47 protein-coding genes (2 of these 47 cut by a window edge) are annotated in these 57,671 nt (G+C 49.7%); 16 read left to right on the top strand and 31 right to left on the bottom strand.

Annotated elements, in window-relative coordinates; translation table 11 throughout:
• The 5 genes in view from F608_RS0100525 to dctP are tightly spaced (at most 27 nt apart) and all read right to left on the bottom strand, a layout consistent with a single transcriptional unit that may run on beyond the window.
• On the bottom strand, positions 1-506 hold the beginning of the coding sequence (locus F608_RS0100525; RefSeq protein ID WP_022663659.1) for a LutB/LldF family L-lactate oxidation iron-sulfur protein. It extends 934 nt beyond the left edge of the window; the window shows 506 of its 1,440 coding nt (coding positions 1-506); its start codon is at positions 504-506; the stop codon falls past the left edge of the window.
• Between the two features lie 2 nt (positions 507-508).
• Entirely contained in the window at positions 509-1,246 is a 738-nt protein-coding gene (locus F608_RS0100520; RefSeq protein WP_022663658.1) for a (Fe-S)-binding protein, read from the bottom strand.
• A 25-nt stretch (positions 1,247-1,271) separates the two neighbouring features.
• On the bottom strand, positions 1,272-2,606 hold the full coding sequence (locus F608_RS0100515) for a TRAP transporter large permease (protein WP_022663657.1): 1,335 nt from the start codon (positions 2,604-2,606) through the stop codon (positions 1,272-1,274).
• Positions 2,603-3,106 carry a TRAP transporter small permease subunit gene (locus F608_RS0100510; protein ID WP_022663656.1) on the bottom strand — a complete coding sequence of 168 codons (504 nt, stop codon included), beginning with the start codon at positions 3,104-3,106 and terminating at the stop codon, positions 2,603-2,605. The genes F608_RS0100515 and F608_RS0100510 overlap by 4 nt, the downstream gene beginning before the upstream one ends.
• Before the next feature lie 27 nt (positions 3,107-3,133).
• Positions 3,134-4,180: a TRAP transporter substrate-binding protein DctP gene (gene dctP / locus F608_RS30265; protein ID WP_022663655.1), complete on the bottom strand. Its 1,047-nt coding sequence runs from the start codon at positions 4,178-4,180 to the stop codon at positions 3,134-3,136.
• A 431-nt stretch (positions 4,181-4,611) separates the two neighbouring features.
• On the opposite strand from dctP, the gene F608_RS0100500 reads away from it, so the two are divergent.
• The 5 genes from F608_RS0100500 (at position 4,612) to F608_RS0100480 (ending at position 15,015) form a co-directional block, all read left to right on the top strand.
• A complete protein-coding gene (locus F608_RS0100500) occupies positions 4,612-8,904 on the top strand; it encodes a translocation/assembly module TamB domain-containing protein (RefSeq protein WP_022663654.1) in 4,293 nt (1,430 codons plus the stop codon).
• Positions 8,901-11,771, top strand: coding sequence for an outer membrane protein assembly factor BamA (gene bamA, locus F608_RS30260; RefSeq protein ID WP_022663653.1), 2,871 nt, complete (start codon positions 8,901-8,903; stop codon positions 11,769-11,771). Before F608_RS0100500 ends, bamA begins: the two co-directional genes overlap by 4 nt.
• A gap of 160 nt (positions 11,772-11,931) precedes the next feature.
• Positions 11,932-12,867, top strand: a complete 936-nt coding sequence (locus F608_RS0100490) for a DMT family transporter (RefSeq protein ID WP_022663652.1) — start codon at positions 11,932-11,934, stop codon at positions 12,865-12,867.
• Between the two features lie 132 nt (positions 12,868-12,999).
• Positions 13,000-13,938: a homocysteine S-methyltransferase family protein gene (locus tag F608_RS0100485; protein WP_022663651.1), complete on the top strand. Its 939-nt coding sequence runs from the start codon at positions 13,000-13,002 to the stop codon at positions 13,936-13,938.
• 36 nt (positions 13,939-13,974) lie between these two features.
• On the top strand, positions 13,975-15,015 hold the full coding sequence (locus F608_RS0100480; RefSeq protein ID WP_022663650.1) for a class I fructose-bisphosphate aldolase: 1,041 nt from the start codon (positions 13,975-13,977) through the stop codon (positions 15,013-15,015).
• 126 nt (positions 15,016-15,141) lie between these two features.
• Here F608_RS0100480 and F608_RS0100475 read toward each other — a convergent pair whose 3' ends face one another.
• The 4 genes from F608_RS0100475 to F608_RS30245 all read right to left on the bottom strand — a co-directional run bounded on the left by F608_RS0100475 (position 15,142) and on the right by F608_RS30245 (position 20,407).
• A complete protein-coding gene (locus F608_RS0100475) occupies positions 15,142-15,942 on the bottom strand; it encodes a vWA domain-containing protein (protein WP_022663649.1) in 801 nt (266 codons plus the stop codon).
• Positions 15,943-16,035: 93 nt separating this feature from the next.
• Complete coding sequence (locus F608_RS30255; RefSeq protein ID WP_022663648.1) at positions 16,036-16,965, bottom strand: AAA family ATPase; 930 nt, start codon at positions 16,963-16,965, stop codon at positions 16,036-16,038.
• A 146-nt stretch (positions 16,966-17,111) separates the two neighbouring features.
• A complete protein-coding gene (mprF, locus tag F608_RS30250; protein ID WP_022663647.1) occupies positions 17,112-19,688 on the bottom strand; it encodes a bifunctional lysylphosphatidylglycerol flippase/synthetase MprF in 2,577 nt (858 codons plus the stop codon).
• Positions 19,685-20,407 (bottom strand): AcvB/VirJ family lysyl-phosphatidylglycerol hydrolase, encoded by a 723-nt coding sequence (locus F608_RS30245; protein WP_161626797.1) that lies wholly within the window; start codon positions 20,405-20,407, stop codon positions 19,685-19,687. The genes mprF and F608_RS30245 overlap by 4 nt, the downstream gene beginning before the upstream one ends.
• 392 nt (positions 20,408-20,799) lie before the next feature.
• On the opposite strand from F608_RS30245, the gene F608_RS37075 reads away from it, so the two are divergent.
• A complete protein-coding gene (locus F608_RS37075; protein WP_022663645.1) occupies positions 20,800-20,931 on the top strand; it encodes a hypothetical protein in 132 nt (43 codons plus the stop codon).
• 319 nt (positions 20,932-21,250) lie between these two features.
• Here F608_RS37075 and F608_RS0100445 read toward each other — a convergent pair whose 3' ends face one another.
• Positions 21,251-21,547 carry a PilZ domain-containing protein gene (locus tag F608_RS0100445; protein ID WP_022663643.1) on the bottom strand — a complete coding sequence of 99 codons (297 nt, stop codon included), beginning with the start codon at positions 21,545-21,547 and terminating at the stop codon, positions 21,251-21,253.
• A 502-nt stretch (positions 21,548-22,049) separates the two neighbouring features.
• Between F608_RS0100445 and F608_RS0100440 the strand changes: the two genes are divergently transcribed.
• Positions 22,050-23,096, top strand: coding sequence for a sialidase family protein (locus F608_RS0100440; RefSeq protein ID WP_033398051.1), 1,047 nt, complete (start codon positions 22,050-22,052; stop codon positions 23,094-23,096).
• A gap of 551 nt (positions 23,097-23,647) precedes the next feature.
• Here F608_RS0100440 and F608_RS0100425 read toward each other — a convergent pair.
• Positions 23,648-24,478: an exonuclease/endonuclease/phosphatase family protein gene (locus F608_RS0100425; RefSeq protein ID WP_022663639.1), complete on the bottom strand. Its 831-nt coding sequence runs from the start codon at positions 24,476-24,478 to the stop codon at positions 23,648-23,650.
• A 358-nt stretch (positions 24,479-24,836) separates the two neighbouring features.
• Between F608_RS0100425 and F608_RS0100420 the strand changes: the two genes are divergently transcribed.
• On the top strand, positions 24,837-25,868 hold the full coding sequence (locus tag F608_RS0100420; RefSeq protein ID WP_022663638.1) for an IS481 family transposase: 1,032 nt from the start codon (positions 24,837-24,839) through the stop codon (positions 25,866-25,868).
• Between the two features lie 78 nt (positions 25,869-25,946).
• Here the strand turns inward: F608_RS0100420 and F608_RS36535 are convergent, their stop codons facing one another.
• The 12 genes from F608_RS36535 to F608_RS34265 form a co-directional block, all read right to left on the bottom strand.
• On the bottom strand, positions 25,947-26,093 hold the full coding sequence (locus tag F608_RS36535; protein WP_022663637.1) for a hypothetical protein: 147 nt from the start codon (positions 26,091-26,093) through the stop codon (positions 25,947-25,949).
• An 18-nt stretch (positions 26,094-26,111) separates the two neighbouring features.
• Positions 26,112-27,071: a hypothetical protein gene (locus tag F608_RS0100410; RefSeq protein ID WP_022663636.1), complete on the bottom strand. Its 960-nt coding sequence runs from the start codon at positions 27,069-27,071 to the stop codon at positions 26,112-26,114.
• Positions 27,068-27,424, bottom strand: coding sequence for a hypothetical protein (locus tag F608_RS0100405; RefSeq protein WP_022663635.1), 357 nt, complete (start codon positions 27,422-27,424; stop codon positions 27,068-27,070). The genes F608_RS0100410 and F608_RS0100405 overlap by 4 nt, the downstream gene beginning before the upstream one ends.
• A gap of 821 nt (positions 27,425-28,245) precedes the next feature.
• Positions 28,246-29,367 (bottom strand): alpha/beta fold hydrolase, encoded by a 1,122-nt coding sequence (locus F608_RS34270; protein WP_022663634.1) that lies wholly within the window; start codon positions 29,365-29,367, stop codon positions 28,246-28,248.
• 223 nt (positions 29,368-29,590) lie between these two features.
• Positions 29,591-30,985, bottom strand: coding sequence for a patatin-like phospholipase family protein (locus F608_RS30235; protein WP_051148480.1), 1,395 nt, complete (start codon positions 30,983-30,985; stop codon positions 29,591-29,593).
• Between the two features lie 5 nt (positions 30,986-30,990).
• A complete protein-coding gene (locus F608_RS0100390; RefSeq protein ID WP_022663632.1) occupies positions 30,991-31,209 on the bottom strand; it encodes a hypothetical protein in 219 nt (72 codons plus the stop codon).
• A gap of 653 nt (positions 31,210-31,862) precedes the next feature.
• Complete coding sequence (locus F608_RS36760) at positions 31,863-32,117, bottom strand: hypothetical protein (protein WP_244154218.1); 255 nt, start codon at positions 32,115-32,117, stop codon at positions 31,863-31,865.
• 8 nt (positions 32,118-32,125) lie between these two features.
• Positions 32,126-32,530 (bottom strand): transposase, encoded by a 405-nt coding sequence (locus F608_RS37275; protein WP_244154217.1) that lies wholly within the window; start codon positions 32,528-32,530, stop codon positions 32,126-32,128.
• Positions 32,531-32,909: 379 nt separating this feature from the next.
• Positions 32,910-34,511, bottom strand: a complete 1,602-nt coding sequence (locus tag F608_RS0100380) for a 4Fe-4S binding protein (protein WP_022663631.1) — start codon at positions 34,509-34,511, stop codon at positions 32,910-32,912.
• A complete protein-coding gene (locus F608_RS0100375; RefSeq protein WP_022663630.1) occupies positions 34,511-35,485 on the bottom strand; it encodes a DUF362 domain-containing protein in 975 nt (324 codons plus the stop codon). Before F608_RS0100375 ends, F608_RS0100380 begins: the two co-directional genes overlap by 1 nt.
• Before the next feature lie 148 nt (positions 35,486-35,633).
• Positions 35,634-36,443 carry a transposase gene (locus tag F608_RS0100370; protein WP_022663629.1) on the bottom strand — a complete coding sequence of 270 codons (810 nt, stop codon included), beginning with the start codon at positions 36,441-36,443 and terminating at the stop codon, positions 35,634-35,636.
• A gap of 527 nt (positions 36,444-36,970) precedes the next feature.
• Entirely contained in the window at positions 36,971-37,984 is a 1,014-nt protein-coding gene (locus F608_RS34265; protein ID WP_027362316.1) for an AraC family transcriptional regulator, read from the bottom strand.
• A gap of 251 nt (positions 37,985-38,235) precedes the next feature.
• Here F608_RS34265 and F608_RS0100360 point away from each other — a divergent pair, with 251 nt between their 5' ends.
• The 3 genes from F608_RS0100360 (at position 38,236) to F608_RS0100350 (ending at position 41,286) form a co-directional block, all read left to right on the top strand.
• Positions 38,236-38,583 carry an acyltransferase family protein gene (locus tag F608_RS0100360; RefSeq protein WP_022663627.1) on the top strand — a complete coding sequence of 116 codons (348 nt, stop codon included), beginning with the start codon at positions 38,236-38,238 and terminating at the stop codon, positions 38,581-38,583.
• Between the two features lie 74 nt (positions 38,584-38,657).
• Positions 38,658-40,157, top strand: coding sequence for a hypothetical protein (locus F608_RS0100355; RefSeq protein WP_022663626.1), 1,500 nt, complete (start codon positions 38,658-38,660; stop codon positions 40,155-40,157).
• 220 nt (positions 40,158-40,377) lie between these two features.
• Positions 40,378-41,286, top strand: a complete 909-nt coding sequence (locus tag F608_RS0100350; protein ID WP_279615072.1) for an acyltransferase family protein — start codon at positions 40,378-40,380, stop codon at positions 41,284-41,286.
• 475 nt (positions 41,287-41,761) lie between these two features.
• Here F608_RS0100350 and F608_RS36750 read toward each other — a convergent pair whose 3' ends face one another.
• Together F608_RS36750 and F608_RS36745 are read right to left on the bottom strand one after the other, a co-directional pair.
• The gene (locus tag F608_RS36750; RefSeq protein ID WP_027362315.1) at positions 41,762-42,016 is read right to left on the bottom strand and encodes a hypothetical protein; all 255 of its coding nucleotides are present in this window, start codon (positions 42,014-42,016) and stop codon (positions 41,762-41,764) included.
• A 143-nt stretch (positions 42,017-42,159) separates the two neighbouring features.
• Positions 42,160-42,492, bottom strand: coding sequence for a transposase (locus tag F608_RS36745; RefSeq protein ID WP_244154215.1), 333 nt, complete (start codon positions 42,490-42,492; stop codon positions 42,160-42,162).
• A 12-nt stretch (positions 42,493-42,504) separates the two neighbouring features.
• Between F608_RS36745 and F608_RS0100340 the strand changes: the two genes are divergently transcribed.
• A complete protein-coding gene (locus tag F608_RS0100340) occupies positions 42,505-42,906 on the top strand; it encodes a hypothetical protein (RefSeq protein WP_167332199.1) in 402 nt (133 codons plus the stop codon).
• A gap of 24 nt (positions 42,907-42,930) precedes the next feature.
• Here F608_RS0100340 and F608_RS0100335 read toward each other — a convergent pair whose 3' ends face one another.
• Complete coding sequence (locus F608_RS0100335; RefSeq protein WP_022663623.1) at positions 42,931-44,457, bottom strand: hypothetical protein; 1,527 nt, start codon at positions 44,455-44,457, stop codon at positions 42,931-42,933.
• A gap of 177 nt (positions 44,458-44,634) precedes the next feature.
• Complete coding sequence (locus tag F608_RS0100330; protein WP_022663622.1) at positions 44,635-45,207, bottom strand: hypothetical protein; 573 nt, start codon at positions 45,205-45,207, stop codon at positions 44,635-44,637.
• Positions 45,208-45,788: 581 nt separating this feature from the next.
• Between F608_RS0100330 and cmoA the strand changes: the two genes are divergently transcribed.
• Both cmoA and cmoB read left to right on the top strand, forming a co-directional pair.
• Positions 45,789-46,541, top strand: a complete 753-nt coding sequence (cmoA, locus tag F608_RS0100320; RefSeq protein WP_022663620.1) for a carboxy-S-adenosyl-L-methionine synthase CmoA — start codon at positions 45,789-45,791, stop codon at positions 46,539-46,541.
• A 191-nt stretch (positions 46,542-46,732) separates the two neighbouring features.
• Positions 46,733-47,704, top strand: coding sequence for a tRNA 5-methoxyuridine(34)/uridine 5-oxyacetic acid(34) synthase CmoB (cmoB, locus tag F608_RS0100315; RefSeq protein WP_022663619.1), 972 nt, complete (start codon positions 46,733-46,735; stop codon positions 47,702-47,704).
• 78 nt (positions 47,705-47,782) lie between these two features.
• On the opposite strand, the gene F608_RS0100310 is transcribed toward cmoB, so the two are convergent.
• The gene (locus F608_RS0100310) at positions 47,783-48,466 is read right to left on the bottom strand and encodes a histidine phosphatase family protein (RefSeq protein WP_022663618.1); all 684 of its coding nucleotides are present in this window, start codon (positions 48,464-48,466) and stop codon (positions 47,783-47,785) included.
• Between the two features lie 135 nt (positions 48,467-48,601).
• Between F608_RS0100310 and rocF the strand changes: the two genes are divergently transcribed.
• Entirely contained in the window at positions 48,602-49,498 is an 897-nt protein-coding gene (gene rocF / locus F608_RS0100305) for an arginase (RefSeq protein ID WP_022663617.1), read from the top strand.
• A complete protein-coding gene (locus F608_RS0100300; RefSeq protein ID WP_022663616.1) occupies positions 49,495-52,413 on the top strand; it encodes a DEAD/DEAH box helicase in 2,919 nt (972 codons plus the stop codon). Before rocF ends, F608_RS0100300 begins: the two co-directional genes overlap by 4 nt.
• A gap of 241 nt (positions 52,414-52,654) precedes the next feature.
• On the opposite strand, the gene murJ is transcribed toward F608_RS0100300, so the two are convergent.
• The 3 genes from murJ to F608_RS34260 all read right to left on the bottom strand — a co-directional run.
• Positions 52,655-54,229 (bottom strand): murein biosynthesis integral membrane protein MurJ, encoded by a 1,575-nt coding sequence (murJ, locus tag F608_RS0100290; RefSeq protein WP_022663614.1) that lies wholly within the window; start codon positions 54,227-54,229, stop codon positions 52,655-52,657.
• A gap of 287 nt (positions 54,230-54,516) precedes the next feature.
• Positions 54,517-56,967 (bottom strand): methyl-accepting chemotaxis protein, encoded by a 2,451-nt coding sequence (locus F608_RS36740; RefSeq protein ID WP_022663611.1) that lies wholly within the window; start codon positions 56,965-56,967, stop codon positions 54,517-54,519.
• Between the two features lie 30 nt (positions 56,968-56,997).
• Positions 56,998-57,671 carry the 3' end of a sigma-54-dependent Fis family transcriptional regulator gene (locus F608_RS34260; RefSeq protein WP_084680932.1) on the bottom strand. The gene runs 1,105 nt beyond the window's last position, so the window shows 674 of its 1,779 coding nt (coding positions 1,106-1,779); the start codon falls outside the window, past its right edge; the stop codon is at positions 56,998-57,000.

The raw sequence follows: 57,671 nt of genomic DNA, 5'->3' as shown, positions 1-57,671 counted from the left end.
GAAAAAAGTTTTCCCACCTGCTGGCGGGTCTTGTGGATGGCCGGGGCAATGATGTGGGAGGGGTGTTCCCCGGCCAGCTGGATGATGTACTCGCCAAGGTCGGTTTCGTTCACCTCCATGCCGGCCGCCTCCATGGCGGGATTGAGCCCGATTTCCTCGGTGACCATGGATTTGCCCTTGACCGCCTGGCTGACCTTGAAGGTCTTGGCCAGATCCAGGCAGTAATCCACGGCATTCCGGGCAGTCCGGGCGAAAAAGACCTTGCCTCCGTTGCTGCGGATGTTGCCGGCCAGGGTTTCCAGCAGGATATCCAGGTTGTTCACGGCATGTTCCCGGATCTCGTGGGCTTTGAGGCGGAGATCGGGGCCTTCGGCAAGGTTGCGGTAGGCTGCGGCGGTTCCGGGTCCGAGCCGGCCCTGGACATTGGCCAGGGCAGACTGAAGGGTCTGATCCTTCAGGGCCTGGGACGCGCTTTCAATATATTTTTCAGTGGTGATTTCCGTCATGTTCAGTTCTCCTGACCGGCCAGCAGCTGGGCAATGTGCATCACCCTCACCGGATGATTGTTCCGGTTCAGGTATCCCTGGATATTCATGAGGCAGCCCATGTCGCATCCCACAACGGTATCGGCCCCGGTATCCAGGATGTTCTGCACCTTTTCCGCCACCATGGCCGTGGAGATGTCCGGATATTTCGTGGAAAAGGCACCGCCGAATCCGCAGCAATGGTCGGAATTCTTCATCTCCACGAACTCGATTCCCTTGATCTTGCGGATCAGGGACCTTGGCTGTTCCTTGATTCCCAGGGTCCGGAGCAGATGACAGGAGTCGTGGTAGGTGACCTTGCCGGTATGGGCGCCACCCACATCCTCTATATTGAGGATATCCACGATAAACTCGGTCAGTTCAAAGACCTTTTTTCCCACGGCTTCGGCCCGTTCAAGCCAGACAGGGTCATCCCGGAACAATTCCGGGTAATGGTGGCGGACCATGGCCACACAGGAGCCCGAGGGGCAGACAATGACTTCGGAATTTTCAAAGACCCGGATAAAATGTTTTGCCGCTTTCCTGGCCTCTTTCCGGTAACCGGAGTTAAAGGCGGGCTGACCGCAGCAGGTCTGGTCTTCCGGAAAGTCCATGGTAAATCCCAGACGCCGGAAAAGTGTGACCATGGCCTCTCCGGCTTCCGGGTACATGCCGTCCACAATGCATTGGATGAACAGCGTAATATGCTTGGGTTGTGTCATTTAAACCTATCCTGAATAAAACCTGTCATTTGATCAAATGGCTGGGCAGCCAGGTGATCAGAAGGGGAAAGAGAACACAGAGCAGCAGGGCCAGAACCTGCATGCCCACAAAGGGCAGAACCCCCTTGTAAATATCCGTGGTTTCGACCTCCGGGGGAGTGATTCCCTTGAGATAGAAGATGGAGTATGCAAAGGGAGGCGTCAAGAAGGAGATTTGGAGATTTACCATGACCAGTACCGCAAACCAGACCGGATCAAACCCAAGCTGGGCGGCAATGGGACTGATCAGGGGGACGATGATAAAGACAATGCCCATCCAGTCGATGAACATCCCCACGATAACCAGCAGGGCCATGATGGTGAACAGAATTCCCCATTTGCCAAAGGGCAGGTTGAGAAAGAGGCTGGAGATCACATCATCCCCGCCCAGGGCCACAAATACCGATGAAAAAAAGGACGCCCCGATGGCGATCATGAGAATCATGCTGGTAATGGTCAGGGTCTGGGTGCATGCCTCTTTCACCGTTGAAAAGGTCAGCCGCCCGTAACAGGCCGCCAGAAAGATGCTGGCCGCCACACCGACCGCTGCCGCTTCCGTCACAGCCGCGATTCCGAAAAAGATGGATCCCAGAACGGAAAAAATCAAGAGGGCCGGGGGAAAGACCGAGGTCGCCAGGAGCATAAGCTTTTTGGAAAGCGGAACGTTCCGCTCTTCTTCGGCCATGGGCGGACCGTCCTGGGGCCTGAAATAGCACCGGACGGCGATATAGATCATATAGAGCAGGCTGAGCAGAATGCCCGGCACCAGGGCCCCCAGAAAAAGCTTGCCCACGGAGATCCGGGCAATGGGGCCGTAGATAACGATCATGATGCTGGGGGGGATGAGAATCCCCAGGGTGCCTCCGGCACAGACACTGCCGCAGGCAAGGGACTTGTCATAGGACTTGCCGAGCATGGCCGGAAGGGCCATGAGACCGATGGTCACTTCAGAGGCTCCCACCACGCCGGTGGCCGCGGCAAACAGGGCGGAGATGGCAATGGTACTGATGCCGAGCCCCCCGCGCATGCCCCCCCATAGGAGGTGCATGGCCTGGAACAGCCGTTCAGCCACCCCGGATTTTTCCATGAACACACCCATGAACAGGAACAGGGGCACGGCCAGAAGGGTATAGTTCTTCATCAGCCCGAAGAGGCGGGTGATAAAGAGACCGAAAATGTCCGGTCCCATATTGGCAAACCCGAAGATCATGGCCACCCCGCCCAGGACAAAGGCCGTGGGAAACCCCAGGAAAATGCCGGCAAAGAGTCCGCCGAACATGAAAAGGACCAGGAGTTCAGGTGTCATCAGACTCTCTATCATTGGGCTGCCTCTCCTTTGATCAATACCCGGAGACTGCGGCAGAACTCTGCAATTCCCTGGAGCAGGAACAGGCCCACACCGATGGGCATGACCGTTTTAAAGGGATAGAGAATGGGCTGCCAGTATCCCTGCATGGAGCGCTCCCCCATCTGCCATGAAAAGGCCACATAGGGGAAAAGGGCATAGAGAATACCGATCCAGAGCGGAAAAAAGAGCAGCAGATAGAAAAAGACATCAATCCCTGCCCGGGTTCTCGGGGAGAACCTTCCGTAAAAGATATCGATGCGGACGTGCTGACGGTGCTTCAGGGTATAGGCCTCCCCCATGAGAAAGAAGGTTCCCCCGATCATATAGCTCAGGTCAAATGCCCACTTGGTGGGCGCCCCGAACAGGTACCGGGCGCAGATTTCATATCCCAGAACCAGTGTCAGAAGGATCACCAGCCATGAAATGGCCCGGCCCGTGAGTTCGCTTATCCGATCTATGAGTGTAAAAAACATTGGATCAACCGTAAACTGGGGTTTTCCTTATTCGTAATCCGGGGTCATCAATTTCTTGTAGCTGTTATACCCGGCTCTGAATGTTCTCTGGGACTTGAGCACCTTGGCAAAGAAGGGGTCTTTTGCCGCTTTCTTATCCATGAGGGCCTTGGCGGTTTTTGCCAGTTCCTTCTGGATTTCAGGGCTCAGGTACTGGATCTCAACTCCTTTTTCCTTGAAAAAGGCCATGGCGTCGATGTCTTTGTCGATACAATAGGTAAGCATTCTCATGGTTACCGCCTGGGCTGCCACCTTGACAATCTCTTTCAGATCTCCGGGAAGTTTTTCCCAGGACTTTTTATTAATGGTAATGTCAAGAAAGGTACTGGGCTGGTGGATACCGGGAACCAGAAGGTACTTGGCGGTTTCATGGAAGGATAAGTCCTTGTCCATGGAGGGGATGCTGAACTCACCGGCATCCAGGACGTTGCGCTGGAGCGCCTCGTAGATCTCGCCGGCCGGGAGCATCATTACGGATGCGCCGGCTTCGGAAAGGATTTCCCCCCAGTATCCCGAGGTCCGGAACTTGAGTCCCTTGAAATCGGCCATGGTTTTGATGGGTTTGTTGGACCAGGCCAGGTTCTCCGTGGGAAGAATTCCGCAGGGGGCGGCATACCCCAGTTTGTAATTTTCATAGAGTTCATTGTACAGGGCCATGCCCTCATCCTGGTAAATCCAGGTCAGATAGGGTACGGCATCCATTCCAAAGGGGATATAGCCGAAAAGGGGGGCCGCAGGCAGTTTGCCCATCTGGTAGGCCGGAGAGCAGTGGGCCACATCAATGGTTCCCATGCGGACACCGTCGGTGATTTCCAGGGCTCCCATGAGAACGCCGGCTGCATAGCTTTTGATTTCAAGGCGTCCTCCGCTCATGGTGTTGACGCTGTTGGCAAATTCATCTGCCGCCCACTGGACCATGGTGCCTTTGGGCCAGGATGAGGCCATTTTCCATTTGATGGGTTTTTCCGCAAAAGCGCCGTTTCCCGTGACCAGGCTCATCAACAGAACCAGGATCATCCATTTGAATGCTTTCATTTTTACGCTCTCCTTTGGTTTTTTATATTGGCTGGGGGAAATCATGCATTTTTTCGCAAGACGAGGTTCCGACTTCAATATAAATTAATTTTATTCAATAATACTAAAAAATACCAAAGGAGCGCTCTTACCACTTATATGGTTGAGTTGTCAAGAAATCCTGTAATTTTTTGGTCCGACCACGGGCGCAAACCAGATCATATATTTTTGTTCAGTTGACACCTTCTCTTTAAGTGCTTAAATCTTGGAACGGACCCGTGCCCTGCCTAGGATCAGGGACAAATGCATCCATTTCCCATTTTACGAAGGCCTGACAGGGAGAACCCTGGATTTTGAAGGGTCTTCGACGTAAAAAGTAAAGTGAGCCTCCTGGTGTTTCCATGAAAAGACCGGGATTGTTTTCTCTATCCAGAGGAAGTAAAGGAAAACCATTGTCCAGACAGGTAAAGTTAATTTTAACGGCCGCAGGGCTTTTAACCGGAATTTTAATTGCCCTTTTGTGGGGCTTGGCTGTATTTTTTGATTCTCCGGCCGGTCAGCGGTTGATAACGGAGCAGGTCAACCGGCATATCCCGGGCAGAATCTCTGTCGAATCCGTTGACATCAATTTTCTCCAAAGCCGTCTCTCCCTGACCGGATTGGATCTGTACGGCCCAGGGGAAAAACGGCTGGCCCGGGTGAACAAGATAGAGATTACCCTTTCCTGGCACCGGCTTCTGACAGGTCAAATCCATATCCTGGCAGCGGAGATGGATTCACCGGCCCTTGATATCACCTCTGCCCCGGACGGAACCCTGGACCTGGTTGCGGCCCTGACGGACGGAACACCTTCCAATGGCTCCGTTGGACCGTCTTTTCCGGTGAACCTGTCGGTAGACGCCTGTACCCTTACCAACGGCCGCCTGACACTGGCCCTGCCGGCCGAGGACATCCAGGCAAACCTTTCCGGGATCGATATCCAAATTAACGAATTCAATTTGAACCGCGGGGCAGCGACACTGGCTGTGGATATCCGGCAGGGAAATCTGGAACGGGCGGATCAGGTTTTCCCCCTGGAACCATTTCGGTTCCAGGCCAGGCTGGCAAAGGACACCCTGTCCCGGATCTTTGCCAGTGCCGCTGTCAGCGGAATGGATGTGTCGCTCACCGGTCAAATATCGGATCTATCCTCAACGCCTGTCACTGATCTTGAGATTCGGTCCCACATAGACATTTCAAAGGCCGCAGACCTTGCGGCCCGGGTCTTGCCGGGGCTGCCCGATTTTCTTCACCCCCTGAACCGGCAGGGCCCCAGGGGGCGGATGGATTTGGAAATCGCGCTGAAAGGGTCCCTGGAGAATCCTGAAGTCCGGCTGAAAATGGATTCGGAAAAGATTGAGGCCCAGGGGCACAAAATCGATGATATCCGGCTGGAATGCCGGTTATCCGATGGGAATCTGCTTCTGGGGCCGGCCACGGCCACAACCCGGGCAGGGCGCCTGGCCCTGGACGGCCGGCTGGACCTGTCCCGGGTGCTTCCCAAGGGGATAGGGGCTGTTTGCCCGGAGCAGCTGGGCTATGATCTTGTCCTGTCCTTCCCGGGACTTGACCTTGGAATGGCGGCATCGGCCGGGGCCGGGATCCGGGGCAGGGCAGGGGGGAGGATAAGGCTTAGGGGAACGGGAATTTCCCTTGCAGACCTGGATGCCGGGATCAAGGCAGATCTGGATCTGGAAGGCTTGCAGGCGCCGGGCCTGGCCATGCCTGTGGACGGACCGATGGCGGTATCCGGCAGGGTCCGGGGAAGGATTCTGGATTTGGATCAGGTTTCTGTGAAAGTTGCCGGCGGCCGTTTGCAGGGGGCCGGGCATTTGGATCTGGAAGCCATGACCCTTGACGCAACCGTTGAGGCCCTGGTGGAAGATATCGGTATCCTGGCGCCTGTGGCAGATGTCCGGGGAGCCGGCCGTCTGGAAGTGGATGCCCGGCTTCATGGTCCGGTTGCCGGTCCCGAGGTCCGGGCAACCCTATCCGGTTCCGGGCTCTCCGTCCGGGGGATTCTTCTGGGAGATCTGAATGCCCGGGCTTTCCTGGACCGGTCCGGCAGGGTGGCCCTGGAACAGGCCCAGTTGTCTGCACAGGACTTTCGCCTGACAGCCCGGGGCTGGATGGATCTGTCCCGGACATTGCCGGATGGGTCCATGGACTTTCCTTTGGAGATCCAGACCCGGCTTGAAAACGCGGATTTGAATGACCTATTTCCTGAAACCGGCCTTCAGGGCAGGGTAAACGGTGAGGTCTCTGTTCACGGGACCTTTGCCGCACCCCTGGCCAAGGCCCGGATCCGGGCAGGGGATCTTTATTATTTGCCCGGTAAGGAACAGACAGGGGCCGCAGATGCAGGGGAATCCCGGGGAAGTGCAGATCAAATCCGGATGGGGAATCTGGACCTGGCCGCGGACTGGCAGAAGAATACCCTGACCCTTTCCCGGGTTTTTCTCGTCATCGGGAAATCCACAATTTCCGGAAAAGGGGATCTTCGGTTCCCCGGGGCCGGGGATAAAACTTCCCCGGAAACAGAGCCGGCCATCAACCTGAAGCTTGCCGGAACCGATATCCGGGTCCAGGACTTTTGGCCCGGGTCAGCCGGCAGCCTCTCTTTGGACACCAGGATTACCGGCAGCCTGAACCGCCCCCTGGGAAGGCTTCACCTGGAGGGAGAGGATATCCTGGCCCAGGGCCGCACAATCCATAAAGTCGTGGTGGATATGGGATTCACTCCGGATCAGGTCAGTCTGGACAGGGCAAGAATTTTCACAGGTCCGGGCGGGAGCCTGGATCTCAGGGGCAAAGTCTTCCTGGCGGACAAAGGGCTTGATCTTGGTCTGACAGCCCAAGCCTTTGATCTGAGCCAAATCTGGCCCTATGAATCAATCCCCCTTGAGGGAGTGGCGGACTGGGATTTTGATATCCGGGGGACCTGGGAAAATCCCCTGGTAAAGGGAAGGCTGGCCGCCCTTGATCTGTCGGTCCGGGGTCAGGCCCTTTTGGCCTTGGATTTGAGCCTTGGGATCAAGGACCAGAGGATAACCTTTAAAGGAGATGCCGGCCCCAGGATCCAGGGCAGCTATGACCGGGTCTCGGGACTGCTTGCAATTGACCTCTCTGCCGGGGCCCTGGAGCTGTCTCCCTATTTCAGCCTGGCCGGGCTGGAGGGATTTAGCGGGAAATTGACCGGAAAAATTCAGGCCAGGGGCCCCATAACTTCACCGGAACAGATCCGGGCCTCGGCAGAGGTGGCGCAACTGGCCGTTTTTATGGATGAAAAGGAAGTCGCCTCAATGGAGAATGGGTCGGCATCTGCGGAGAACGGTTCCTTCCGGCTGCTTCCGGCCACGGTTGTGCTGGGAAAATCCGGCCGTCTCCATGTGGAAGGCCGCGGCGGATTCAAACAGAGGCTGGATATGAAGGTCTCAGGGGAGATCCCCCTGGAAATAATTTCTCTCTGGACCGATACCGTCACCGACCCTTCCGGAACGGTACAGGTAGAAGGATCGGTCACGGGACCTTTTTTCCATCCGGCGGTCCGCGCAGATCTCCGGTTCCAGGATCTGGCCATGACCTTGGCAAATGTGGAACAGCGGCTTCAGAACATCCGCGGGCATATCCGTCTTGACCCGCAGACATTGAAAGTGGAGCAGGTGAGGGGTTCTCTGGGCAAAGGCAGTTTTGATTTGGGCGGCAGGGTCGAATTTGCCGGTCAAACAATCCAGGATATGGACCTCTCCCTTGCTCTCCAGCAGATGCCGGTTGCCGTGCCGGAAACCATGGATCTATCCCTGAACAGCGATTTAAAACTGACCGGAGCCGGCACTGGCCTCCGGCTGAAAGGGCAGGTGGTTCTTCTGGAAGGACTCTATTACCGGGATGTGGATCTCAACCTGGTGGCCGCTGCCATACGGAGAACCCGGAAGGTTGAGCCCGTGGACTCCCATTCGCTGCCTGATTTTTTGAAAACAATTGCCCTGGAAGTCCAGATCCTCCGCCGGCAGCCCATGACCGTGGAAAACAACCTGGCCGATCTGACAATCAGCCCGGATCTTATCCTCGGCGGCACGGCCGGGGCACCGGTACTCTCCGGCCGGGCCCAGGTGGAAACAGGGGTGATTCGCTATAACCGTGCGGAGTTTGAGGTGAAAAAAGGGGTGATCGACTTTATTGATCCCTACCGGATCGAGCCGCGGATCGACATTGAGGGGCAGACCCAGATCCGGGACTGGCTGATTACCCTGGCCGTTTCCGGCACTCTGGATGACCTGAATCTTGAGTTTTCCTCTGACCCGTCGGAAGCCCATGCCGATATCCTCTCCCTTATTGCCTTCAACAAAACCACACGGGAACTCAGGCTTTCCGATGGCGGGGGAAGGCCGGCACCGGAAGAGATCCTGGCATCGCTCATGTCCGACACCCTTGGGAAAAACATCAAGGAGGCTATGGGTCTGGATGTCTTTGAGGTTCGCACGGGAGAGGATACGGGTGACAGCGCATCCAGGGTCAATGTTACCCTTGGAGCGGAGCTGTCCCGGGAGATCAGCATCCGTTACGGTGTAGACATCAAAGACGGCAAGCCGGTTCAGCGGGTCAACACCACCTACAGGCTTCTGGAAAATTTTTTGATGAACGGGTATCAGGATACCGACGGCACCTTTGGCGGGGGATTTACATACCGGCTGGAGTTCAGATGATGGATCAAGCCATTGGCAAAAAACGGTTTCACAGATTCTCTTTCAGAATGGGTTTCAGACTCGCAGGCCTTCTGGGCCTCTGCCTGGTCCTGCTGAAAGGCCCGGATGTCCGTGCCGGGTCTGTGCCGGCAGGCAAAGACGGATTAACCGGGCACCCCATTCGTCAAATTGAATTTCAACTGCCGCCGGAGATTCCTTCCCAAGAAGAGTGGCAGAATAGAGCCAAAAATCTGATCCAGATCTCTGTTCAAGATCCCTATGACCCGGCAAAGCTGGCCCGGGCCATTGAGCGGCTTACAGCATCGGGGCTTTTTTCCTCCATCCATGTGCCGGATCCCGGGGAAACCGGCCAGGGGGTTGAACTTTCATTTGATCTGATTCCCTTTGGCAGGGTTAAGGATATCCGCATTTCCAACAGCTTTCCCCTGTTCCGCCAGGAGGTTCTCAACGTGATGACCCTGCATGTCGGGGACGCCTTTTCTGCTGAAAGGCTTTCCCGGCAGAAAGAACGGCTCACTACCCTTTATCAGCGCCAGGGCTTTATCAATCCCCGCATTTCGGTTTCCGCTCCAAAAGATCCGGCAGACGGCAATTATATTGTTGAGGTGGATGTGGAAAAGACAGATTTTTACCGGGTGGACCAGGTCCGGTTCCAGGGGAATCAACAGGTTTCATCGGCCAGATTAAAGCCCAGGACCAGTACCTGGAGATCCTCAATACTGCCCGGCGCGTCCGGACGATTTGTCAAGGGGAACCTGGGCAGGGATGTCAAGCGCCTTACAGACTTTTACCGGGATAAAGGATTTGCAGAGGTCAAGATCAAACCGGATGTCCTCGGCCTGGATGCGGGCAGACAGGTGACGGTTGTTTTTCAAGTTCAAGAAGGGCCCCTTTACCGGGTGCGTTTTAAGGGAAATGCCCACCTGGCATCATCCAAACTCAAACCCCTGCTGGGGCTGGCCAAGGCCGGGAATCTCAAAGGCAGCGCAATGGCAAGGGGGATGCGCAGGATCAAGGCCTTTTATGAGGAACAGGGATTTCCGGACGTAAAGGTATCCCGCCAGGAGGCCATGAAGGAAGGGGACCGGGGGCAGGTCAAGGATGTGACCATCTTCGTTGAAGAAGGGCTGTTTTACCGGGTAATCGGGGTTGAGATCACAGGAAACCGTCAGATCCCCGGGGCAGAGATCCGGCAGAGCCTGCTGACCCGGGAAAAAACTCCCCTTTATTCCGGCGCCTATTCCAAGGAGGAGCTGGATAAAGATATCCGTGCGGTCCGGGCGCTCTACCTGCAGGAGGGCTTTACCCGGGCCCGGGTGGAAAAGACCCTCCGGAAAACCCGGGCAGGGGATATGCCCGATCAGGTCGGCGTCCATATCAATCTTAAGATCCAGGAAGGTCCCCAGACCCTGGTGGAAAACCTCCGGTTTGACGGATTGTCAGTCCTGTCCCGGGATGAGGCAGTCTCTTTTTTACGCCTCACTCCGGGGCAGCCCTTTCGGTCTTATATGATGGAAGAGGATGAAAAAAGCCTCATGGCACGGATTTCAGAGCTGGGATATCCCCGCTGCCAGGTCAAGGCCCGGCCGGTTTTCAATGGGGACGGCACCGGTGTTGATCTGACTTTTACCGTGGCCCAGGGGGAGTACATCCGTATGGGTCAGGTGGTCTTTGTGGGGAATTTCCGGACCGACCCCTCCATACTGGACAGAGAAATGCAGATGGGGTCCAATGATCCCTTTTCCCTGAAAAAACTGCTTGAGAGCCGGAAAAACATGCTGGATATCAATGCCCTGGATACGGTCCGTTTCCAGACCATCGGTCTGGAAAATTCTGGCGGCGAGGTAGATGTGATCGTCTCCGTTGAAGAGAAAAAACCCTATTTTTTTGAAACCGGGGCCGGGTATGACACCGAGCGCCATTTTTATGCAAACTCCACGGTGGGAGATCATAACTTTTGGGGACAGGACCTGGATGTTCAGATGGGAGCGGAAATCAGTCAGATCGGGTACAAGGGTGGCCTGTCCGTAACCAATCCGAGGCTGTTTTCCTCCCGTGTGACATCTTATACCCGGATCTTCGGGGAGGACCGGGAAGAGTTCAATAAAGAGTTCGGAACAAGGACGATAGGGGCGTCCCAAAAAATTTCCCGGTCCCTGGTATCGGATAATTTGACCGGCAGCCTCGGGTTTGCCTACGAGCGGAGGGAGCAGTATCTGAGTACTGACCGGGTGCTGCAGGTCGAGGAACTTGATGCCTATGACCCGCGTCATGTGCTGATTGCCAGTCCGGGTCTGATCCTGCGGACTACAGATTCCTATGTCCGGCCGAAAAGAGGGTGGCTGGTGAATTTTGAAACTGATATTTCAAAGGGCATTGATGACAATCTGGATGACTTTATCCGGTACCGGCTGGATACCCGGTTTTATTTTTCCCCGGCCGATCCCCTGGTCATTGCCCTGCGGGGTGGGTACGGATTTATATCCCCCTATGGCGGCAGCAGCCGGATTCCGGATGACCAGCTCTTTTTTCTGGGGGGGACCGCCAGCGTCCGGGGATTTGACGAAAACCTCCTGCGTTATGATGCCGAGGGCGAGGCCGTGGGAGGACGTGAAATCATCCAGGCCACCATTGAGGTCCGGTATGATCTGGGGCTCAACCTGGAAGGCAGTATCTTTTACGATACCGGCGCAGTCCGGAAAGCCCAAAACCCCGGCGGAACCGATGATTTCCAGAACACCGTCGGCGTCGGGCTGCGCTATATGACACCGGTGGGCCCCATCGGTTTTCTCTACGGATGGAAGCTGGACCCCCATTCCGGAGAGGGATCAGGCAGGCTTCACTTTTCCATGGGGTATACTTTTTGACATTGTTTCCTGTCTCTGACCATACAGGCATGTCCCTTCACCCTTCCAAGGGTGCTTGAATGAATCTTAATTTTTAAATCAAGGATACATTCTTTTGGGGTAAAACGCATAAGGGCTTGCAGGCCTGGAAACGATATGCCATAACCTCCGGCAAATGAATATGCAATTTTTAAAAAATGATTTTTTACTGGTGGTGACAGCGATCATCTGGGGGCTTGCCTTTACCGCCCAGCGGGCAGGGATGGCCTTTGTGGGGCCTTTCACCTTTAACGGTGTCCGCTTTTTGCTGGGATCCCTCTCCCTTGTTCCCCTTCTTTATTTGGGGATGCAGACCCATGAAAAACGGACAGATCCATTGCCGGCCATAAGCCGGAAAACTATTTTCGGTACGGCGAACGAGGGCATTACCATGCTTTACGGCGGGGCAGGGGGGATACTCCTTTTCCTGGGCTCCTCTTTTCAGCAGATCGGGGTGGTGTACACCAGTGCGGGCAAGGCAGGCTTCATCACCGGTATGTATGTCATTATTGTTCCCTTTATCGGTGCCTTCATCGGTCAGAAGGCCGGGATCAGCCGCTGGGCCGGAGCGGTCATGTCCCTGGCCGGCCTTTATTTTCTTTCCATCAAGGGAAATATCAGCATCAATAAAGGGGATCTCTTTGTTTTTGTGAGCGCCTTTTTCTGGGCGCTTCATGTCATCGTGATCTCCCGTTTTTCTCCACTGGTGGATACGCTCAAACTGGCCTTTTACCAGTATCTGTTCTGTGGTGTTCTCAGTATGCTCACGGCCCTTGCCATGGAAGAGGTAAGGCTCGGTTCCATCCTCCAGGCCTGGCTCCCCATTTTTTACGGCGGTTTTTTTTCCGTGGGGGTTGCCTATACTTTACAGGTCTATGCCCAGAAAAGGGTTCACCCGGCCCATGCCGCCATCATCCTCAGCCTTGAGGGGGTATTCGCCGTTCTGGGCGGCTGGCTGCTTCTGTCCGAAACCCTTTCCCTGAAAGGGGTCTTGGGCTGTCTTCTCATGCTGTGCGGGATGCTCATCTCCCAGGCTCCTGTAATTTTCCAAAAGAAGAAACATCCCTTATCCTCCTGAACCCGGAAATTTATTTTCCGGTTGATTTTTTATAATCCATGCCTAACTTTGTAAGATAATGTCGGCGCGGTGGGTTCTATTCTATGCTGTTCCGGCATGGTATTTCCAAAGAACATCGTATGGAGAACGATCATGTATAAATACAGAGACAGTATACCCATAAATTCCACAGGCCTGTTTTTAACAGACGGCGGACTTGAGACCACCCTGGTCTTTCACCATCATCTGGATCTGCCTGAATTTGCGGCTTTTACTCTTCTGGATCAGGCAAACGGGATTGAAACCCTCAGAAACTATTATCTACCCTATATCCGGACCGCCCGGGAACAGGGTGCGGGATTCATTCTGGAAAGCCCGACATGGCGGGCCAGCAGGGCATGGGCCCGGAAAATAGGATATGATGTTGATCAGCTTGAATCCGTCAATGCAAGTGCCATATCCATGCTGGCAGACCTGCGCCGTGAATTTGAAATGCCGGGAGCCCCCATGGTGATCAGCGGCTGCATCGGACCCTATGGGGATGGGTATCAGGTGAGTGAAAAGCTTACCGTCAGCGAGGCGGAAGAGTACCACCGGGAACAGATCGATATTTTGAGCCGGACAGAGGCGGATCTGGTATCTGCCTTTACCATCAACTACAATGAAGAGGCAGAGGGGATTGTCCTGGCGACAAAGGCTTCAAATATGCCGGTGGTGATCTCATTCACAACGGAAACTGACGGCAGGCTGCCTTCGGGGAAGACGTTAAAGGACGCGGTTCAGGAACTGGACGATCATACGGGTGCCTACCCGGTGTATTATATGATCAACTGTGCACATCCGGTTCATTTTAATGGGGCGCTGAAAAGCGGTGAACCCTGGGTTCGTCGGATTCGAGCAATCCGGGCCAATGCCTCGGAAAAATCCCATGAGGAACTGGATGCGTCCACCGAGCTGGATGAGGGAAACTCCCAGGCCCTGGGACAATGGTACCGTGCCCTGAAGGACCGTCTTCCTGATCTTTCCGTATTCGGGGGCTGCTGCGGAACCGATGTGTCCCATATCCGGGAAATCGCACGGGCAATTCACTGAAATCTGAACCAGTAATGACCATAAGGAGTTATACACATGGGTATGTATCATTTATCCGACGAATTGAGAGCCGGCCTGGCAGATACGGCCGATGCCATGGTGGCGCCGGGCAAGGGAATCCTGGCGGCTGACGAGAGCAGCCCCACCATCAAGAAAAGATTTGATGCCATTGACCTGGCCTCCACGGAGGAAACCCGGCAGGCCTACAGAGAGATGTTGTTCACGGCCCCGGATGTCCAGAACTTTATTTCAGGGGTGATTCTTTTTGAAGAGACCCTTGGCCAGAAGGACAGTCAGGGTACCCCTTTTCCCGAGCTGCTGAAACAGCGGGGCATTATCCCGGGAATCAAGGTGGACAAGGGCCTGGCCCGGATTCCGGGAACCCGGGAGGAAAAGGCCACCCAGGGACTGGACGGTCTGGGCAAGCGGCTGACCGCCTTTGCCGCCCAGGGAGCCCGATTTGCCAAATGGCGGGCGGTGATCCATATCGGAGATCATCGGCCTTCCCGGCTTGCCGTGGATGTCAATGCCCATGGCCTGGCGCGGTATGCGGCCCTGAGCCAGGATGCCGGACTCGTGCCCATTGTGGAGCCGGAGATCCTGATGACCGGCGGCCATGATATCCATACCTGTGACCGGGTGAGCGAATGGGTTCTGGAGCGGGTCTTTTCCGAACTTGTCCTTCACCGGGTTTTTCTGGAAGGCATGGTCCTGAAGCCCAGCATGGTGACCTCCGGGGATGCCTGCCCGGAACAGGCAGAAATCGACACCGTGGCGGAAGCGTCCATCCGGGTTTTTCGGCGGACGGTTCCGGCTGCCGTACCCGGAATTGCCTTTTTATCCGGGGGCCAGAGTTCCGAACTGGCAACGGCCCATCTCAATGCCATGAACCAGAAAGGCCCCCATCCCTGGGAGTTGAGCTTTTCCTACGGCCGGGCCCTCCAGGAACATCCCTTGAAGGTATGGGCCGGCAAAGACGAAAATGTTCCGGCAGCCCAGGCTGCACTGCTCAAGCGGGCCAGGTGCAATGGGGCTGCCAGGTACGGAGAGTATTCTCCCGGGATGGAAAGCGGGTAAAAATAGGGAAAGACTCTAGCGGACCGGAGGGCCGGATTTTGGGCCGGGACCATCCTTCGGGATAAGGATTTACGGCCGGATGGGTATGCCTCCCTGTGGGTTTGACCCGCCATGAAACAAGACCGTTTATTTCAGGCATTGGAGGATCGCGCCGGCGATCTCTCTTTCATCCCGGACCAGGGAAGAAGATCCTTTCCCCTGGAGGGCCAGTTGGAGAATTTTTTCGTGTTCCGCCGGGGGGAAACCGATCACGCTCAGTTTATCGTAAAGGACTGCGGCCTGAAAAGGATCTCCACCTTTGTTCCAGCCCCCGTCCGTCAGCAGAAGGCCGGTCTTTGCCTTAAATTCATGTACATGTTTGAGCCCGGTTTCCAGGACAAGGCGGATATTTGTGTCTCCATGGGCCTGGAGGGAAAAGAGCCTTTCCAGGACTTTTTCCGGGCCGGCTTTCTCATGAACTTCCTTTAGAACAAAGACCCCGTCGCTGAAGGCAAGAACCGCATAATCCTTTTTAAAATGCTGGGCAATGGCAGCAGCGGTAATGGCGGAGAGGATCACCTTGCTTTGCATGGAATAACTGAAATCAAGCATCATTACAAAGGCCTGTCTCTCTTTATGCCTGACATGGGATACAAGATTTTCCAGAATTCCCTTTTCCGGTTCCTCCATATATCTTTCAAGGCTCTGGTCCAGTGCGATTTCAGCACCGTCAATGCACCCCTTAACCCATTTGAGTTTTCCCGGCCGATATCCGGAGTCGGCAATCTGTCTTCCGATTCTCATGATGAGGCGACAGGCAATTTTAATGGCCTGGGCCGCCACATCCTCCTGGAGCCTGCCCAGTATCCGGGCAAAGGCTTCCAGGGAACCGGGTTTCTCAAAGAAGTGATCCAGTTTATCAGGATGCCGGTTGAAATAAGCGGCCATCCGCCAGAAATCGGACGGCTCGTTGGTGTCAAAGTCAAAAAGCGGAGTCCCGGTGACCTCATCCCTGACCTGGTCCAGTAAGGAACATTCATTTCATGTCGACCCCGGCTTTTCCATTACAGGATCTTCTCCTTTATCACGGTCCGGACCCATATCCGCCTCATTGTTCAAGAATGTTCTGCAGCGGGCCTTGAGCCGGCTCCAAATCTCTTCAACAATTTCATCGGCTGTCTTTTGGGTTGTCTCATTGAGCCAGATCTTATTGGACAGGGCCATACGGGAAGCCGTCAGGATATTCTGGCCCGGGGAGTCGGCAAGTTTCTGCAAGCCGACAAACAGATCTGCCATATCAATGGCAGCCCGGACAGAAGCCCCCAGTTTTATATCAGGGTGATCCCGGGTCTCGCGAACCATTCCCACCGTCAGGGAAAGGGTTCCGGGATCGGTCAGCCCTGTCCGTATCCTTACAATTTCCTGTTCTTCTTCTTTGCTCTGGTAATCCATTTTAATGAGACAGATCCGGTCCATAAAGGCCCGGCTGACTCTTACCGTGCCCACATCATCATAGGGATTTTGGGCCGCAATCAGGGTAAAGGGGCGGACCGCCTTAACCGTACCATACCTTGGGATCACCATTTCCCCTTCTTCCATGGGAGAGATAAGCACATTGGAAACATCCGCCGGCATCCGGTTGAACTCTTCGATGTATAGGATGCCCCCTTCTTCCATGGCCCGGGTCAATGGCCCCTTTTCAAAGTATTCGGGTTTGTAGCTGTCTGACATCACCTTTGACGGATTAAAATGACCCACCAATTTTGCCGGTGTGAGATCCACATTCCCTTCAACCATGTGCAGAGGGATCCGGGCTTCCCTTGCAATATTCCTGAGCAGGGTCGATTTGGATGTCCCCGGCGGCCCTTCCAGTAAGATGTGTTTTCCCGTCTCCATGGCAACCAGTATGGATCTTGTTTCATTTTCCCTGCCCACGATTCCATTTTCAACTCTTCCCAAAAGATTAAGCAAGATGAATCTCCTTTTTGGTTGTTTTTCCGTGGAAAATTTTTCGGATGTATTTTAGTATCTATCTTAATTTTCCGGATAATTTCAAAAATAATTTCTTTTTTTAAGTCTGACGTAGAATTTCCGGCCTTCAGGGTTGCTATATCTGACTATGGACGAGTGAGCAGCCGGTCAGTCCCGGGCCTCTTTGGGGATCCGCCCGAGATCAGGGTGGCCAGGTGGGTGAAAACCACCGGCATGGCCAGGCCGCCAGGGGAGGCCAGATACCGGGGGGACCAGACCGGGTTGAATTTTTCCTTGTAATGGCGCAGACCCTGAAAATTATAAAAATGCTCACCATGATTGAAAACAAATGCCTCCAGTCGATTCCAGAACGGGGCCATGGGAGAGGCACTCAAGCCTGAGAAGGGAGCCATGCCCAGATTGAACCATTCAAATTCCTTCTCTTTGCCCCAGAGCATGATGGCGATAAACAGATAATCCATGATCCCGTTGGGTGCATCCGGGCTAAACCGCATGAGATCCACGGAAAGTTCTTGTTTTTCGCCGCTTTGCCAGAGATTGGCAAAGGCTTTTATTTTACCCTCTTTTTCTACCACGGCCACGGGATTGAGGGCGAGGTACCGGGGATGGAAAAATCCCAGGGAAAAGCCTTTTTCACGGGCGTTTTTTTCTCCAAGCCAGGCATCGGAAACGGATTTGAGGTCGTCCATCCGGTCCATGACCTGATCCGGTTCAAGCACCGATAGGGTACAGCCGGCTTTCTCAATTTTGTTCCTGCTGCTGCGAAGGCCTTTCCTGGAACTTCCTTCCAGGGTGAAATCGGAAAGCCGGACACGGGCCTCCTCGCCCAGTTTGACCATGGTGAATCCCGCATCCAGGTAGAGGTGAAGCCGTTCATGACCCACCTGGTAGAACACGGGCCAACCTCCGGCCCGGTCTGCCCGTTCGCGGAAACGCCAGATCAGATCGGTCCATTCAGTTTCAGGACCCACTGGATCTCCCATGGAAATCCAGCTGCGCTTTTCAATGCAGAACATGATGAAAGCGGTTTTGTCGTCGTTCATTTCAATCAGTTTGTCCCCCAGCAGGGCCAGATTCGCCGAGGTGTCTTCCGACCGGCGGACAATGGGCTCAATGATCTTTGTCCGTTCTTTCTCATCCGGAAACAGGAAAGGCGGAGGGCCGGGCCTCAGCAGGTGGGCCAGTCCAAAGAAGAGTGCCAGAACGGAGGTGCCCAGGGTGGCCCGTAAAAACCGGGCCGCATTCCCTTTGAAGGTGAACTGCCACCATAGGGAGTCGGCGTATTCCACATGGCGGTAGGCATAAAATCCCAGCCATGCCGAACAGCCCAATACGATCAGAACGGCGGCGGTCCAGCCCGGGCTGAATCTTTGGCTGAACAGGGATGCCTTCCGGTGGAAATGCTTGCGGCTGGGCAACAGGGCTGCAAGGATCAGGCTCAGGGCAAGGGCCTCTTCATAATCAAACCCCTTGACCAGGGAGGCTACGATGCCTGCCGCAAGAAGGATCACGCTGAGTATATACGCGGCATCAAGACGGCGCTGCAGACCCCTTCCAAGCAGAAGAAGGCCCATGCCTGCGATGCTCCCGATAAAGTGGGACACTTCGATGAAGGGCAGGGCCTCCAGCAGTTCCAATTGGACCAGACGGGATTTCAGGGCAGGGGTGGCCCCGGAGAAGAGCAGGATGGCGCCGCCGATAAATACAGTGATCCCGAACACGCCGGGGATGATCGGAGAGACCCAGCGGTCGAACAGGGTCATCACCTTTTTGGCCCATCGTTTTCCCCGGAGCAGTTCCTGGAATCCCAGAAGGACGGCGGCAAGACCCAGGGGCATCCAATAATAAATGACCCGGAAAGCCATCAGGGAACCGAGGATATGCGGGGCGGGAATCCGGGATGAAAGGGCCAGGACGATCAGGGATTCGAAAACCCCGAGACCGCCCGGAACCTGGCTGAACAGGGCCACCATCTGGGCCGCCAGATAGACCGCCAGAAATCCCGGCAGGGAGAGCGCGGCAAAATGGGAAAGAAGCAGATAAAGGATCACTCCGGCCAGGGTCCAGTCCAGAATGCCCAGCACAGCCTGGGACAGGGCGATGGAGGGTGCCGGAACCGGTATTTCCCGGCCGCGGAGGGTCAGGTCCTTTTTTTTCAGAACCAGAATCGTGTATCCCGCCATGGGAATCAGCATGCAGATCCCCAGGGCCCGGATGGAAGCGGTCGGCAGATGGAGCGCCGAACCGATCAGGGCCGGGTTGATCAGAAAGGTCATGCCGTTGAGCATAAAAAAGCCCAGCCACATGCTGAGGGTGCAGAACCCGATGACCTTGGCGATATCAAAGCTTGAAAGACCCCACACCGAATAAAGCCGGTACCGGACCGAGGCCCCGGCCAGCATGGACAGGCCGATGTTGTTGCTGAAGGCATAGCCGGTGAAGGAGGCCAGGGCAATGTTTCGAAAGGGCAGGGTTTTACGGATGTACTTTAATCCAAGGACATCGTAGCCGGTCATCAGACCGTAGCTGATCAGGGTCAGGAAAAACGCGGTAAAACGGATCCCCAGGGGAATGCTGCGGAATGCGGAGAGCACATCATTAAAATGATAGATTGAAAGCTCCCGGTGCATTAAAACGGCGGCTGCACCGAACAGGGAGAGACTGAGGGCGAATCCCAGGATGGATTTCAGGGTATGGTTCAAGGCTGCACTTCTTTCATGAAAAGATTGGAGAGTATGGTGTTCACGATTCCTTCGGAATCACCGCCCAGGTGGTGGCCCCCCGGAAAGAGTACCGTTTTGATCCAGGGCAGACTTTGATCCCTGCACAGGCAGTTTTCTTCCTCGGCTCCTGCCATGCACAGCACTGGATAGTCCCTGAGTTTTTTGAGTTCGGGAAGCACAGGATAATCCGGGTCCGGGGACTGCCAGCCCAGGTGTTCCATAACATGAATTTCAAAATCGGCCTGGTATGTCGGACTGATCAGAACCACACCGGTAACGCATGCCTTTGCAGGGTCTGAAAGCCGGGTGATCATAAAGGGCAGGGTATCCGCCCCAAAGAAATACCCCAGGAGCAGCACTTTTCCCTTATGCCAGAGCTTACGGTACCTTGTGATGATGCGTTCCAGGTCGCGGGCCGCCCTGTCCGGACTGCGCCGGGTCCAAAAATAGGACAGGGAATTCAGGCCCGCCACGGGGATACCTTCCCTTGCCAGGCCCGATCCGACGGTCCTGGCAAGGGAAGCCCATCCTCCGTCACCGGAAAGAAGCACGGCCAGGGTGTCTCCCCGGGAAGGTTCAGACGAGATCTCCTCAAGGGGAAGATCATCCCGGGACAAAGACGGTATCCTTGGTGTATCCCCCCGGTCCAACCGGTGTTCCGGGGAAGCTGCCGCATCGACACCAGGGATCCAAACCATCAGAATGAACCCGATGATCAATATCAAAAGCCAGTGCAAACAAGAGGAGGTTTTCATGCTTGGCTCATATTGTTTCCGGGAGGGGAAAACATTCCCCTCCCATGCGGTCTTATTTTATCAATAGCTTACTATGGTTTGTCTCTAATATAACGATCATCCGCCTGTATTCAACCGCATTGAACATCTTGCCGGCAGAGGAACACGCCCATCTGGGGAAAATTTTTATTCCTGTTTGCATATAAAGACCAGAGTCACAGCGGCGGAATATCCGCCTGTTCCGCTGTGACTCTGGCTGAGGATTAAAATGATTTTTTATACTTTTGAGATATTTCCGTGACAATTCAACCTTATCCTTAAATAAAAGAAACAAACCGCAAGAACAAGGAGATCCCATGGAACAGAAAACCGCCAAAAAGGCTTCAGCACTGTATGTCATGATTTTAATTTCTTTTCTGATCATCGCAAATCCGCTCTTATTCGCCCAGGGCAGTCCGGAGGCCAGAGCCGTCTTTTATGTCCAGTGATATGATGTCGGAAAATCAGCCCTGAAGGGGCTGAAGGGTGTTAAGCGGGTGGAAAACGGATTTAAAAATTTTAAAGAAATAAACCGGGTCTATTATGATCCTGAAAAAATCAGCATCCAAAAAATGCAAAAGGCCCTGGAAAGATCCGGAACCTTTATCGGCACAGATAAAATAGATCAATAGGAGAGCTGATCTGTAGAAGCCGGATTTTACATTACCGGGAACGAAGAACTATTTGTAACGCTCTTCTTTTCATGGACCGGCTGAATTCGTGAAGCCGCTCCTTTCCCAGCAGCCGGGTTCATCCCTGACACTGAATTTAATTTCCCGCTTTTTTTCGATAATGGACAGCAATCCCTTCCCGGGATTTTCTGACAACCTCGCCGGTATGGGAATGGGTGGTCCCAGTTTCATCGGTAAAAGAGACGCTGACCTGATCCTTGAGCTGATATTTTTCCGGGAAATTGGATCTTAAAAAGAGGCCTGTCAGGCTGTAGTTCATGGAGTTTTCAGTTGTCTGACCTTCTTTTTTAACCACCTTGACCATGGCATCCAATCGTTTGCGCGGAGATGAGCGGCGGTCGATTTTTTGATTTTTCAGACTCTTTTTCAACATATTGCCTTTTTCTCTTTTTAATAAATGTATTACTGAAATATACGATAAAGAAGTAAACTTGACAACCGATAGTGAACCAAGGGCATGAAAAATAAGTTTTTTTAAGCCTTACGAGGTCTGAGCCTATAAATTTTCGTCTCTGAAAAATCGGATATAGATTCGAAAGCAGCGTGTTCTTGAATGTATTTTATTTGTATAGCAGTGGGCTGTCTTGGTCCTAGCCCAACCCAGCCCGGGGGTGGGTGACTAAAACCCCTGGCTGCGGGATTCGACAGCAATTGCAAACATCAATGAATGGTTTTCAGTATTTCTAGTACTTGTTGCCGTATCGTTTTTTCAGTAGATTGAATTTGTATTGTTTTGTAATTTTGACATCTCAGCTTTATTAAAAGAGGGGGATAATTAAAATTGTTTTACAAAGAAACCCTTGATGTTAAATTAAAACCAAAAAGAAACCGATTTAATTGTTTCCTATCAATAACCAGGCGAGGTATGTTTTAACATGAAAGAAAGGTTGCGCTTGAATATAAACCATCGTTTTACAATCATCCCAAAAGAACAAGGCCGCTATCATTCTTTCCCAACCCTTGCAATCATCGGTGACAAGATCTGGCTTGCCTGCCGTTTGGCACATGTTAATCCGAAAATGCCCCATGGTTCTGACGGTGCTGTCCGCCTTTTCTGGACAACGCCCGAGCAGCCGGCTGAATGGACCCAGGCAAATGCCGGCTTTAAACCCGGAAAAGACAGCAGCAATGAGCTGGATGCCATTTTGTCCGCACCGGGAAAAGACCAGATATTTTTAATCAGCCGCGATTACAGGCGTGAAAGAAAAAGCACCACGTTTATCTCTTGTTGGTCTCAAAATAAGTTCCAGGGCTTTGTTTCAGGTGAAAGCCCGGCCGAACGCACACCGCTTTCCCAAATCGGCCCGGGCAATATGACAAGTTTCGGGCATATCCGCCGGGACAACAAAGGTATGCTGCTCATGTCAGGATATCTAGCAGCTGAGGGGGAAACTCAACCTTCCCCGGTTCTGCTCGCCTCCGAAGACGGCAGCAAATGGCATTTGCACGCCCGATTGGCCATGTCCGGCTCTGAAAATACCCTTTTGACTGAATTCACATTGGGTCATCAAGGCGGTACAAACTGGTTTGCCCTGCTGCGAAACGAAACACGCCCCTGCCCGGTCATGCTTCTTAACAGCAAAGATAACGGCAAGACATGGACCGCCCCTAAACCAACCGATATCTTCGGCCATGCACCAATGGTTCTTAAAACCGGGAATCGTCGTTTTCTGGTTTTATACCGGGACCTGTCCGGAGACAAGCCCGGCATCAGTATCGGCATCAGTACAGATGATGGATCAACATGGCGAAAGTTATCAAAGCTGGCCTCGTATGATCCGGATCATATCTGGGAAGGCGGATATGGCGATTTTGTCCCAATTGGGAATTCAAAATTTTTAGCCGTATACTATACATGTGATCAGGATGCATCACCCTGGATTGAAGGGGTTGTGTTTTCCCTTGAAAAAGAAAAACAGTAAAGATGATCAAATCAATTCAGGGATCCGGTGTCGGCAATGACTGTGACCTATGAATCCGACCGTATTGTTTCTTGATTAATCTGACTTCCGATGAACCGAATTATGCAGGTTTTTATCCCCTGGCAGGACCCCAGATGGGGGAGGGCAATTCTTTTTTCCTTTGATGGGCTTATAAATAGTTTTGCCGGTTGCTTGAAATGGAACCGGCAAATTGCAAAGACAGCTATTTATTCTTTTTTTCTTTTTTGGCCTGTTTCTTTTCCTTGGCTGATTTGGCCGGTTTTTTCTTCACTGCTTTTTTTGTGTCTCGTGATTTGGACATTGGGTCCCTCTTTTTTTATGGGTTTACTCTGTCCGGAGACTATCATTTAAATGGTCTATATGAAAGTAAATTGTCGGTTCCCCAATATTCTGAAGAATACCATTGATATCATATCCCGGCGGGGCGGGATCTTTGAAGCTATCCCGGTATCGAAAAACTATCCGCATCGCAAATCCATGATTCTTTCTTCTGAAGTGTAATGAGCCGTCTTTGTGTTGATTGACAGGTTCTAAAATATCCTGAAACCGGCAACGAATGGCAAATGGTCAGAAACTTCTTTTTTGAAAGCCTCCCGCCCAATGCCCATGGTCCAATGCATCGGAAATAGCCGAAGGCTGCCGCGGACATAGTCGGTGGAGTAGGTGCGTGAGATCGCAAATCCGTCCAAAAGGTTTGCGCGGCCTTTTTCGAGAATATGTGAAAACCGGTCTTGCAGATCCCAACATGAGACAAAATCCATCATGTCATCGCCGCCCAGATGATGGAAATTGCTGACATCTTGACCAGGGATCATATTAAAGTCACCCATCAGCAGAATCATACGCTGGGTCAGTCCTGGAGTCTGCCGAATTTGGGCAATATGCCGGCCAATCATTCTACACTGACTGTCGCGCAGTTTCTGTTCAGGACGGTCTCGGCCCGATTTCAAGTGTACGCCGATCAGTATCGCCTTGAATTTTCCGATCTTGATATCTGCCTGTACCGCCTGGCGGCCATTCCCATAGTCTCCTTCAGAGCCGGGAATGAGTCGGAGATTGTTTACCTCAACCCCCTCTTTATGGAGAAAACCAATATGAATATTACCGTTCGGCTGCTTCAGAATCGTGGCATTGTATGAAACGCCATACTTGTCGGCTATAAGCGTCGCCAGCCGATCAATATGGCTGAGTGGGCTGACCTCAACAAGGGTTACCAATTCTGCGTCCAATAACGCCAGTCCTTCCGCCTGTTTCTTGGCTCGTTTGGTGTTAGGCCCAATGCCTGCGGCGGTGTTGGACTGATTGTAGCCCGCAAGATTCCAAACGGCAATACGGGCAAGGCTATGCTTAAATTCGTTCATGCCACCTCCTTATTGTTGGTTTGCAAAAAACAGTGTTAGGGCCTTCACGGCGTTGCAATCGCCGTGAACATGAAAATTACCGGCGTGTCTGGTGGTTGGAAATAGGTATCATGTCCCGGGAATTCGCGCAAGAATGCCATCATTTCTCAAAAATTTAACTCAGCACCTGGTTATTCGAGGTGCCCTTTTGTTAAATTGGAAAAGTTAAGATCCTACCGGACAGTTTGAAATTGCCATAGGCATAGCCACCTCTCACTGGGGACCTTCCAATAATCCCCAGTGAGAGGTGGCGGTGATAAGCCTTCTCGGATATATTTTTAACGCCAATCAAAAATATGTCCAAAAGGAGAAGAGCATTATGACCGCCAAAAAGAAATTAGCACAGAAAAGACTGACTTTGCTACAGCTTGCTGAAAAATTGGGGAACGTATCCAAAGCCTGCCAGATGCACAAGGTATCTCGAAGCCAGTTCTACGAGTACAAAAGATCTTTCCAGGAGTATGGATTTGAAGGCTTGATTGACAGACCACCAATCCCAGGACCACATCCTAACGAAATTTCTGAAGACACCAAAAATCGCATCATTGCACTTTCATTGGAAAACCCTGCTTTCGGCCAGCAACGGATTGCTGATCAGCTCGCTCTTGAAGGCCTTGCTGTCTGTGCAACCACGATCCGCAATATCTGGAAAAAGGCTGGAATGGAGACAAAATACAAACGCCTCTTAAAGCTTGAAGAGTCGTTGTCTGAAGATTTTGAATTAACAGAGACCCAGATCCGCTTGCTGGAAAAGGCCAATCCTGAGTTCAAAGAACGGAATGTGGAAAGCCATTACTCTGGTTACCTGCTATGCCAGGATACGTTTTATGTCGGGCGACTCAAAGGCGTTGGCAGGGTATACCTACAAGCCGTTGTTGATACATATGGCAGCTTTGCTTTTGGTAAGTTATACACCAGTAAGCGCCCGGAAACAGCGGCGGATGTCCTGTATGACAGGGTTCTTCCTTTTTACGAAGAGAACGATATCTGTATTGAGAATATCCTTACAGACAACGGTACGGAATTCAAAGGGCGGCCAACGATCCATTTGTACGAGATCTTCCTTGAACTCAATGATATCAATCACCGGAAAACAAAGGTGGCCAGTCCAAGGACGAACGGATTTGTGGAAAGATTCAACAGGACAATTTTGGACGAATTTTTCCGTACGGCTTTCCGGAAAAAGCTATATGAGTCCGTTTCCGCTTTACAGGAAGATCTCGACAAGTGGCTGCACTATTACAACTATGAACGGCCTCACCGGGGATACCGCAACCAGGGACGACGCCCATTTGAAACGTTTCAAATGGGGATAGAAATTAAAGGAAGAATGGAAAAGGAATCCGCCTAATAAAAAATAGGCGCCGAGAAGGCTGAGTGTACGGGAGGTATTTGACTTTTACAGTTAAATAGAAGGCAAAAATCTGTTTTATTGCTCAGGGCACTGTGCTTTAACCGTCCATAGTCCATCATCTTGTTCGATTTTTTGGGTAGTGCAACCTTCACTTTCAAAATCTGCAACAATTCTATCTACTTCATCTTCGGGGATATCTATAAGAATTCGTTCAATAGTCATAATATAACCTCCGGTTAATTATTGTAGGCCTAGGTCTTTTACTGCTTTGTCTCTCGCTTCACCGAGCACTTTGCTGTTAATAAACATAGTTATCATGCCTGGCGCAGTAGAAATTCCATTATTGTTCATCCAGGATTTGATATTGGCTTCATTTGTAGTGTTACGAGTACCGTCCGGCTTCCAGTATGATTGAAGTAAAGTACCAGAATTGGATTTTACGAATGATCCTTTTCTGAGATCAATAATTGCCGCAGCATCTGGAATTATCTTTGGAGCTACAGATGTTCTAATTTCAGGTATGGCTGCCAAGTTTGTTGCAGCCTGCCCAGTTGCAAAGAACTGTGAATATTGTAGCGCTGATCCAACCCCTGGATTAGCATTGGTAGATAATCCTGCCGTTGCAATTAAAGAAGCCAACGCAACTTTATCTACACCATTTTCCTGAAAATTAATCAATGGAACCAATGCAATTTCCTTTCGTTTGTAGCCAAGATTTACACTATCTGGGATTCCTCCTGTTTCAACCCCTAACCCCACTTTAAAACCAAATACAGTATCAGTTCCAAAAAAATATCTCTTTCGATCCGGTACATCAACTAATGAGGAGTTTCCCGTCATTTCTGCTGTAGGTATAGTTGCAGGTGTATCCTGAGAAGATAAAGTGCCTATATACTTACTCAAGATTTCAGCTGCCCGTCCTGTTGCAAAGCTTTGTCCTATAGCCTGACTCACGATCCCATCATCTGTAGTAAATGATGACATTTGTGAAAGAATTTTTCCCTTTCCAAAAACAGGGGCAACAGTTCCCTCTTTTCGATCATAACCTACTTCAAATGTCGGAGGCTTTGAGTCTACATCTATTCCCAGGGAAGTTTTTGTGATAAACAAAACATTATTTTTACCGGTTGAGCATCCAACAACACTAAAGCAAATAAATAATGTTAAAATAAAATTACATATACGAGTTTTTTTATTCACTTGTTTTTCTCCTTTAATATTGAGTTTATATCTTTATATTTAAAGCTTGATGGATTGTCAGTATCTATTGACAATTCACCACTTACGTCATCTTTAAGTATTTCGATACTGAAATTTTTAGTGTATCCGACAGCCACACCTGAGTGTTCTGGCAACATCAAAATTGAAACGCCAATAACGGAAACCTGTTGCACTAACATCTCTTTTTTTTGTTCTTTAGTTTCCTTTTGAATAACATGTGCAAAGCCAATAATATGGCGAGCCCCATTGCCATCGGTGTATTGGTATGCACATCCAGATAAGAGAAAGACGTACGTTAATAAAAAGAATAATCTCGGAATTTTTTTTGGCATTATATGGTCCTTGTTAGCTATTGTAACGAGTCTGTAGAAAAAGTCATTTTTGAGAAGTAGTCATTTGCTGCTATGAAATTTTTCACAGTCTCTTGGGTTTTACCGTTTTAGTTTTTCAGTCATCAAAATCAATCATACGGTCTGATATGGGGTCGGGGTTGGTCGGGGTTGGTCGGGGTTGGTCGGGGTTGGTCGGGGTTGGTCGGGGTTGGTCGGGGTCGGGCCATACGAACAGTCACATTAACATTCTGAAATTTCAGAAAATGTATCCCATTTATAGGCATTTTTCGGCGCTATTTTGCTGTTTTCGGCATCAAAATCATCGATATAGGGCTTTATTCTTCCCGAACCTGGAATCCATCACCTAAGGATTTTATTTTTCTCCCCACTGCTTTAAAACCAAGTCTCTTTTTTATATCGGTAACGAATTGTTTTTCACCGACCGCAATGCTTTGGCTCCATCGGGATTCCCGTTTGCTTTTATCTGTTTCCAAAGCATCATGTACTAAGTTTTGTGCGAGCTCTGAAATGAAGCATAGGAGTCACAAACGACAATTCTGCAAGTTTTTTGTAATTGATAAGGATTGACTTGCGGCGTGGGGACTGGATTTCATCATATCCGCCAGAAGCCCATTCCTTAGGATGAGATATCCCCCCGGCACGTACCATGTTTAAATCAATATATACAAGACAACGCAGGAGGTGTCTGCCCGTTTCGATGGCGGTTGCATGATACCGATCCTCCCATAAGCACCTTTCCGTTTTTTTTTATTCTATTGTAGGGTAGCAGTATCGGTTTCATTGTAAGGCTTGGTAACCAGTTACAAACCTATGTGTTCATAAAACTTGTCAAAGAAAAATTTTCTTACTATTTCTTTTTCAATCAACAATTCATGACCAGGCTGAATTCCTTCCATGACGGGAACGGATACAAGTTTGCAGTTTTCAGACAAATTGCAAAAATCATCTTGACCCTCCGGGTCAACTGCTGTGTCTGGTTTCGCTCTGACAATCAGTGTCGGAATATTTAGTTTACTTGCCAACTCCATGGTAAGATCCGTGGAATCAAAAGCAGCATTTAACCAATTGCTTGTTGGGCATGCCAATCGAAGATCTGGGTTTTCCTTTCCATTGGCACCGATGCTTGATTCAATAAGACAATTGATTTCGGCTATTTTATGGAAGTCATTGGAATAATTTTTTGTGTCGTTGGCATTTATTAGCTCACTATTTTCTATTTTGGAGGATCCAATTAAGCTGCATGCCTTCCCTTTCTCGAAATCACCAACCCAGTCTGGATTTTTCGACAAGACACAGGATTCTTTCATAAAAAACTTCTTAATCTTGTTACCGATCCGCAACCAAAATGAATCTTTTGGAATTTTCAATAGCGGAGAACTCAGAATTGCGAAATCAAATTGGCTATCCCTTTCTTGCAGTAAATAGCGCAAAGCGATTTGTCCGCCCATAGAGTGAGCCAACAATACCTTTTTGCCCCTGTATTTTTTAAGGTTAATTACTTTATCTACAAAATAATTGGCATCATTTACATACTCATCGAAAGAGGATATATGATGCTTTTGTTTTTCTTTTAAATCGTGTGTCGACAGTCCTTGACCACGCCAATCCAAAGACCATACTTCAAAGCCTTTTTTTATTAGATCTTTGTAAGTGTAAATATTTTTTTCTATAAATTCGGTTCTGCCATTAAAATGAACTACAACATTTCCATTCCCCTCGTTGCCAGGTATCCAGTGTGCATAGCGAATAAGACCCTTTCCTTTGATTGGTTCAAAATAATCAATTTTTTTCGGGACTGGCCAGTCGAGGTTGTATTGAGTAACAAATTTTTCAAAGCTATTTAGATCGCCTTTATATTCAAGTGCATAGGTGCTGGATAAAGGCATTATTAATACTGGTAAAAGAATCGCTGCTATTTTCATTTTTATTTCTCCTAATTTTTTTTAAGAAACTCTCGGCAACTCGAGTATTACGTTTTTACCTTCGTTGCAGGCAAGCCTGGAGGAAAAACCCGATCGGCCCATGGCCGTTATACAAACATCGGGTGTCCTGCCTAAAAAATGCTGCACTGCTCAAACGATCCATCTTTATTCGTTGGTTCAAGTCCAGTTTTTCGCGGCAGGATCAGTTTTCAAGTATAGACCGCTACTTTATTCTTGCCATTAAATCATTAAATGCCTTTGATTGTTCCAGTAATTCTCCGCCGACGCTGATCAATTCCTCCACCTGCGGCTTGGTCAAAGAGAAAGAGGTTGGAAGACTGAGCAGTCGCTTCCGTTTTTCAGAATCGATCACATTTAAAAAATTGATTTCAACCACTGTGATATTAAACTGATGCCCCATTTTCGGCAATTGGTATGGTGAGCTGCAATGCTGATCAATAACAGCCTGACAATCCAGGATTTCCCGGGCGGCTCGGCTGCTGATGTTCAGAAGATCACTGATCATTTGGACAGTTTCAAAGCTGTAATTATCCATGCTCACGGTAGCTGTCTTGTAGGCCACATCGATCAGGTTGGGAGGAGACTCCTTTTCATCAAGATGTTCAGGTGGCTGGGTCTTTGCATTTACGACAATGACAGCCAGTTCTTTAATCGCTGTTTTGCGCTGATAGATGAAACCCGACGAGCGGTTAAAGTTATCCGCAAGATACCGGACGCCTATATTATCCGATAGTCCACCATCCATTAAATGCACATAAGGGTGTTTTGGCTTGTCTGCATGATAAATATACTGGTTATTGGCCCATATGTAGCGGCGGGGATTGGGACCGTCGTATTTATCCTTGAATCCATTGCTGATATCCTTATTTACATAAAAACCCTGTGACTTTGGATGATTTTTGTAACTTACAGGAGAAAGCAAAAAGGGGAAGGCCGATGATGAGGCAACCGCACGGGCAACTGGAAGGGTTGAGAGATCTGAACCCAAAATGTCAAATGTCGGTTGCGTAAAGACAAACTGGCTGCCAGTAGTAAGGTTGGTAGCATTTATGGCGATGAACGGCTGCCTGCCACTGTTTATCAGATCTTTATAGGTTTTTTTGTCAAATATGGTTTTATTATAATGTTCTATTGCCAAGTCGATACGGTTAAAATTGGGTGACATCAGCCGGAACCAGTTCACAGGATTGACCAATTTGCCTAAAAGCTCACCCTGAATGTCACGGTAAAGAAATTTGTCTTTAAAATCAGTGAAGATATGGCCGCCGAAAAGCCCGTAATAGGCAGACGTAAAAGAACCGCCAGAGACTGATGAAATCACATCAACTTCATTCAATAATGTTGAAGAACCATTTCGTATCGGGGTGGAATTGAGCTTTTCCATCACCCCATAAGAAAGAGCTGCAGCACGAGTGCCGCCACCGGAGAACGCCAGCGCAACAAAAATTTTGTCCTGGTCAATTGTCTGTGACCTTGGCAAATATCGATAGCCGTAATCAGGTTCATAAATGGATTTGGGATCATTGATCAAGTAATGCGAGCAACTGCTGAGAACCAGGATCAAGAGCAGGTAAATGCTTTCTCGTATTCTTTTCATAATCACTATACCCTTAAAAAATTGACCATTAAAGGTTGAATGGGAGATGTCCCGGAGGGCGTTTCATCCTGTGCTGATGGAGTGAAATTGGTCTCTCCTGTCAGGCTGATTGTGTGCGTCCCTGCTTCAACCTCAATAACTTCGCCAGTGCTGTAACCTGATGCAGTTCCATTGATAATTACTTCACGGGTTTCATGAAATTTCACCAATATAAATTCGTTCATAATAACCTCCTTTCCTTTATTTAGCGGTGGACAGCTTCTTCTGTACACCTGGATGATCCTTCCCAGAGATTGTGCCCTCTAAGTTAAGCCTCTGTAATTTGAAATTATGGAGGAAAAGATTGACCAAACAAGAACGTGCGATCGAGATTTCAAACCGAATGCTGTTTTATTGTGTCCTGAACCTGGGCGGACGGTCTCAGAGGCTGATGAAAATTTAGGAATTCCCAAAGATCTATTATATCGCTGACGCCGTGAATACGGCCTATCCAAGGGGAAATCAGGCTTCCCCGGTAATGGCAATGAAGCATTGACTGAAGAAGAAAGAATTCAAGAGCTTGAAAAAGAACTCAAAGAACCGCAGAAAGTCATTTACAGCCTGGCAGTGGACTTGTGTCCGGGAAAAAATAGCCGTGTTTATCATGGAAACGTTCGGAGTAGTGCAAAGAGGTGAATTGAGTGTTGGTAGCAAGGCTCCGCCCCTTCGGTTACATTTTGGGGGGGAAGGGAAAGAAGGAAGGAGAAAGAGATATTGCAACCGAATATTTTTCTATATCGGATATGGTTTCCTGGTGCAACCCAATTTGTTATTATTGTTTCTTAAACCATGGTTTTGTGTATTGTTATGTTGTTAGTTGTTATGGGGCCGGGCCACACTAACTCATTGAAAATTTTTGGGATGTGTCCCATTTGTATGCGTTTTTTTGGGCTATATCGCTGTTTTCGGCATCAAAACCAGCGGTATAGGGCATTACCTCTTCCCGCAGCTGGAATCCTTCATCCAATGATTGTGTTTTCCTTCCCAATGCTTTGATACCAAGCTTCTTTTTTATATCAGTAACGAATTGTTTTTCACCTACAGCAATGCTTTGGCTCCACCGGGCTTCCCGTTTGATTTTATCTTTTTCCAATGCATCGTTTACCAAATTCCGATGCAAATTCTGAAATGAAGCATAGGACTCACAGCCTGACAGGCTTGCAAGCTTTTTATAATTGATGAGGATGGATTTGCGACGTGGAGAGTGAATTTCTTTAAGCCGCCAAATATCCATTTTGAAGGATGAGAAACGACGCCAGCACGGACCATGTTCAAATCAATATATACAAGACATCTCAATAGATGACTGCCGGTTTCGATTGCAGTTGCATGGTATCGATCCTCCCAATAGGCACCTTTACGCTTTTTTTTTTGATTGTATTCTTGTGCAATCCGTCCGGCTGTCAATTGGATGGCCTTGGGGATCGTCATTCTGTCTTTATAATCGACAATCAGAAGATGGACATGATTGGATGTGACAACATAATTTTGGATAGTTAGACGCATATCTATGTTTCACTTAGAAAAGTCATTGGATCCACCGCTGCCGATCCTTAACGAATTTAAGCAGGAACTCTCGTTTATGACACCGGTGGGTAATGTGCCAAACTTGTCTGGGTATATAATGTCTCTTTGCTCTTGCCATAATCTGGCTGTTTTTTTCTATATCTTTGTTTTTGGCCCCGGAAAGTGGAAAATATACCCATAATTGGAGTGTTTTTAGAGGTGATTTATTGTTATTTCAATTAGTTGATACGGATCGACCCCATTCCGCCAACGGCCATTCCACCATTCCGCCGCCATTCCGCATTCCGCTTTTCATGCATGCTTCCCCTTTACTGCGGCTTGTCCGTCAGCATGTTTTTTGTTGAGGTGACGGGATAACTCAGTCGGTGAATCCGGGCGGCAGAGATTCGGATGATTCATCTTCTTTAAGGTAACCTCCGGCGTGACCGGTTTTTTTCCGGGCGATTGACAAATCCAGCCCCTGCTGAACGGCTGCTTTGGAATAGGTGCCTTTGGATAACCTCAGTGCGCCGAAAGGTTCTACCCGGATGGCCTTTCCTGGACTGATAGGACACTTGTATTCGCAAAACCCGCATCCCCAGCATTTATTTTCATTGATAAACGGGACGGCAACCGAATAATGTTTGAGTGTTTTTAACTCAATTGCATCAAAGGGACAAATTTCATCGCAGATCAGGCATGACTTTTCCTGCTCCCAGGCGATACACCTGTTGGAAAGGATCCTTGCGGTCCCCGCTTTTGCATGAAGTTTTTCGGATTTTGATAATAATGGAATCGCCTGGGTTGGACAGACACGGCCGCATTGGCAGCATTGCGGTTCGCAGGGGCCCATTACAGGAGATATCTCCGGGGAAAAAAGCCCTGTGAAACCTGCTGCCAGCCCCACCGGCTGCAAAGTATTGGTGGGACAAGCCGCCATACAGACCCCGCATCTGACACACCGGGCAAGAAAAAGGGCTTCCGGCAAGGCGCCCGGAGGCCTGATCACGCCCTCCGGCCCGGGCAGCACATGACCGGGTGGATAGAACCCGGATGCATTGGACAGGGCCAGAAGGGAAGCACCCGCCCCTGCGGCTGCTGCGATGATCAAATCCCGCCTCGGCCTTGAGAATCTAATCGGTTCGGATCTGCCGGATAATGTAAACGAAACGGCCTGGTCAGGGCAGATGGTTTCGCAGGATCTGCAAACCATACAGGAGCCGGTATCCACCTCCATGTAGCCAGGGTCAATTGCCTCCATGGGACAATGCCTCAGGCATTGTCCGCACTCAGTACATTTCTTTTTTTCCACCTGCCGCCTGAACAGGGGCCTATAAGAAAAAAGAGAAAAAACAGCGCCCGAAGGACAGAGGAATTTACAGAAAAACCGGGGGGAGAAAAATCCCCCGGAAAAAATCAGGAGCAGGACAAAGCTTGTGGCCCAAACCTGGGTGAACTGCGGCACTGCAATGACGACATATGCCAGGACCTCAACATCAAAATTTCTGAGCAGATTAATGCCCCCGGAGGCCAGAAGCCGGATAACGGGAAGCAGCACCGTCCCGTATAAACGGGTTGCCAGGGCAAGGGGAGAAACCCAGAAAACAAATGAGACCCCCAAAAGCGCCGAAGCCATGATAAACACAAGGACCAGGTAGCGGATGCGTTTTGCCTTTAAAAAAGGGGAGGCCCTTTTTTTTCGGAACGGGGCCAGCAGCTTGTCCACAACATCAATGGATGTGCCAAGGGGACAGACATGGCCGCAGAAATACCGGCCCAGGAGCAGGGTGGTAAAAAGAAGCAGCAGGATGATCCAGAAAAAAGAGAACACCACCCGTCCGGCAATGCCCGCCCCCATCAGGATCAGAGGATCCATCCGCAGAAAGGTATCCGGAGGGAACAGGGGCAGGTGCGGGACCAGGCCAAGGCTCAAGACAAACAGGCCAAGGCAGATGAACTGGATAAGCCTGTGGAATTTCATTAAACCGTGATTTCTTTTACATTCAGATTTTCAACGTCCATTCTTCCCGCCCCTGCTTTGTGGGCAATTTTGATATGCTTTACCTGCCGGGGTTCCATGGACCGCCCATACCAGGTGCATTGTTTTACCGTCATGGCGTCTGCGGCCACCATGTCCGGGGAGGCAATGATTTTATTTTCCGCAATGATCTCTCCGGGGCCGCCAGGGCCGTTTGTCGACAATACCCGTGTTGCATCCACCACAACCAGTTTGGGTTTCAGATAGGAGGCCAGGGTCACAATGGAGTCGTGTAACTTCATCGTGTGCATTGCCTGCCTGTTATAGATAAGCCCCATCATTCCCTTCATGGAGAGACTCACGCCTGTGGCGCCGTGGGACTTAGCCTTGGGCACGGCAATGATAACGTCTGCCTTCAACACCTCCGTTATGACATCTGTTTTGCTGAGCCCGAACCAGGAATCTGAAATCTTCACCTCCTTGAAGAGATTCGCATCGGTGACCGCGTGAACCATCCCGGGTTTGAGGGGATCGCAAACCGCATCGATCTCCAGGGTGCAGTACTTGGGAGTCCCCATGACATGATCCAGAATGCTGACCTTTTGGGCGCCTTGCTCAAGACACATGGCCGCCACTTCCTTTACGACCAAGGCATCCGTATTGACGGCGGTTTCCTGTCCCTTTGGAAAACTCATGTTCGGTTTGATGACAACACGCTGGCCGGGTTTGACAAAGGCCTTCATGCCTCCGAGCAGGTCTACCGCGGCTCTTGTTGCCGGGCCGGCCTTCCCTTTGACAACGGCAATGTCACAGTCTCCTGCTGCAGAGACTGTCCTGGGCAGCCAGAGGCCGGATGCGGCTGCTGTCATCCATATGGCGCCTTTGATCTGGGCCCTTAAAAAGTCCCGGCGGTTGACGGGCTCGGCAGCCCGGCTTTCCCACACGGTCAATAACCGTGATACTGAAAATTGGTCCATGTCCTTGCCTCCGTTTTAGGATTAAAAGAGCGGAGATATTTGGAAGCGTGCTCTTCTTTATATGATTATTTGGATTGTTAAGATTTTGTTATGTTATGGTCAGTGTTATGGGCGGCGTTGTTATTTGGTGTTATGGGGACGGGCCACACTAACTCATTAAAAATTTTTGGGATGTGTCCCATTTGTATGAATTTTTTTTTTGGGCTATATCGCTGTTTTCGGCATCAAAATCATCGGTATAGGGCATTACCTCTTCCCGAAGCTGGAATCCTTCATCCAATGATTGTGTTTTCCTTCCCAATGCTTTGATACCAAGCTTCTTTTTTATATCAGTAACGAATTGTTTTTCACCTACAGCAATGCTTTGGCTCCACCGGGCTTCCCGTTTGATTTTATCTTTTTCCAATGCATTGTTTACCAAATTCCGATGCAAATTCTGAAATGAAGCATAGGACTCACAGCCTGACAGGCTTGCAAGCTTTTTATAATTGATGAGGATGGATTTGCGACGTGGAGACTGAATTTCATTATAGCCGCCAAATATCCATTTTGAAGGATGAGAAACGACGCCAGCACGGACCATGTTCAAATCAATATATACAAGACATCTCAACAGATGACTGCCGGTTTCGATTGCAGTTGCATGGTATCGATCCTCCCAATAGGCACCTTTACGCTTTTTTCTTTGATTGTATTCTTGTGCAATCCGTCCGGCTGTCAATTGGATGGCCTTGGGAATAGTCATTCTGTCTTTATCGTCAACAACAAGAAGGTGGATGTGATTTGAAGTCACAACATAGTTCAGAATAGTTAATCCATACCGGCGTTTTGCTTCAAACAGCCATTGAATCCATCTCTGACGGTCCTTTGTAAATTTTAACAAGAATTCTCGTTTGTGGCATCGGTGAGTGATGTGCCAAACCTGTCTGGGTATATAATGTCTCTTTGCTCTTGCCATAATCTGGCTGTTTTTTTCTATATCTTTGTTTTTGGCCCTGAAAAGTGGAATATAGACCCAAAAACGGGGTGGCTTTCGATGTGATTTCTTGTTAAATTAGCTGGTTAGCGTGGCCCGACCCCATTATACTAGCCATTATACATTATATTGGCACCGGGAGTAATTCCCCGGACATGGTGAAGGGCCGAAAGTCAAGAGAGAAGGAAAAGGTATTTATTGGCTCTGTACATACAGTGAATCCGAATGGAGGAGTAGTGTGCAGGCGCATTATGGAAAAACCATCCTTCAAGCAGTTTACCCGGTTACGACCCGGTACTCTTGATTAAACGCCCTGTGCGGACCCGCATGCAGGGTGTTGTGGGGGCTGGGGGAGAAAAACCCCCGGCTACCCGATTGAAAACCCATATTAAATTCTTAAAGTGTTGTTTTTGAGGGTTTTGAATTTTTTCCATTTTATTAACAGCGGGTTACAAAAATTTTCTTGGTCCGACAAGAATTCAGATCTCCTGAAGAAGGAGCAAATCAAACTATCGATCTTTAAATTTGGGGGGATTTTTCCCGGTCCAATTTTTAAATGCCCGTTGAAATGCACTGACCTCCGAATAGCCAAGTAAAAATGCAATTTCAGCAATCGATAATTTTTTATTTTCCAAATAATTTAATGCCATTTCTTTTCTTTGAATCTTTAAAAGATTCTTAAACGTTGTGCCTTCCTTTTTAAGCTTTCGCGTCAGAGTCCAGCGACTCATATTCAGCTTTTCAGAAACCATCTCAATACTTAAAATCCCTTTTGGTAAAAGTTCCATGATCATTTGTCGAACTTTATCCTGAAAACGAATGTTAGATTCCAATTTTTCAATCTTCGCATCGGCATATTGCGTTAATATATCTTTCATATAGGGCTGGTGGTCTGGAATAGGTATTTTGAATTGTTCTTTCTTGAATACTATTGAATCTTCTTTTTGATTGAATTTCAAAAACGAACGGAAATACGTCTCATACGCATCAATGTATTCAGGTTTTCTATATGAAAAATGCATTTCTTTTGGATTAAAGTTTTCATTGGTCAGTTGCCGTATCAATGCCAGACAAGAAGATAAATTTAGTTCGGTTATAAGACGTTTTTCATCATCTTCAGTACAATAAACTGTTTGCACAATAGAGTGCTTGAGCACACGATAAGAATCATCTGATATTAATTCAAATATCGATGAACCGAAGTAAAAATTTTGATAACGTAGCAATTGATAGCTGGCTTCTTCCAAATTCCTACAATTTCTTATTAATTGTCCAATAATACCAACCTCTTGCAGCGAATACATTTTTCCAATTTTCAGCGCCATTGTTGGTTCCGTGAGTTCAAGACCTTTTTTCAGCATCTGAAAATTTTTTTTAAACGGTATTCGTATGTCATCATTTTGTATATCTTCTCTTGAAAAGCCTAATGTATCTTCAAGAATTTTTTTAGGGACGCCATTTCGTTCTAGTATATTAAAGTGCATTCGGACTACCGCCACTTCAATTGATAATAATTTCTTCATATTTAGTCTCTTTTGTTTTTGCACCGAAATGTCAATTTGTCGCCCCTGAGTGTCATTGTCTATATTTTTTTTATAATTTACTATGACCATGAATATTTTGTGTTAGGAAACCTTTTTTTACAATACTAACCGATTGCAAGTTTTTTTATTAAATACGTTTTAATAAAGCAACTAAACCTGAATGCTGGGTAATTTGATACCAGAATGATTCATTTAAAAAGAAATGACAAAAAATAAGGAGCAAAAACCAAATGGGAATGCAAAACTCTTTCCAGAGTCGTCGTGTAGATTTAGACTGTTTACGTGTGTTCGCAGTATTGTGGCTTTTTCCATACCATACCGCAAGAATTTTTGATATTTCGAAATCTTATTATATCCAGGATGACCATTTGAGTGCGGCATTGACATATATTTTGATAGACGGTATTGGTCCTTGGCATATGCCACTATTTTTTTTATTGTCTGGCTCAGCTACGTACTTTGCTTTGAATTTTCGAAGTAGTCAGCAATATATTAAAGAAAGATTCAAGCGATTGTTAAAGGGTGTTGAAATCGATGACGCAATTTTAACGTTATCCGACAAATTTTCAGTATGTTAGTAATTGAAAAAGCCTCTGTTTAGTTGTATCTTTCAAGCGCCTAAACAAAAAGGAAACAACACCACAGAGGCTTTATGCATACAAAAAATATCAGGCGAATCATCACAAAGCAATTGAAAAAGAGTTTTCCGAACTGGAAAAAGATGACAAGGAAGTCCAAAAAAGAGCTGACAAAGCAAATCATGATGGAAGTTTTGGATAATTATGATTATTCTCAAACCTTGGACATCCCCATCGAAGAACTCATAGGAGTTGAAGATCAGGCCCCCTCAGCAGAGATTCGTAGCCTTCCTGAGATGGCGTCCTACATTGAAAATTTTCATTCCGACAACCTGTTTCATTTTGACACCCTGAAAAAGCCATACCCTGAAATTGTAGACCCGGAATTGCAGTTTGTTGACCAACTTATAGACAACCAGATTATCAACAGCTTGATTGCGCCTGACGGATATTCCGCTGTGCACAGGGATATTCAACCCTACCAGTTATTTCGGATGGAGCTTTTAAAAATAATCAAATACCCTGAAATCAGTTACAGGAAATTTTGCAGCGATGAATATTTTGGCAGGGAACGAAAGCAAAACAGGCGTTTTGTGAGACTGCCTTTAAATACCAAACACCAGGCAGATCATACTGAATTGTGTCACTTCCGGCGTGGCCTGAATTTCAAACAATTGATGAATGTCCTGGTATATTTCCTCCATCATTTTTATAAATCAGGCTGTCTGGAGAGTGCCGTTATCCATGGTGTTGATTCCAGTGAACTGCCGTCTGAAATCAATTACCCCCTTTGCACAATTCAGGTCAAAGGCAAAAAAATACGAATGTATTCCGATCCGGACTGTGATTGTGGAAAACGCCGGAATAAAAGGGATAAATCGTATTACGTCATTGGCTACCGGCTTCACACCCTAACAGCCATCAACCCATCGACAGGCCATAGTTTTCCATTGGTATCCCTAATCGGGGCGGCAAATCATCATGACAGCCTGTTTTTAAAACCGTTGATCAAGCTTGCTCAAACATTGGGTATTGATATCAAATTGATAACCGCCGACCAGGCTTATCACGATAGTGATGGTTCGGTTCTCAACGAAACCGGTGTCTATGTCGTCACCCCTGCATCGGAGAAAGCCAAACTTCCTGACAACGTTTTGGAATCGCCATTAAGGGTTGCCTGTAATGATTCTTGTGAGATTCCAATGCAGTTTTTGGGATCGACACCGGAAGGCCACGAATTTGGATGTGATGCCGTTCCGGGTGAGTGTGCGTTTGAATCAAATTGTTCAAAATCAAGGATCGTTGATTTTGACAGCGGCTATTTTCAACCAATGCCGATTTTTCATAGCGGATCTCAAGACGCAATCGAGATCCGGAAAAACTGTGAAAGGCCCTTTAATCTGATGAAAAAAAGAGAAGGCCTCGAACAAACACGGGTAAGAAGCCAGCATGGTGTGATTGTCCGATCAACTCTGACGACTATCGTAACATTGTTGATTGAAATGGCCGGAACAAGGCATAAACCAATGAAAAAAGAAGATGGGCAAAAGGAGTTGTTTGCTGCCACAGGATGAATTGAACGTTCAATGCGGGATTTTTTCTGAGCCGATTGATCGGTCGCTATTGGTATATCTGAATACAACAAAGGCCGCCGTCTGAAATAGATTTTATGCGGTAAAAAACAAAACCAGATATTGCTACGGTAAAAGCCGGACAATCTGACATTGGAAAAAAGAATTACAAACGCGTGGGGCACCTATAACGAAACAGAAATTTGAACGGTTTCAACACCCTTTGTTAATCCCATGCATTTTTGGCATCGTTGTATTGATACCAATTCAAGGCTATTTTTCAAGAATGTATTACTCTGATATTTTAATATCTTATTTTGATTATTTGCCATTATTTTTTCATATTAATATGAATGACCTTTCCAACTATAGGACTGGAAATTTTACACCGGGCCATTTGTGGTTCATTCTTTATCTGTTTGTTTTATCGTTGATAGCATTGCCACTTTTTTCATATCTCAAAGGCGATAAGAGGCAACAATTTATTGATTCTATGACAAACTTTCTATATCGACGATGGATGATTTTTTTACTGGCAATTCCTCCTGTAATTGCATTGTTTTTTTCCCCTTCTCCCGGAGGGAAAAACCCTGCTTACTATCTAATATTTCTAATTTATGGCTATATCCTGCTGCATGATAAACGGTACAACTCGATTGTGGATAAGAATAAATTTGTTGCCCTTATTCTTATGTTTATTCTATTTGGAGCCAATCTGGCCATATCGTTTCTGGAAATTATACCACCTTCCAGTTTGGCAAATGAGCTGATGCACGGGCTATCCTATAGTTTTGGAACGATGTTCTGTCTGGTTGTTTTTTTGGGATATGGGAGAATTTTTTTAAATATAACGAATAGATGCTTGAGGTATGCCAGCAGTGCTTCATATCCGTTTTACATATTACACCAACCAATAATAGTGATCGTTGGCTTTCATGTTGTCAAATGGGATGTTGGTCTGCCTATTAAGTTCTTTGCAATTAACATATTCTCATTTGCTGCAACACTTATCGTCTATGATTTGATTGTCAAACGAAACAATGTGGCACGCTTTCTTTTTGGAATGAAGCCTCAGTTAAAGAAAAAATCGAAAACAGCCCAATCCTTCATATCAGAGGATCAAACAGGATAATCCATTTCGATCTCATCGAGAATTGTTATCGTGGTTGTCAAAAAAAACGTTCCGAAAAACTTCTGAGATTTCTTAGAAATTGTAGACATAAAATCATACCTTTATCTCGTATAATTACGCTTTTTTCCAAGTTCCATATTTTTTAGAGAACGAGTCTGTATAAAAAGTAATTTCTGAAAGATAGTTATTCCATTTTTTAGATACGTTTTCCAACATTTTGTTTTAATTTGATTTTCGACCGACAAACTTTGATAAATTGATCATATTTTTCCTATATGGGGAGCGCCCCTCCCCCCAAAACAGCCAGGGGATATCCCCCTTTGTTTTATGTAACTGCCACCTTTCCATACCGGTGTATTTTCCTCAAATTATGCAAAGTACAAAACAGCAGCCATTGACTGTTTTCTTTCAATTTTCCCCTCAGACTGAACCTATCCAACCTCAAAGTTTGTTATTGTTATGGGGTCGGGCCACACTAACTCATTGAAAATTTTTGGGATGTGTCCCATTTGTATGCATTTTTTTGGGATATATCGCTGTTTTCGGCATCAAAACCAGCGGTATAGGGCATTACCTCTTCCCGCAGCTGGAATCCTTTATCCAATGATTGTGTTTTCCTTCCCAATGCTTTGATACCAAGCTTCTTTTTTATATCGGTAACGAATTGTTTTTCACCTACAGCAATGCTTTGGCTCCACCGGGCTTCCCGTTTGATTTTATCTTTTTCCAATGCATCGTTTACCAAATTCCGATGCAAATTCTGAAATGAAGCATAGGACTCACAGCCTGACAGGCTTGCAAGCTTTTTATAATTGATGAGGATGGATTTGCGACGTGGAGAGTGAATTTCATTAAGCCGCCAAATATCCATTTTTAAGGATGAGAAACGACGCCAGCACGGACCATGTTCAAATCAATATATACAAGACATCTCAATAGATGACTGCCGGTTTCGATTGCAGTTGCATGGTATCGATCCTCCCAATAGGCACCTTTACGCTTTTTTCTTTGATTGTATTCTTGTGCAATCCGTCCGGCTGTCAATTGGATGGCCTTGGGGATCGTCATTCTGTCTTTATCGTCAACAACAAGAAGGTGGATGTGATTTGAAGTCACAACATAGTTCAGAATAGTTAATCCATACCGGCGTTTTGCTTCAAACAGCCATTGAATCCATCTCTGACGGTCCTTTGTAAATTTTAACAAGAATTCTCGTTTGTGGCATCGGTGAGTGATGTGCCAAACCTGTCTGGGTATATAATGTCTCTTTGCTCTTGCCATAATCTGGCTGTTTTTTTCTATATCTTTGTTTTTGGCCCCGAAAAGTGGAATATAGACCCCAATTGGGGTGCTTATAAATGGGATTTACTTTTATTTCAGTTGGTTGGTTTGGCCCGGCCCCATTATAATTATTTACCCCATTATAACATTATAATTATTATTTTATTGATTATTGCCATTATTGGATTATTTCCATTATTTGCATATCCTTTAGTTCAATTCATATCATCGTTTGCTGGACGTCGTCAGCACCGCATTCACGGCGTCGCAACCGCCATGAATGCGAACATCACCAGTGAAATCAAGTGCATGTTGATTGTTGAAATTCAAGAACACTAATTAAGGTTTGACGTCCCCCACCCACTATTTTTTCGTTTCTCTGATGGCGTCGCGCCGCACTGCAAAGATGAGCACAGAACGCATCTGACTGCGGCGGGGTTCCACTGCCATCACGTCAAGCGTTGATGATGGTTGTGGCTCGATAGACTCTTGCAAATCATCACAGTACTCCTTGAGGATTTTGATTACCTTACTATTCAGCGGCCACTCCCAGAGGTTGGTGCCGAGCTTATACCTGTCAACCATCTCCATCTTCGTTTCCGTTTCCTCACATTCCTGTCTATCGAGATCTGTTCGCCAAAGGGTAAAAGCTGCGACCTGGCGAAGAATCTCATCATTGTCATACTGATAATCATCTGGGTCATCTTGTTTTTTTTTCGGGTTCGGATTCACGATGTGAAATGTATCATAACCCTCGTCGAGGACCAATGCGTCGTCACAACCAAAGAAATCGAACATGATCCGGATAATACCCTCAAGCGTATTTCCCACACGACCAGATAACCCTCCTGATGCCAGGCAAACAATTTCGCCGGGGCTTCCCCCTACAACCCCAAAAGGATAGACGTTATGGCGGTAAAAAAGTTCCACTGAGTTTTCAGAATAGCGTCGATATTCACCACGTCGGGTTGGCGATTCAGACGATTTGGTGTAGTGGTAGCGTTCTTCGAGTTCCTTCTCTAAATCCTCGAAGTGAACTACAAGGTCACGGTTTGGTATCCTAAGGTCGATAACGATTGGGGACGACAAGGCGGCCCTCCGTGAGTTCAAACTGTGGAATAACACATGCTCACCAAAATTGATCTTCCCTTTCGGTTGACCCTGCAAATCTCGTACGGGAACTTCAGGTACATTGAAGACGTGCCTGACATCCTGAAATCGGTCAATAGCGCTCGCCAGTGAAACATCCTGGCCACGATTGATAATGATTTTTCCAGAGAGGGCAAACTCGATGTCTTCCGTTATGTAACCAGCGAGTTGAGCTGAACCATGATCCGGGGGTACTTCCCGTGCCTCAAACCTATTCCCGATTTGGACAAATTTAAGATCAAGGAAAGCATAAGGGCAATCCTTAACCCCCTGTTTCCACTTTACGAGGCACCGATATGTGCGCTCGTGCCACGGCTCCTGGATGCTTTGAGGATCACCGTGTGTGCCCAGACGATAAAGGACAGGCAATCCATCCTCCCAGACAAACGCGACATGCCATGGATTCATAGTGAGATCACCACAGCTCTGTACGCCTATGATCAAGTAATCCTCTCCATACTTTTTTTTGAACTCGTAGACATGCTCAAAAAGAGTTCTTGTTCCTGCACGCTGCACAAACGCATTCGTTGTTGCCGGGTAATCACGAACGCTGAGCGCATCCTCATCGCGGCCCATAACAAAAGGAACCGTGTGAGGATCGGTCATGCGTGGGGAGGTAATTCCATCTCTCTGAATGCCTGGTCCTAACCTAAAATTTGGTGTGACTGAAAGAAATACTTCTTCGCGGCGGTTTGCGAAGACCTTCAAGTACCCAATATCAAATCCCTCTGCAAATGACATTCATCGCCTCCTAATTAATTTGGAATTAAAGTTGGCACTCCATTAAAGGACCCATTAAACACAATAGTGATCGAAGGACATTCCAAGGGTTGTTTTTGTATATCAGTAACGATTCGCTTTTCGCTGACATGCTCTGGCTCCAAGAAGCTTCCCTACAAAAATTTCGTTAGCCGTTTGTTAGCGGTTGGTACCTTCAGTCCTTGGCCATGGCAGCTTATCTTTTGGCGCATATTTCCAGAAATAGCTGAAAACTATATCGAGAATTAAAAAAATACTCAGAATTAATACTGCTCCCGTATTGATGTAATATCTCTCATCAAATGGTTTGCCCTTCATCAGATATAGAATGGTTGGAATGACCACAATTGCTGTAAGACCGATATTCCCGAATCCGGCGAAATGCTGCCTCATTTCCTTGAGACCCATAGCCTCTTCCCATAGTGGTTCATCAGAAGGCCATTTAATCATTTTACGAATCTTTGGCTCAAGATATGTCCTACAATAGTAACCAATTCTTTTGATTGAAATACCATAGCTTATGATAAGGAAATCGAAAAATATTGATGCAAAAGCCGGAACCAATAGTAGAACGTATTGAGGGCCATCTTTCCCACCAAACACAAAACCCAAAGAGGTTGCAACAAACGCTATCTTTATCCCAATTATTTGTGAGCGTATTTTTTGAGCTTCTCGCAATTCAATGCGCAACTCAATAATTATATTCCAGGCATGTTCAGCCGTTCTGCACAAATGGACCTCCTATGTTAATGATAAAGTGGTTTTTTTATGGATTTAATCGATTTAGGTATTTGGGTTTGAGAATCTTGATGAATAATGCCGATAATATTTTTTATATAAAGGTTTAAGTAAAGAATAGATCTGAGGGAAAATGATCGTTTGTCATGGAAGAGTTCTGATTAGGGGGAGTGGTGACTCTCTATCGGCAGCAAGGCTCCGCCCCTTCGGTTACATTAGGGGGGAAGAAGGGAAAAAAGAAATGAGTAGGAGATATTGCAACCGAATATTTTTCTATATCGGATCTGGTTTACAGGCGCAACCCAATTTGTTTTTTATTGTTTCTTAAACCATGGTTTTGGTAATTTAAATCACAATAAAGATGTTTATTCGGAAATAAATACCCCATAAGGCCCATCATTCATTCAAATTTTTTGGACGGGGGAACTCCCATCCTCCACTATTTTAGACGGAATCTCTGTGCTCTCTGCGTCCTCGGTGGTAAAAAAAATCTTGAACAGCCGCACGGCTTTTCCCTCCCCGGCGAGGCGGACCATATTGCATAGTTCAATAAAATAAGGTAAATAAGCCGCCAAATGAACAAAGCGGTAAAGCACATGGAAAAAGACAGAATATTTGCACAAAAAAAAGAGATTGAGCCCTTTGCCTTTACCCGGGAGGTGGCCCGGGTGTTTGACGATATGCTGGTCCGGTCGGTTCCCCTGTACAGGGAGGGTGTCTTGCGCCAGGCCCGGATGGCAGAGCAGTTCTTTCAAAAAAAGACCCGGATCTATGATCTGGGCTGTTCCCACGGGAATCTGGGGATATTGATCCTGGAGCAGTTCGGGGAAAGGCCCTTTACCATGATCGGGGTGGACAATTCCCGGCCCATGATCGAAAAGTACAGGGACCGGTTGAACCGGCTGAAAACTTCCGGGGCGGCCGGGAAAATTGACCTTGTCTGTGCCGGGATGGAAGAGATTCAAATCAAAAATGCGTCCGTGGTTATCATCAATCTGACCCTTCAGTTCCTGGACCTGGAAAAAAGGGATGATCTGATTAAAAAAATATATCAGGGCCTGGTTCCAGGGGGAATCCTCCTGCTGACGGAAAAGACCATCGGGGAATCCCGGGCCATCAATGAGATTCAGCTGGATGCATACCGCAGGTTCAAGCGGGAGAACGGATATTCCGATCTGGAGATCAGCCAGAAGCGGGATGCCCTGGAAAAGGTCCTGGTCCCGGAAAGTGTGAATACCCATATCCAGCGCCTGGCCCGGGCCGGATTTGAGGATATTGACATCTGGCTGAAGTGGTTTAATTTTGCTTCCTTTATTGCGATAAAATAGCGAGAACAGTCATCAGCGAGAACAGCGAGAACAGCGAGAACAGTTTATCGGCCGGGAATTCGGCTTCTGGGACCAGGTCCATATAATGAATTCTGGGTGGAGACGGAAAAATGGTTATCGATAAACCGGTTTAAGATGGCGGCTCTCGCTGATCGAGCCGCTCTCGCTGTCCTCGCTGCCCAAGGAGAATTGTGGAAAGATTTTTAGAAAAACATATGGATTTCGGATTCGGGCAATACTCGGATGAACTTCATGAGCTGGTGCGGGAGAGAAGGACCTTCCTGGATCAGGCCGGGGGGAATTTCGAAAAGTACAGGAAGGTGGTGGATTCCATCCCGGAAATCCGGCCTTCCAAGATTGAACTTGACGGGCGGTTCGTCACCGCGGGCAGTCCGTCTGATATCTCCCCGGAGCAGGGCGAATCCTTAAAGGAGAAGCTGGCCCGGCTCTGTCCCTGGCGCAAGGGGCCCTTTGATTTTTTCGGGGTAAAGGTGGATGCGGAATGGCAGTCCTGGATGAAATGGAACAGGATCCTGCCCCATCTGCCGGAGCTGAAGTACAAGCGGATCCTGGATATCGGGTCCAGCAACGGGTATTATATGTTCAGAATGGCAGGTATGGGGCCTCAGATGGTTCTGGGGGTGGAGCCCCAGAGCGCCTTTTACTATCAATACCTGGCGGCCCGGAAATTCTTGAACCTGGACAATGTATTCTGCCTGCCCGTGCCCTATGACAGCCTTCCTCCCATGGAAAAGGTCTTTGACCTGGTCTTCTGCATGGGCATCCTCTACCACAGGAAATCCCCCATTGAGATGCTGAAGCAGATCCATGATTCCCTCAAGCTTAAGGGGCAACTCATCCTGGAGAATCTGGTCCTCGAGGGAAGAAACAATCTCTGCCTCTTTCCCAGGGACCGGTACGCCAAGATGAGGAACGTATTTTTCATCCCGGATCTTGCGGCCATGGAATCCTGGCTGGAACGGGCCGGGTTCCGGGATATAAAGTGCCTGGACGTCACCCGGACCAATCCTTTGGAGCAGCGCAAGACCGACTGGATCCAGACCGAATCCCTGGAGGATTTCCTGGATCCTGAAGATCCCTTACAAACCGTTGAGGGCTATCCCGGCCCGGTCCGGGCCGTGTTTTCAGCGGTTAAAGAATAGCCTGAACCAAGGTTCTGGTTCAGGAGCTCCGGGGCAGGCAGCCTTTGCAAATTCAATCCGAGGTTTCAGGGTCATTCCTTATAAAGGGATGGGATCTGAATCCGCGCAGGTGATAAAGGTCTTTCCCTTTTCCTTGAAAAAGACAATCCCTTCCAGGTAGCCCACATCCCCGAACTTTTCATGTTTGAGGCCCATCTTGAATTCCTTGAGGGGGAAGATGTTCCAGTCGTGGGAAACGCAAAGGGCGGTTTCATTCTCTTTGAGCTCTTCCAGATGGCCGGCCATGTGTCCGGCAACCATGTCGGCTGTTTTTTCGGGGTTGATGACGATGTCCTCGTCGATCCTGCCGTCAAACCATTCCCGGATAAAATCCCGGGTTCCCAGCTCCTGGACCCTTGTGACGGCCCTTTCAATATCTTTTATGTAAAAGGGAGCCAGGGGTTCTTCTGTGATATTGTGATCCAAAAAGATCCCGTGTTCCCGGGTATATCCCTTGTCCAGCAGGTATGCGGTTTCAATGCACCGGCCGAAAAAACTGGAAAAGATCCTGGGCCTCGTGTCGGAGGGCAGGGCCCGGCCCATGTCAAAGGCAAAGGTCCGGCCGTCCGGGGTCAGGCCCATGAAGGGCTCGTGGGCGGCTGTTTCGGAAAATTCCCTCTGGGAGTGGCGGAGGATGACGGCCATTTTTTGTATGCCTCTGGCCCTGAGCTGCTTCATCGTCTCAAGGGTCTGGGCGGATTTGAGTTCATAGGTTCTTTGCATGTGTGCCTCTCTATCTTTTTATTGAAGGGTTTCATACGCTATGGTATATGAGCTGTCAACCCAATAGAATGATAAGACAGGGGATCTGGGGGAAAGGAAATCCCCTGTCCGACAATCCAGAAAAGAGGGTAAATCATGCCCAGACAGATCAGCATCATCGGCGTTCCCATGGATTTCGGCCAGCTTCTCAGGGGGGTGGACATGGGGCCCTCCGCAGTCCGGTATACGGGGCTGGCCGACCGTCTGTGCCAGCTCGGCCACTCGGTCCGGGACCGGGGGGATGTGAGAATCCCCATCCGGGATCCTGAACCGGGCCAGGCCATGGCCCATGACAGATATGTGGGAGAGATTACCCAGATCTGCAGGGCTATCTATGCCCTGGGCAGAAAGGTCATGGACCAGGGGGATTTTCCTCTCTTCATCGGCGGGGATCATTCCATTGCCGTGGGCACGGTGTCTGCGGCAGCCGGGGATGAGACCGTGGGATTGATCTGGCTGGATGCCCACGGGGATTTCAACACCCCTGAAACCTCGCCCTCCGGAAATATCCACGGCATGCCCCTGGCCGCCCTGGTGGGGGAGGGGCATGAGGATCTGGTCAATGTGGGCCGTCCCGGTGCCAAGGTGAAGCCGGAGAACATCGTTCTCATCGGCCAGCGGGATCTGGATCCGGCGGAAAAAAAGAGGCTGCGCTCTTCAGGCATCACCGTGTTCACCATGAGAGATATCGATGAGCAGGGCATTTCCGCCGTGGCCAATAAGACCGTCATGAAATTCGCCCATTTAAAGCGGATTCATCTTACCGTGGACATGGATGCCCTGGATCCGGTGGAGGCCCCGGGGGTGGGCACTCCGGTTCCCGGCGGAATCACCTATCGGGAGGCCCATCTGCTCATGGAGATCCTGGCCGATTCGGGCAAGGTGGGATCCATGGACCTGGTGGAGATCAATCCCATCCTGGACGTGGCCAACAAGACCGCCGAACTTGCCGTGGAGCTGACCCTTTCCGCTATGGGGAAAAGCATTTTGTGAGCCTGGCCGAGTACATCCGGGCCCTGAAAAATTATAAAGGGTTTTCCGGCGATATTGTCTGCCACAGAACCCTGCCCGGGAAGGAACCGGTGTTTGCCCGGGATTCTTTGAAACTGAAGCATGACCCAGGCCCCCTGCTCAGGGCCCTGGACATCGACCGGCTCTACTCCCACCAGGCCCGGGCCGTTGAAAGAATCTCCCGGGGGGTTCACACGGTGATCGCCACGCCCACGGCTTCGGGAAAGAGTCTGGTATACAATCTGCCCGTGATCGACGCGGTTCTGGAAAATCCGGATTCAAAGGCCCTCTATCTTTTCCCCCTCAAGGCCCTGGCCCGGGACCAGCTGGGCACGGTACAAAAACTCCTGAAGATAGCAGGGCTGGCCCGTCCGGATCTGCCTCCCCTGAGAGCCGAGGTCTACGACGGAGATATCTCTTCCTATAAAAAGACGAAAATCCGCAGGGATCCCCCCCAGGTACTGCTGTCCAATCCCGAGATGCTCCACCTGGCCATGCTGGCCCACCACCATCTCTGGGAGGATTTTTTTTCCAGCCTTAAATTCGTGGTCATTGACGAGGTTCACACCTACCGGGGGGTCATGGGCTCCAACATGGCCTGGGTGTTCCGGCGGCTGAGGCGGATCTGCCGGCACTACGGCTCAGATCCGGTCTTTATCTTCTGTTCCGCCACCATTGCCAATCCGGCGGACCTGTGTTCCCGGCTCACGGGTCTCACGGTTCAGGTGGTGGATGAGGCCGGAGCCCCTTCGGGCCGAAAAGAGGTCCTGCTCATGCGGGGCCTGGAAGGGGCGGCCCAGACCGCCATTGCCCTGATCCATTCGGCTGTCCACCGCAACCTGAGAACAATTGTATATACACAATCCAGGAAAATCACCGAACTCATTGCCATGTGGGCCTCCCAGCGGGCCAAGGGGCTGGGGGACAAAATATCGGCCTACCGGGCCGGTTTTCTTCCCGAGGAGAGGAGGGACATCGAAAATAAACTCTCCTCGGGCGAGCTGCTGGCCGTGGTCTCCACATCGGCTTTGGAACTGGGCATCGACATCGGCAGCCTGGATCTCTGCGTCCTGGTGGGATACCCGGGCACAATGATGTCCACCTGGCAGAGGGCCGGCAGGGTAGGGAGGGCCGGCCGGGATTCGGCCATGGTGCTCATCGCCCATGAAGACGCCCTGGACCAGTACTTTATCAACCACCCGGATGTTTTCTTTAACATGGACCCGGAACAGGCCGTGATCAATCCGGGCAACCCTATAATCATGGAAAAGCATCTGGAGTGTGCCGGAGTGGAGCTCAGCCTGAAACAGGGGGAACCTTTCCTGGAGATGACCGGGGTCAAGGAAGGGGTGTCCGGACTGGAAAATAAAGGAAAGCTTTTGCGCAGCCGGGACGGCGGGGTATGGTTCGGGGCCAGGAAAGCTCCCCATCGGGAAGTCAGCCTCAGGGGAACCGGACAGTCCATCCCCATCTTCCTGGAAAAAACCGGTGAGAGCCTGGGCGAGATCGACCGGCACCGGGCCTTTTTTGAAACCCATGAGGGAGCCGTCTATCTCCACCGGGGCCGGACCTATGCGGTGACCCGGTTCGACCATGAAAAAGGGGTGGTGGAGGCCCGGGAAAAGAGGGTCAACTACTACACCCGGGCCAGGTCTTCCAAGAATACCGAAATAATTCAGGTTCAGGACCAGAAGAGGATCAAAGGAACCCGGGTGGGTCTGGGACGGCTCAGAATTCTGGAGCAGGTCACCGGGTACGAGAGAAAACAGGTCTCCAATCAGAAATCCCTGGGTGTGGTTCCCCTGGATCTGCCCAGGCTGGAGTTTGAGACCCAGGGACTCTGGATCGAGATTCCGGACCGGGTCCGGGATGAGATCGAGTCCAGAAGCCTTCACTTCATGGGAGGAATCCATGCCCTGGAACATGCCGCCATCGGGATCATGCCCCTTCTGGTTATGACCGACCGGAACGATCTGGGCGGGATATCCATTCCCTTTCATCCCCAGACGGAAAAGGCCGCGGTTTTCATCTATGACGGGGTTCCCGGGGGCCTGGGCCTGTCCAAACAGGCCTTTGACCGGGCAGGTCTCCTTCTAGCCCGGACCCTGGATGTGATCCGCTCCTGCCCCTGCGAGACCGGGTGTCCCGCCTGCGTTCACTCCCCCAAATGCGGATCCGGGAATCGGCCCATTGACAAGTTTTCCGCCCACAAGATCCTGGATCTTATCCTGGGCAATGGAATTGACGAGCGATTTTGCGATATTTTGAGAAAAGAAGGCGATATTGAAATGGTCGAAAAAGAAGACTCCCGCAATAACGAGATGTCTCTATCCAATGAATCCCAGTCGGATAAAAAAGGAAAAGACCTTCGGTACGGGGTCCTGGACATTGAGACAAGGCGGTCGGCCGCAGAGGTGGGGGGATGGAACCGGGCCGAAAGAATGGGGGTGAGCTGCGCTGTGGTTTACGATTCCAAGTCCGACTCCTTCCACGATTATCTCCAGGAGGATATGGACCGCCTGAAGGACCACTTAAAGGAGTTTGATCTGGTGATCGGGTTCAATATCATCCGGTTTGATTACAAGGTCTTGTCCGGATTATCGGATTTTGATTTTCACAGCCTCCCCACCCTGGATATCCTCTTAAAGGTCCACCAGGTCCTGGGATACCGGCTTTCCCTGGACCATCTGGCCCAGCAGACCCTGGAGACAAAGAAGAGCGCCGACGGGCTCATGGCCCTGAAATGGTGGAAACAGGGGAAGATGGACCAGATCATCAAGTACTGCCGCCAGGATGTCCGGGTCACCCGGGACCTTTACCGGTTCGGAAAAGAAAACCAATTCCTCCTCTTTAAAAACAAGGCCGGAAGCCAGGTCCGGGTTCCGGTTTCATGGTGATCCGGGAAACCCTTTTCCGGATATTGCTTTTTTGTTAGAGCTTTGTCAAAAGCCCCCTGGGTGCTTTATAAACCAGACCAAATTATGAAAATTGAAAAGGGGTAGTCAGCGTCCAGGCGCCGGCTGCCTTTTCAGGTGGAAGAGGGTGCGGTTGAAGTCAGGGACAACAGCGGACAGGTGGATGAAAACGCCTCCCAGCTCTCATCCATGGCTGAAAAGTTCAAGGCCATGATCAACGAATTCAAGATCTAAAGGGGAGCCGGGAAAAGATCTTATCGAAAAACTCAGAGATTTCCTGGATTCTTAAGCTTTTACCGGCCAGGGGCATGAGGATTAAAAAGATCACTCCAATGAAGAGACAGAGGGCCAGGGCCCTGAAAACAGACCCCGGCTCGATGAACTGCACCAGGCCCAGGTGAACCGGGAAAAGAACGCCTGCGACCATCAAACCAAGGAAGACCATTTTCAGGAAAAACAGGTAAACCTCTTTTTTCCCCTTGTTTTGGCTTTTTCTATTCCAGCACTCAAACAATAAAAAAGAATTCATGGCTGCGGACAGGGTGAGTCCCAGGGCCACTCCCTGAACCCCCATGGTTTTCATGAACAGATAGATCAGGGGCAGGCTCGCTCCCACGCACAGGGTGGAGAAGATGGCAGGGAACAGGGTGTTTTGAAGGGCAAAATAGCCTCTTGCAACAATTGTCTGGGCCGAGAAGGCAAAGGTGCCGGCCAGGAAAAAGGGGAGGATGCCTGCCGTCAGCCGGGCCGCCTCTGCATCAAACCGGCCCCGCTGGAACAGCACCTGGACAATCTCATGGCGAAGGACCATGAACAGAACGGAAAAGGGAATGGCCAGGAAGATGAATTTCAGGGTCTGGTTGATAATGCGGTTGAGGCGGTCCATGTCTCCCAGGGCCGCGATCTTGGCCATAAAGGGATAGGATGCCATGCCCACGGCCTGGCCGAAGAAGCCCACCAGGATGAACAGGATCCGGATGGCATAGTTCATGGCGGCAATCCTGCCTTCGTCAAGAAACGAGCCAAAGAACTTGAGCAGGATCTCCGTTGAAAAGGTCATGGTCAACCCCAGCATCAGGGGCAGGGTCAAAAGGATGTACCGTCTGAAATCCGGGTGTCGGGGATGAAATATGAGATAATACTTCATGCCGGTTTTTGCGGCCCCGATGAACTGGAAAAGAAAACTGCCCAGAAAGGCACCTCCCAGGACCCCCCAGGCAAATCCCTCCATGCCGAAACGGGGGGAGAGAAGCACCCCGCCTGCAATGATGCCCAGGTTGTATATCAGGGGGGCCAGGGCCGGGATTAAAAATTTTTCCCGGGCAAACTGGATGGCCATGAAAAGCCCGCCGCAGAAGAAGAAGAACTGGGCCGGAATAATGATCCGGGTCATTTTCACGGCCAGTTCAAAGGTAACGGGGTCTTTCATTCCCGGAGCCAGGAGCCGGACAAACTCCGGAGCCCATACCATGGTCACCAGGATAAATCCCAGGAGAAGAAACCCGAACCCGTTCAAAATGGTGGAAAAGACCTGATACCCCTCCTTGTCCCTGCCCTGGGAAATATAGCGGGCAAAAATAGGGATAAAGGTAATGGATAAAAATCCGCTGGCCGCGATATGGTTGAGAATCTCAGGGATGACAAAGGCGACCTGGTATGCATCAACAGGGGCTTTGGCCCCGCCCGCCCAGGCAATGACAGCCTCCCTGGCCAGGCCGATCACCCGGGAGGCAAACACAGATGTCATCATGATGAACGAGGCAATGCTTATTTTTTTTATGGTGCTTGAATCTGACATCAAATCCGGGCCGTTCCGATACTCTCCAGGTTACAGGTTGGCGTGAGTATGGACGGGAAATCGGCTTTTGTCAATGAAGCGGATTTCAGGCCCGGGGCAATCACATCCATATTTGCCGGCCATTGGCATGGATCTTCCACTCCATTCTCGCCGGCCTGTCCTGGCCGGCTCCGGGGATGCCGGCGTCCGGCCCCGTCCGCGGGGCCTCTTTTCCCGGCATATCCCGTTCCAGACCCGTGCCAATGGCCTCCCGTCCAGACAGATCAAAGCCCTTGCCCCCGGATGTTTTAAAAATCCTTGAAATCCTCTTCATCGTCAAAGGGAATGACCTGGTCCGGCCGGATCTCTTTGGCCTCATGGCCCAGTTTCTTTTCCCGGGTTTTGTCTGCCGCCAGGGGCCGGGGTCTGACCTGTTTCAGGGTTCGTCGGCCGGGTCTGTCCCGGTCTTCTCCGCCGGCGACCATGATCATGAGTTCACCCACATAGTCCCGGAGCTGCTCTGCCTGGGCATTCATCTCTTCCGATGCCGATGCCGACTCTTCTGCGTTGGCCGCATTGGTCTGGACCACCCTGTCCATGTCGGTGATGGCTGCATTGACCTGTTCGATGCCCTTGGACTGTTCCTGGGAGGCCTGGGAGATCTCCGAGATCAGGTCTCCCACCTTGGCGGAACTTTCTGCGACCTTGGTAAAGGCCTCATTGGTGGTGGATACCAGCTGGGATCCGTCTGCGACCTTTTGTACCGTGTCTTCGATCATCTCCGCCGTATTCTTTGCCGCCTGGGCCGCTCTCAGGGCAAGGTTTCTCACCTCGTCTGCCACCACGGCAAATCCCGCGCCGGCCTCACCGGCCCGGGCCGCTTCAACTGCGGCATTCAGGGCCAGCAGATTGGTCTGAAAGGCGATTTCATCTATGGTTTTAATGATTTTAGAGGTTTCTTCGCTGGCACGGGTGATCCCTTCCATGGACTGGGTCAACTGGTTCATGGAAAGGTTGGCCTCCTGAACGATCTGGTTGGCCTCCTTCATCAGCCCGTCTGCATGACCGGCATTTTCCGCATTTTTACGGGTCATGGAAGACATCTCCTCCATGGAAGAAGAGGTCTCTTCAATGGAGGCGGCCTGTTCCGAAGCCCCTTCGGCCATGGACTGGCTGGAGGAGGAGACCTGGCCGGCGGCAGAGGCCACCTGGCTTGCCCCTTCTCCCAGTCCGTCGGATATCCGGGTCAGGGCGCGGATGATCCCCCGGGCAATGATAAATGCCATAAACAGGGCAGCCAGGACAGCCGCGGCGGAAACAATACTGACGTTTCGCCGGGTTCCGGTGGCGGCGTTGAGCATGACCTGGTCTGTCATGATATGATCCCTGGCGGTCTCCCGGATTTTTTTCAACAGTCCCTGGATCCTGGCCAGATTGGGCACGGTATGCTCCGAGTAGATCTGGTTGGCCGTATCCAGTCCCTGCTGGAGAGTATTCTCTGCGGCGATGGCAGAACCAAAATGGCGTTTCACCTCTTCCAGGGCATCCTGTGTATCTGAATTGAAAATCTTCATGGCCTCCTGCATTTTCAGGAGGTTGACCCTTTTTTCAATGGTCCGGGCGCTTTCATGGAGATGGATATGGGGGGCTCTGATGGCATCCAGGGCAGATTTCAGTTCAGGAAAACTTTGGGCCAGCGCTGCTGTCTTGGGATCTGCCAGAAATTTTCCAAAGGCGCATTGGGTGGGATCCAGTTGAACGCCGGCTGAAAAGGGTTTGCCCATGGCAAATTCTTCTGCTCTTTTTACCAGGGCATCATTGGTGTGATCCAGAAAGACCCCGGTTCCAACGATCCAGCCCCAGGGTTTATACAATTTAACATAGGAAAGCTTAGGGACCGGTTTATCGGTCCCGGGCAAGGGCCACAGGTAGGAGACAAACCCTTTCCCGTTTTGCCTGCATATGGCGGCCATTTGGGTGAACAGACGTTTTCCGGTGGGATCTTTGGACATGCCGACGTCTTTGCCGTTCAATTCGGGCTTAATGGGATGCATGACCATTCTCACATCCTGGTCTATGATGAAAAAATAATCCCGGCCCTGATTTCCATAGCGGAGCCCCTTGATGTTTTTCAAAGCCTCATCCTGGCGTCTGCCCAGTTCTTTGGATGATTTTTCGGCATCAAAGACCTGAATTCCTGAGATGACCTGGTCAACGGCATTTTTCAGCTGGGCTTGATAGGAATACAGCCCGCCCGCCTCGGAGGCCAGGGCCTTTCCCAGGGTCTTTACCCAGTTGACATGGTCTGTGAGCCGGTTGGCCAGGGTCAGGGCCAGTCCGCGATGGGGCTGTTTAAAGGCTTTTCCGATATGAACGGCAGATGTGTGAAGGCTGTGGTGGGGCTGCTCAATCTCCTTGAAAAGGGGTGCCAGAGAGGGGACAAGTGCTTCGGCCCGGGTTCGCCCCTCTCCGTAAAGCCATTTGCCGAAACCGCATTTGTGGTCGTCGGTTTCCACCTCAAGGGAGGTAACGGCTTCATCGGTGAGCAGACCATTGACCTTGTTGACCCAGTTGAGATGATCCACCTCTTTCTGGGCCAGATTCCCGTCCAGCTTGTTCCCGTCAATCACCTCTTCGGCATTTTGAACGATTCCGCCCACTCCGGTAAAACTCAAGGCGCCCAGTACAATCAAAAGGACGATGGTAATGCCGAAACCTGTGGCAATCTTTTTACCTATGGTTAAGTTTTTCCAGTTCATTCATCCTCCTTATATAGTGCAGGTCTATGTTCAGGTCTTTAAAAGGCCGTGTTTCTTCATTTTGTAATATAGTGTTTTCCGGTTGATTCCCAGGGCCCCGGCCACCCGGCCGTGCTTCCAGTGAAATTTTTTCAGGAAGAGGGCGATAATTTTTTTTTCATGATCGGCCATGGCCTCCCCTAAGGTGTCAAAATCATGGGAAGGAAGGGGGTGAACCTCCAGGGGGTCGGATGACTCCTTGGCCAGGAAAGGGTCAAACACATCCAGCCGGTTCAGGGCCACATACCTGTGAACGATATTCTGAAGCTCTCTGACATTTCCGGGCCAGTCATAATCCTCCAGGGCGTTCATGATCCTGGGCGGGATATGGGGAAGATGCCTGTCCCGGCTGAACCGTCTTAAAAAATGATAGATGAGCAGGGGAATATCTTCCCTTCTCTTCCGCAGGGGGGGCAGGTAAATGGGGACGACATTGATTCTGAAAAAGAAATCGGCCCGCATCATTCCTTTGTCAACCAGGGCTTCCAGGTCCCTGTTGGTGGCGGAAATGATGCGGATATCCGGTTTTATGGGGGTGTTGCTTCCCAGGGGGGTAAAACCGTCTCCGTCAACGGCCCTGAGAAGCTTGACCTGCATGTTCAGGTTGAGTTCGCCGATTTCGTCCAGGAACAGGGTGCCCTTGTCAGCGATTTCCAGAAATCCGG

The sequence above is a fragment of the Desulfospira joergensenii DSM 10085 genome, assembly GCF_000420085.1.
GTDB lineage: Bacteria > Desulfobacterota > Desulfobacteria > Desulfobacterales > Desulfobacteraceae > Desulfospira > Desulfospira joergensenii.
This window is presented reverse-complemented; position numbering and strand designations above follow the sequence as displayed.

Excerpts from the sequence above, each read along its gene's own strand:
- murJ (WP_022663614.1), bottom strand. The coding sequence starts at position 54,229 with ATGTCAGATTCAAGCACCATAAAAAAAATAAGCATTGCCTCGTTCATC.
- F608_RS0100510 (WP_022663656.1), bottom strand. The coding sequence starts at position 3,106 with ATGTTTTTTACACTCATAGATCGGATAAGCGAACTCACGGGCCGGGCC.
- F608_RS37275 (WP_244154217.1), bottom strand. The coding sequence starts at position 32,530 with ATGCGTCTAACTATCCAAAATTATGTTGTCACATCCAATCATGTCCAT.
- F608_RS0100490 (WP_022663652.1), top strand. The coding sequence starts at position 11,932 with ATGCAATTTTTAAAAAATGATTTTTTACTGGTGGTGACAGCGATCATC.
- F608_RS0100485 (WP_022663651.1), top strand. The coding sequence starts at position 13,000 with ATGTATAAATACAGAGACAGTATACCCATAAATTCCACAGGCCTGTTT.
- F608_RS0100515 (WP_022663657.1), bottom strand. The coding sequence starts at position 2,606 with ATGATAGAGAGTCTGATGACACCTGAACTCCTGGTCCTTTTCATGTTC.
- F608_RS30235 (WP_051148480.1), bottom strand. The coding sequence starts at position 30,985 with ATGAAAAGAATACGAGAAAGCATTTACCTGCTCTTGATCCTGGTTCTC.
- F608_RS0100420 (WP_022663638.1), top strand. The coding sequence starts at position 24,837 with ATGACCGCCAAAAAGAAATTAGCACAGAAAAGACTGACTTTGCTACAG.
- F608_RS34270 (WP_022663634.1), bottom strand. The coding sequence starts at position 29,367 with ATGAAAATAGCAGCGATTCTTTTACCAGTATTAATAATGCCTTTATCC.
- F608_RS0100380 (WP_022663631.1), bottom strand. The coding sequence starts at position 34,511 with ATGAAATTCCACAGGCTTATCCAGTTCATCTGCCTTGGCCTGTTTGTC.
- F608_RS0100355 (WP_022663626.1), top strand. The coding sequence starts at position 38,658 with ATGCATACAAAAAATATCAGGCGAATCATCACAAAGCAATTGAAAAAG.
- F608_RS0100335 (WP_022663623.1), bottom strand. The coding sequence starts at position 44,457 with ATGTCATTTGCAGAGGGATTTGATATTGGGTACTTGAAGGTCTTCGCA.
- F608_RS0100375 (WP_022663630.1), bottom strand. The coding sequence starts at position 35,485 with ATGGACCAATTTTCAGTATCACGGTTATTGACCGTGTGGGAAAGCCGG.
- F608_RS0100390 (WP_022663632.1), bottom strand. The coding sequence starts at position 31,209 with ATGAACGAATTTATATTGGTGAAATTTCATGAAACCCGTGAAGTAATT.
- F608_RS0100425 (WP_022663639.1), bottom strand. The coding sequence starts at position 24,478 with ATGAACGAATTTAAGCATAGCCTTGCCCGTATTGCCGTTTGGAATCTT.
- F608_RS0100370 (WP_022663629.1), bottom strand. The coding sequence starts at position 36,443 with ATGGCAAGAGCAAAGAGACATTATATACCCAGACAGGTTTGGCACATC.
- F608_RS0100360 (WP_022663627.1), top strand. The coding sequence starts at position 38,236 with ATGGGAATGCAAAACTCTTTCCAGAGTCGTCGTGTAGATTTAGACTGT.
- F608_RS36740 (WP_022663611.1), bottom strand. The coding sequence starts at position 56,967 with ATGAACTGGAAAAACTTAACCATAGGTAAAAAGATTGCCACAGGTTTC.
- F608_RS0100440 (WP_033398051.1), top strand. The coding sequence starts at position 22,050 with ATGAAAGAAAGGTTGCGCTTGAATATAAACCATCGTTTTACAATCATC.
- cmoA (WP_022663620.1), top strand. The coding sequence starts at position 45,789 with ATGAACAAAGCGGTAAAGCACATGGAAAAAGACAGAATATTTGCACAA.
- F608_RS0100445 (WP_022663643.1), bottom strand. The coding sequence starts at position 21,547 with ATGTTGAAAAAGAGTCTGAAAAATCAAAAAATCGACCGCCGCTCATCT.
- F608_RS0100310 (WP_022663618.1), bottom strand. The coding sequence starts at position 48,466 with ATGCAAAGAACCTATGAACTCAAATCCGCCCAGACCCTTGAGACGATG.
- F608_RS0100475 (WP_022663649.1), bottom strand. The coding sequence starts at position 15,942 with ATGGCCGCTTATTTCAACCGGCATCCTGATAAACTGGATCACTTCTTT.
- bamA (WP_022663653.1), top strand. The coding sequence starts at position 8,901 with ATGATGGATCAAGCCATTGGCAAAAAACGGTTTCACAGATTCTCTTTC.
- F608_RS0100480 (WP_022663650.1), top strand. The coding sequence starts at position 13,975 with ATGGGTATGTATCATTTATCCGACGAATTGAGAGCCGGCCTGGCAGAT.
- F608_RS30245 (WP_161626797.1), bottom strand. The coding sequence starts at position 20,407 with ATGGTTTGGATCCCTGGTGTCGATGCGGCAGCTTCCCCGGAACACCGG.
- F608_RS36535 (WP_022663637.1), bottom strand. The coding sequence starts at position 26,093 with ATGACTATTGAACGAATTCTTATAGATATCCCCGAAGATGAAGTAGAT.
- F608_RS37075 (WP_022663645.1), top strand. The coding sequence starts at position 20,800 with ATGGAACAGAAAACCGCCAAAAAGGCTTCAGCACTGTATGTCATGATT.
- F608_RS0100520 (WP_022663658.1), bottom strand. The coding sequence starts at position 1,246 with ATGACACAACCCAAGCATATTACGCTGTTCATCCAATGCATTGTGGAC.
- F608_RS0100405 (WP_022663635.1), bottom strand. The coding sequence starts at position 27,424 with ATGCCAAAAAAAATTCCGAGATTATTCTTTTTATTAACGTACGTCTTT.
- dctP (WP_022663655.1), bottom strand. The coding sequence starts at position 4,180 with ATGAAAGCATTCAAATGGATGATCCTGGTTCTGTTGATGAGCCTGGTC.
- rocF (WP_022663617.1), top strand. The coding sequence starts at position 48,602 with ATGCCCAGACAGATCAGCATCATCGGCGTTCCCATGGATTTCGGCCAG.
- F608_RS34265 (WP_027362316.1), bottom strand. The coding sequence starts at position 37,984 with ATGAAGAAATTATTATCAATTGAAGTGGCGGTAGTCCGAATGCACTTT.